This is a genomic window from Thermostichus sp. MS-CIW-23 (assembly GCF_054059455.1).
The window spans coordinates 57,672-114,565 of sequence record NZ_JBSSCC010000004.1 but is presented as its reverse complement, the minus strand read 5'-3'; the positions used below and the strand labels follow the sequence as shown (position 1 = coordinate 114,565).

Genomic DNA, 56,894 nt, shown 5'->3' with positions numbered 1-56,894 from the left:
GGGATCCCCATCTACTCAATCACCACACTCTTCGGGCCGGCGTTCACCTCTGGGCGACCCTGATTGAAGTTGGCCAGGAAGGTGTCTGGATCTTTGAGGCTGAAGACCAGCTTTTTGCAGGGCACTTGCAGCCCCACCGGCCCCAGCAACGGAATAAAAAGAGGCTTTTCCTGCACCAGTGGAATGGCAATTACCCCTTGGGTGCTGGTGACCGGGCCAACGATCCCCTGAAAATCGGTGCGCACGCCCAGTCCGTAGTACCAAGGCCAGGGGAAGCGCTCCCCTTGTCCCAACTCGCTCAGGGAGAACGTCTCGTTGAACAGGCTGCCCGCCCGCACAATGAGCTTGTCTTGCAGCAGATCGACATAGGCCGACTCGCTACTCACCCCAAACAGAGCCAGCGGCAAACTTGCCAGGGGATTGGAGTCGATGGCCATGTAATAACGCATGAGAAGTCTCCGAGTTCACAGATGGGTGACCAGGTGAGCCGCGGCCCCTAGCCTTGCCAATTATAAAAAATCTTCCCCGTTGCTCGACTGACCAAAAGGGATCCCATCTGCCCATTAGCTAACCGAGTATGATGGGTTGCTTGGAGCGTCCTTTGAGGACTCCGTCCCGCTAACGCGAACAGCAAGCCACTGGCCAGCGAGGAAAACAGGATGGATCTGCGAGCCCTCATTCGCTTGGTGCCCGATTTTCCCAGACCCGGCATCCTCTTTCGGGATATGACCCCCCTGCTGCAGGATCCGGCAGGCTTCCGGGCGGCTATTGAACAGTTGGCCGCCGGCACCACCGGCATGGGATCCCTAGATTATGTGGTCGGCATCGAGTCGCGGGGGTTCATTTTAGGGGCTGCTTTGGCACAACACCTGGGCTTGGGCTTTGTCCCGGTTCGCAAGCCAGGCAAACTGCCGCCGCCGGTGCTCAGCCAGACTTACAGCCTGGAATACGGCCAAGACCAGCTCCAACTGCACGCCCACGCCCTGCGCCCCGGAGAGCGGGTGTTGATCGTGGATGATGTCATTGCCACCGGGGGTACAGCCGCTGCCACCGCCCAATTGGTGGCCCAGAGCGGCGCTGAGGTGGGGGGATTTGCCTTCTTAATCGAGCTGGCCTTTTTGTCCGGCTGCAAGGCTCTTCCCCCTGGGATCCCTGCCCATGTGGTGATGGTAGAGGAAGGCAACTGAGTTCCTCAAGTAAGGTGCACCGACTGTTGGACGAGGATCCCTGGTGTTTTGGGCAAAGGTTGGCTCAAGCGGCTGATCTGAGCCTGCGCCTGCAGTTGTTCGTCAATCCAGTCCGCCAGTTCCCGCATGTAGAGCGCCACATGGATCGCCTGGTCGCGCTGTGCTGGCTCCACACCTTTTTCTGCCAGGCGGGCCAGGATGACGGGATCGCTCAGCTCCTCCAGGGCGGCAAAGTCTTCCGGTTGGTCGAACCCCAGCTCTGCCATTTTCTCGAACACATACCCCAGCCGCAGGCCGGTGGCCTCGCACTGCCCTCCAGTTGCCAGGGATCCCTCAAGGCCAGGGCAACAGTTCGGTAGGCGGTTTGGGCGATGGAGCGCCAGGTGCCGCGGTGGATGCGCAGGCTGAGTTGCTGCCGATCCCATCCCAGGGCTTCTCGCACCAGCAGGCCGCAATTGCAGCGGGTGCTGTCCCGCCAGCAGTACTCCCAGTCCCAGAAGCCCCAGTGTTGGGATTGGATACGATCCGCGGTGCGGCGCAGGAGAGCTGCCAACTCAGGTGTGGGGCGCATGAGGCAACACAGAGCTAAACAAAAAACAACAAAACAAAAAACAACAAATATAGAGCGCCTCCAGTCTAGGCAGGCGAGCGATGGAGAACAAGCCCAGCTCAATCTTCTTTACATTCCTGGTCGCAACAGCATTGCGGAGCAACATATTCCTGTTCGGGCCTGTCCTCCGAGGGCAAAGCTCGTTGCCGTTGCCAAGCCCCCCAAGCCACCCCTGCCAACACCAGCGAGGCCCCGCCCAGGTAGGTGCCCCCTGCTGGCAAGCCCGCCAAGGCCAAGGCCAGGGATCCCCCCCAGAGGGTCATGGCGTAGATGAGCAGCACTGAATGCCGCTGGGATAGGCCGGCTTTGAGCAAGCGGTGGTGCAGGTGGCCTTTGTCGGGATGGAAAGGCGACTTCCCCCTGGCCAGCCGCTTGAGGATTACGGTGGACATATCCAGGATCGGCACCGCCAAGATAAAGAAAGGCAGAGCCACTGCCAGCGTGGTCACCCCCTTGGCCACCCCGATCACCCCAATCCCAGCCAGGGTAAAGCCCAAAAAATAGGCCCCTCCATCCCCCATGAAGATCTGCGCCGGGTTGAAGTTGTAGCGCAAAAACCCCAGGCAAGCCCCCGCCAAGGCCGCCGCCAGCATGGCCGCCGCCGGTCGATCCAGCAGCAGGGTTACGATCAGCATCACCACTGCCGCAATTCCCGACACCCCTGCCGCCAGCCCATCCAGCCCGTCCATGAAGTTGATGGCGTTGGCCATCCCCACCAGCCAGAACAGGGTAATCAGCAGGCTCAACCACACCGGAAAGGGCCAGATCCCTCTCCCGGGCAGACTGATGAACTCAATGCGCACCCCTACTCCCCAAGCGGCAGCAGCCACGCCGAATTGCATCAACAAGCGGGAAAAAGGCGACAGGTGAAACAGGTCGTCCGCCAGGCCAATCAAAAAAAACAAAACCCCACCGATCGTCACCCCCCAAATCTCGTACTCCTGCTCGGTGCGCAAGCCCCCAAAAGCTCCGGCTCCCCAGAGCAACAGCAGGGCCACCAAGTTGCCAAAAAAGATGGAAACCCCCCCCAGGCGCACCATCGGTTGCTGGTGGATCTTGCGCTCGTCGGGAAAGTCCAACTGGCCACTGCGGATCCCGACCGCCTTCACCACCGGGGTTGCCCACAGAACCACACAGGCAGCAGCCAGAAAGGCAACCAAGTAGGGCATAGCAAGCCGTGGCGAGGATTGCGGTTATCCCAAGTGGGGGTAGAGGGGGAAACGACGACAGAGCTGAGCCACCCGCTGGCGACACTCTTCCAATACAGCAGGCTCCTCAGGCTGAAACAGACAATCGGCGATGATCTCCCCAATTTCCTCAAATTCTACTGGCCCCAAGCCGCGGGTGGTCAAGGCTGGGGATCCCAGACGCAGGCCGCTAGCTACAAAGGGCGGCTGTGGGTCGAAGGGAATGGTGTTCTTATTGGCGGTGATGTGGATCTCCCCCATCAGCCGATCCGCCCGTTTGCCCGTCATTACCGGATCCGCCGCCCCAGTTTTTTCCAGCACCGCCGAAACCGAGCGCAGATCCAGCAACATCAGGTGATTGTCGGTGCCCCCGGAAACCAGTCGAATGCCTCGCCGTTGCAGGGATCCCGCCAGGGCTTGGGCATTGGCGATAACTTGGGCCGAGTACTGGGCAAAGCTGGGCTGCAGGGCTTCTCCAAAGGCCACCGCCTTGCCAGCAATAACATGCTCCAGCGGCCCCCCCTGGCTGCCGGGGAACACTGCCTTATCCAGCTTTTTGCCCAATTCTGGGTCGCGGGTGAGAATGAGTCCCCCGCGCGGCCCTCGCAGCGTCTTGTGGGTAGTGGTGGTCACCACATCGCAGAGGGGCACGGGGTTGGGGTGATGTCCAGTGGCCACCAAGCCGGCAATGTGGGCAATGTCGGCCAGAAGATAGGCCCCCACCTCGTCGGCAATGGCGCGGAAAGCGGCAAAGTCAATTGTCCGCGGGTAGGCAGAGTAGCCGCAGATGATCAGCTTAGGCCGATGCTGCAAAGCCAGATCCCGCACTTGATCGAAATCGATCCGCTCCGTTTGGGGATCCACCCCGTAATGCACCACCTGGAACCATTTGCCGGAGACATTCACCGGCGAGCCGTGGGTGAGGTGGCCGCCATGAGACAAATCCATGCCCATGATCGTGTCCCCCGGCTGCAGCAGGGCCAGGAAAACAGCGAAATTGGCCTGCGCCCCCGAGTGGGGCTGCACATTGGCGTGGGCTGCCCCGAACAATTGCTTAGCCCGGTCAATGGCCAGCTGTTCAATCTCGTCAATAAACTCGCAGCCGCCGTAGTAGCGCTTGCCCGGCAGCCCTTCTGCATACTTGTTGGTGAGCACCGAGCCCTGGGCTGCCAAGACGGCAGGAGAGGTGAAGTTCTCGCTGGCAATCATCTCCAGGTGATCCCGCTGCCGGTTGAGCTCTTCCTGGATCAGGCGGTAAACAACGGGATCCGTTTCCGCCAGGATGGCCAAGCTATCCCGTGAGGTGGTCAGACTTTGTGGAGCAGCTACCATGATGACGCCAAGACTGAACTTCGCAGGAGGAATGGGCAAGAACTGCTTCGCCGTCGCGACGGCGTTGCGGAGCAACATCGTAGCATGACCCGCAAACCAGCAGCGCAGGCCCCGGCCTTTCTGCCTGGGGTAAAACCCCAAAACTGAGAAAGAATCCCTTGCTTTAGGGGTGGGGAGAATGTCAATCGATCCAAGCAGAGGATCTGGGAGCCACGGTCAAGCGGGATGGGCAAGGGCTGCTTTGTAAAGAATGTTGAGCTTTTCTTCTCGGTGTCAAGGCTACCCCTCAAGCTACGGTAGAGTGAGGGGGCTGACTTTTGTGCAATTCCACTGTTAGGGAGTTGGTTATGACGGACGCACAAGTTTTCACCATCCTGGCGATTGCCTTGGTGCCGGCAGTGATGGCTCTGCTTTTGGGATCCGCCCTGGCCCGCAGCTAAAGCTCCTGCATCTCCCAAAAAGTGCCTCTGGATCCCTTCGGCCTGCCCCGTCACGACAGTGTTGCGGAGTAATAAGGCAGGCTTTTTTCTTTATCAAGGAATGGAAAGTGTGGCTTGCGCTGCTGCACTCCTTCGGTTGTCCTGCCGTTGTTGGCTAAAGTTGGATTGATAAGGAGCACTCCCGGCAGCCAAGCAACTTGAGCCAGGTGGATCTACAGCGGCTTCAGCGCGCCCTTTCCCTAGAAGCAGAGGTGGGGTTTACCGACCTGCGGGGGCGAGAGCAGACCTTCTCCCAATTTTTGGGGAGCGTGTTCGGACAGGATCCCCCCTCTGACTGGGTGCTGAATGGAGATGACCGGCGGCGATGGAAAGAACTGGGATCCCGCTATACCCTGTATTCCGAGCTGGAGCTGCCCGAACGCCAGCACCTGGTGGCCGAAACCCGCCGCTGGCTGGAGCGAGTCCGACGTCAGCAAGAGCTGTCCCGACCGAGTTCCCACCAACCTGGCTCGTTTGCAGCCTCGTTGCCACAGCGCTCTGGTTTCCCTGCCGTAGGCGTAGCAACAACCCCCCCAGAGGCAGGGCGGAGCACGATTTCCCCATCTCTCCCCGCCGGCCTCAGCCTGGAGCAGCCGCTGCAGTTTCTCAAAGGCATTGGTCCCAAGTCAGCGGAGAAACTGGCACAACTGGGCCTACACAGCGTGCGGGATGCCCTCTACTACTTCCCCCGCGACTACCTGGACTATTCCCGGCGGGTGCTCATCCGCCAAGCCAAGGTGGGGGAGACCGTTACCCTTGTAGGGACGGTGAAAAGTTGCAGTTGCTTTACCAGCCCTAAGAATCCCTCGCTGACCATCTTCAACCTAAAGATTGCCGACAAAAGTGGTGTAATTACCCTCAGCCGCTTCTACAGCGGGCGGCAGTTTGCCCAGCGCAGTTGGCAAGCTTCCCTGGAGCGGCAATACCCCAAGGGGGCCCTGGTGGCTGCCAGCGGCCTGGTCAAAAAGGGCCGGTTGGGCCTAACGCTGGATAACCCGCAACTGGAGGTGCTGGGGGGAGAGGGCGAGGAGCTGGACAGGCTGGGCAAGATCTTGCCAGTTTACCCTCTCTCAGAAGGGATCCCCGCCGATCTGGTGCGCAAGGCGGTGCAACTGGCTTTGCCGGCGGCGGCCTTGGTGGAGGATCCCTTGCCGGCGGATCTCAAGCGGCAGTTGCAGCTTTTGGACTTGCCTGTTGCCCTGCAGCAGATCCACTTTCCTGAGACCCGAGAGCTGCTGGCCCAGGCCCGGCGGCGGCTGGTGTTCGATGAGTTTTTCTACCTACAACTAAGCCTATTGCAGCGGCGACACCGCTATCGTGCCCAAGCTCAGGCCATACCTCGTTACCAGCCGGCTCGAGGGGAGCTATTGGATCGCTTCTATCAAATCCTGCCCTTTCAGCTTACCGCTGCCCAGCAGCGGGCCATCGACGAGATCCTAGCGGATCTGCGGGATCCCTTGCCCATGAACCGCCTCTTGCAGGGAGATGTGGGATCCGGCAAAACCGTGGTGGCGGTGGCAGCTGTGCTGGCAGCCATTCAATCCGGTTGGCAGGCGGCCCTCATGGCTCCCACCGAGGTTTTGGCCGAGCAACACTACCGCAAGTTGGTGGAATGGCTAAGCCAGCTACAGGTGCCCGTTGAACTGTTGACCGGCTCCACGCCCCCTGCTAAGCGCCGGGAGATCCTGCGGCAGTTGCAGACCGGGGAATTGCCCTTGGTGGTGGGCACGCATGCTTTAATCCAGCCGGCAGTGCAGTTTCGCAACCTGGGCTTGGTGGTCATCGACGAGCAGCACCGCTTTGGCGTGGAGCAGCGGGCCGCTCTGCAACAGAAAGGGGATCACCCCGATGTTCTCACCATGACCGCTACCCCCATCCCCCGCACCCTCACCCTGGCCCTGCATGGGGATCTGGATGTTACCCAAATTGACGAGCTGCCGCCGGGGCGCAAGCCCGTGCACACCCTGGTGGCCCGGCCAGGGGATCGCCTGCAGGTGATGCGGCTTATCGAGCGGGAAATTGCCCAAGGGCGGCAGGCCTACGTGGTGCTGCCGTTGATTGAAGAGTCGGAGAAGCTGGATCTCAAATCTGCCATCGAGGAACACCAGCGTCTGCAGGAAAAGGTCTTCCCCCAATTTCGGGTGGGCCTGCTGCACGGGCGCTTGACCAGTAGCGAGAAGGAAGCTGTCATTGCGGCCTTTCGCCGGCAGGAGCTGGATATTCTGGTCTCTACCACGGTGGTGGAGGTGGGGGTAGATGTGCCCAATGCCTCGGTGATGCTGGTGGAGCATGCGGAGCGCTTTGGGCTCTCCCAACTGCACCAACTGCGGGGGCGGGTAGGGCGGGGATCTGACCAGGCCTACTGCATCCTGATGACAGGATCCAAAAGCGAGGAGGCCCTGCGGCGGCTGAAGGTGCTGGAGCAATCCCACGACGGGTTTTTCATTGCCGAGATGGATCTGCGCTTCCGCGGCCCAGGGGAGGTGATGGGCACCCGCCAGTCGGGGCTACCCGATTTTGCCCTGGCCAGTCTCATGGAGGATCAAGAGGTGCTGCAGCTGGCCCGCCAGGCGGCAGAGCAGCTTATTGTCCAAGACCCCGACCTGAAGCGCTGGCCCCCCTTAAGCCGCATACTGGAAGAGCGTCAGGCCTGTCTCTTGGGCCCTGGGTTGTTGACCTAAGCTAGGGGCAATTGGAGCATGACTCTAGTCAATAATAAGCTCAACTATACTGAAAATAATGTATAATATGTTCAGTACGGATTACTACCAGTTGATCTTTCTGTTTACTTTCGAGTCTGCCAACATGGTAGCCAAAGCAAAGCAGAAAATTGGTAGTAAGACGACACGGAAACTGCGCTTTGGGTATTCTACTCAAAGCTTTGCGGGATACCGCCATTCTGTTTGGAAACAAACAGAATGCTATCGCTGCATAGTTGAACAGTGATGTTCAGCAGTGTTCAGCGTAAATGTATCAGCACTATGCCCTATACTTTCGAAGACTTAAAAGCCCACGGCCTTTCCCCGGCGGAATATCAACAGATCCAGCAGCAGCTGGGCCGGGATCCCAACCCCAACGAGCTGGCCATGTTTGGGGTGATGTGGTCAGAGCACTGCTGCTACAAAAACTCCCGCCCTCTGCTGAAAAACTTTCCCACCACGGGCGAGCGGGTGGTGGTGGGGCCGGGGGAAAATGCCGGGGTGGTGGATTTGGGGGAGGGGGATTGGCTGGCTTTTAAGATCGAGTCCCACAACCATCCTTCAGCGGTGGAGCCCTTTCAGGGGGCGGCCACAGGTGTGGGAGGGATCCTGCGGGATATCTTTACCCTGGGCGCCCGTCCCATTGCCCTCCTCAACTCGCTGCGCTTTGGGCCGCTGACCGATCCCCGCAACCGCCGCTTGATGGCCAGGGTGGTGGAGGGCATTGCCCACTACGGCAACTGTGTTGGGGTGCCCACCGTAGGCGGCGAGGTGGCCGTGGATCCCTGCTACACGGGCAATCCTCTGGTGAACGTGATGGCCTTGGGGCTGCTGGAGACCCCTACGGTTGTCAAATCTGCAGCCCAAGGGGTGGGAAATCCCGTTTTGTATGTAGGCTCCACTACAGGGCGGGATGGGATCCGCGGGGCCAGCTTTGCCAGCGCCGTTCGCGTCAGCGGGACGGAGTCCTCACTTGGGGAGCACTCCCAACGGGATCTGCCGGCGGTGCAGGTGGGGGATCCCTTCCTGGGCAAGTGCCTCATCGAGGCCTGTCTGGAGGCCTTTGCCACAGGAGCTGTGGTGGCTGCCCAGGATATGGGGGCAGCCGGGATCACCTGCTCCACCGCGGAGATGGCCGCCAAGGGAGGGGTGGGGATCCGCTTTGACCTCGACCGAGTGCCGGCGCGGGAAAGCGGCATGGCTGCCTGGGAATACCTGCTCTCGGAATCCCAGGAGCGGATGCTGCTGGTGGTGCAAAAAGGCCGCGAGGCGGAGGTGATGGAGATCTTCCACCGCTGGGGTTTGCAAGCTAGTGTGGCCGGGGAAGTCATTGCCGAGCCGCTGGTGGAGATCTGGCACCAGGGATCCTGCGTGGTGCAGGTGCCGGTGCGGGCTTTGGCCGAAGACACCCCCGTCTATGTCCGTCCGGTGTTGCCAGAGCCGCCAGCCTACGTGCAGGCAGCGTGGCAATGGGATCCCGCCACTCTACCCCCTTGTGATTGCCAGGGGATCCACCTCGCTCAGGCAACGCTGGCATGGAAAGAGGTGCTGCTGCAGCTTTTGGCCAGCCCCACCCTGGCCAGCAAAGCCTGGATCTATCGCCAATACGACCACCAGGTGCAAAACAACACCGTCCTTTGGCCGGGCCAGGGAGATGCGGCGGTTATCCGCATCCGTTCCCAAAAGTTTGGCGTGGGCGAGGTGCCGCCCCTGCGAGCTTCCCGCAAGGCCATCGCTGCCACCCTGGATGGCAATGGCCGCTGGGTGTATTTGGATCCCTACGAGGGGGCCAAGGCAGCCGTGGCGGAAGCTGCCCGCAACCTCACCTGTGTGGGGGCCGATCCCCTAGCTGTTACCGATAACCTTAACTTTGGCAATCCCGAAAACCCGGTGGTGTACTGGCAGCTGGCCCTGGCCTGTCGGGGGATTGGAGATGCCTGCCGTGCCCTCGGTACGCCGGTAACGGGGGGAAACGTTTCTCTCTACAACGAGACCCTCACCCCCCAGGGATCGCAGGCTATCTACCCTACCCCTGTCATTGGCATGGTGGGTCTTATTCCCGACTTGAAATGCATCTGTGGCCAGGGGTGGCAGCAAGAAGGGGATCTCATTTACCTCCTGGGATCCCAGGCCCTCACCAGCTTGGGGGGCAGCGAGTATTTGGCGGTCATCCACCAGCAAGTTACGGGCCGGCCCGCGCCAGTGGATCTGGAATTGGAAAAGCGGGTGCAAGCTGCCTGTCGCCATGGAATCCGCCAGGGCTGGGTGCGCTCTGCCCACGACTGCAGCGAGGGGGGATTGGCTGTGGCTTTGGCAGAAGCCTGCTTGAGCGGAGGCCGCGGCGCAACCCTCTCCCTGGCTCCTGGATCCTTGCGCTGGGATCAGGCCCTGTTTGGCGAGGGATCCAGCCGCATCCTGGTTTCTGTGGATCCGGCCCAGCGCTCTGCTTGGGAAGCCTACTTAGAAGCGCAGCTTGCCGGCCAGTGGCAGCTTTTGGGAGAGGTGGGATCCCCTGCGGATCCCCTGCTCTTAAGGACGGCAGAAGAGGATCCCTTACTGGTGGTGTCTTTGGCGGCAATGCAGGCCGCCTACCACGGTGCCTTTTCGGACTAGCTGAGCCTTGGTTGGGAAACCGTTTTCTGCGCCCAGCTCCCTTCTCCCTTGGGGAGGGGGGCCAGAGGTTGGAGAGGACAACATCCTTAGGGGGATTTTTCCTGATACATTTACGCTGAACACTGCTGAACATCACTGTTCAACTATGCAGCGATAGCATTCTGTTTGTTTCCAAACAGAATGGCGGTATCCCGCAAAGCTTTGAGTAGAATACCCAAAGCGCAGTTTCCGTGTCGTCTTACTACCAATTTTCTGCTTTGCTTTGGCTACCATGTTGGCAGACTCGAAAGTAAACAGAAAGATCAACTGGTAGTAATCCGTACTGAACATATTATACATTATTTTCAGTATAGTTGAGCTTATTATTGACTAGAGTCATGCTCACACAAATTGGCCTGGATCACCTCTCGATATTGGGACTTGGGCTTAACGCCCACCAACTGGGCCACCAGCGTCTTGTTTTTGAAAAATTGCACCGTCGGGGTACCCGCCACCCCCCCTGCCTCTGCAATCTCCGGATCTTTCTCAATATCGATCTCCACCACGTGCAGCTTGTCCGAGAACTCATCGATGATCCTGTTCAAGATCGGCTTGAGGGCATGACAAGGGGCACAGGTGGGGGCGGTGTACTTGACCATGAGCAGGCGATCGCTTTCGTGGTAGAGTCGCCGCAGGGCATAGCTCCCCTCATGGCAAGTCTTGCTGAAGTCTAAGTCATCCTGTCCATTCTCCTCAAAGCTGGCCTCCTCAACAGCAGGATCCCCAGCAGACTCTGCCGCAGAAGTCGCAGCAGGGCTGGGTTCAGGATGGCTTTGGGGAAGGACGTGATACTCCTGGGCCAAGCCGTGTTCCGAGAGCCAACGCTCTGCCAACATGGCCGCCATACAGCCGGTGCCGGCGGCGGTGATGGCCTGACGAAACTCGTGATCCTGCACGTCGCCGGCGGCAAACACCCCCTCCACACTGGTGGCCACGGATCCCGGGCGGGTGACGATGTAGCCGACTTCATCCAGTTCCAGTTGTCCTTTGAACAAGTCGGTGTTGGGCTTGTGGCCAATGGCATAAAATAGGCCACCCACTGACATCTCGCGTATTTCGCCGGTTTGGTTGTTCCGCACTTTCACCCCGGTCAGGCGCAGGCCGTCGCCCATCACTTCCACCGCCTCGGTGTTCCAGTGCACAGTGATCTTGGGGTTGTTGAGAACACGATCCTGCATGGCCTTGCTGGCCCGCATTTTGTCGCTGCGCACCAGCATGTGCACGTGGGATCCAAACTTGGTCAGGTAGGTGGCCTCCTCACAGGCAGTATCGCCGCCGCCGATCACCACCAATTCCACCCCTCTGAACATGGGCATAGCCCCATCGCAGACAGCACAAGCTGACATGCCCCGGTTCCAGTAGGTCTCCTCCCCCGGCAGGTGTAGGCGCTTGGCTGTGGCCCCGGTGGCGATGATCAGGCTGTGGGTGCGCAATTCCCGCTCGTCAGAACGGACGACAAAGGGCCGCTGGCTTAAATCCACAAAGGTGACATCTTCGGTGTAAAGTTCTGCCCCCCACCGCTGCGCTTGAGCCCGCATGTTCTTCATCAGTTGGGGGCCGGTGATGCCCTCGGGAAAGCCCGGAAAGTTCTCCACCTCGGTGGTGGTCATCAGTTGCCCGCCCGGGATCCCGCCCGCCTGGAACCCCTCAAACACAACCGGCTTCAGGTTGGCACGCCCAGCGTAAATGGCTGCTGTAAACCCAGCAGGGCCGGAGCCGATAATCACCACATTCTCAACCCGACTTTGCTCTGTCATCCGATGTCTCTCCTTCTGCAATGGGAATAAAAGCCAAACTCATAACGACTACGCTTTAGCTTAACACCCCTTGGCGAACCGGTCGAGGCCGAGGCCTATTAGCCTCATTTTCGCTCGCCTCAGGCCATTGGGGCCTTTTTTGCCCATCCCATAGGGTTATCTCTGCCCAGAGGTTGGCCAAGTGGCGGCCATTGCCCAAGTTTTGGATCCCCAACACCCAATCCCGGTTGACCCAAGCCACAAGGAAAAGAGGTGTCTGAGATGGCCAGCAATTTGGTCTTGGTCAGAAAGCGGAGCTCAAATGAATTTTGTATCAGAAACTACAAAATACCCGTGTTGGCCTTTCTAGGATGAGTGAGCGTTTTTGGCCTGTCTGGGTCGAAGCGTGGGGATCACCTGCTGGGATCCCATTTGTTTCAGCCACAGTTCCCCCAGTCTTAACCGCAACCCAATCAGGAGAGAGTAATGGCATCCACGCCCCAAGAAGTGCTTCAGATGATCCAGGACAACAACGTCCAGATAGTGGATCTCAAGTTTGTGGATATCTTTGGCACCTGGCAGCATGTTTCCTTCCACACCTCGATGATCAAGGAAGAAACCTTCACCGAGGGGCTTCCCTTTGACGGATCCAGTATCCGGGGCTGGAAAGCGATCAACGAGTCGGACATGTACATGGTGCCGGATCCCAAGACGGCTTGGATCGATCCCTTTCTGGAGGTGCCCACCCTCAGCATAACTTGCAGCATTGTTGAGCCGCGCACCGGCCAGCCTTATAGCCGTTGTCCCCGCAGCCTTGCCGCCCGTGCCGTTGCCTATCTGCAATCGACGGGCATTGCCGATACTGCCTACTTCGGGCCGGAGGCAGAGTTTTTCATCTTTGAGGATGTTCGTTTCGACCAAACCCAAAACTCGGCCTACTACTTCGTGGATTCCATCGAAGGTCGCTGGAACTCGGGCCGCGAGGAGAAAGGTGGCAACCTGGGCTACAAGCCTCGCTACAAAGAGGGCTATTTCCCGGCCCCGCCCACCGATGCCCATCAAAACATCCGCACCGAGATGCTGCTGACCATGGGCAAGTTGGGGGTGCCCATCGAGAAGCATCACCACGAGGTGGCTACCGGCGGGCAAGGGGAGTTGGGCTATCGCTTTGCCGATCTGATCACGGCTGCCGACTACATGATGGTTTACAAATACGTGCTCCGGAACGTGGCCCGCAAGCACGGCAAAACCGTCACCTTCATGCCCAAGCCCCTATTTAACGACAACGGCACTGGCATGCACACCCACCAGTCCCTCTGGAAGGATGGTCAGCCTTTGTTCTATAGCGAAGGCACCTATGCCAACCTGAGCGAGACGGCTCTCTACTACATCGGTGGCCTGCTCAAGCATGCCCCGGCGATCCTGGCCTTCACCAACCCCACCACCAACTCCTACAAGCGCTTGGTGCCCGGTTTTGAGGCGCCGGTGAACCTGGCTTACTCCCAGGGCAACCGTTCCGCCGCCATTCGCATTCCGGTGACCGGCAACAATCCCAAGGCCAAGCGTCTGGAGTTCCGCTGCCCGGATGCCACCTGCAACCCCTACATCGCCTTTTCGGCCATGCTGATGGCTGGCCTGGACGGGATCAAGAATAAGATCCATCCCGGCGAGCCCTTGGACAAAGATATCTACGATCTGGAGCCGGAAGAGCTGGCCAAGATCCCTTCCACGCCTGGATCCCTGCTGGATGCCCTGGAAAACCTGCAGAAGGATCATGCCTTCTTGCTGGAGGGAGGCGTCTTCACCGAAGATCTGATCCAGACCTACATCGAGTACAAGATCGACAACGAGATCAACCCCATGAATCTGCGGCCTCACCCCTACGAGTTCGCCCTTTACTTCGACGCCTAAGCGGTGTGGCCGATTCTGCAGCGGGATCCCTGATGGGATCCCGTTTTTTTCCGAGGAAATAGCACCCCTCAATTGTGGATCCCTTGGGCAACTTAGCTACTTTTGGTCAACAGCACCTCGTGCCAGCGTTGAAGCGTCCTGTGCCGTCCATCGACCTGAGGAAGCTCAACCCAGAAACCAAAAGGGGATCCCCAGCCGGGATCCCTTCTCGCTGAGCTCATGCCAGAGCATCAACAGTTACGGGCAGATCAGCTCATGCTGACACGGCTACGGTCGTAGTTGAGCCGAAAGGTGGGATGCACTTTTCCTTGGATGCGGTTCCAGAAGTTGCGCACGTTGACATGCAGGCCAATCTGCTCTGTACCGCGGAGCAGCATGGATTGCTGGCGAATCCGAATCAAGCGTTGATGGCTCATCATCAAGCGGCGAGACAGCTCATCCAAGACATGAGAACGGCCATTGGCAGCCACCGGGGCAGATGCCTCTGCCGTCTGAACGGGTTGAGCCGGCCCTTCGGCCGCCTTGAGATGATGAGCAACACCCCGATAGAGCAGGTCAAGGTTGGTGGGCAAAACCACCGGCTTGCTCAGGTGGCGGAACCGCCAGTCCAGCCCCCGGTAACGACCCCCCACTTTGCCGGGAGAAACCGCTGCAGTTGCAGAAGAGGGGGTGTAATCGACGCCACGGTAAAAGAGTGCCATGATCTTCGCCTCCAATGAGTTGAGTTTTCATCCGTTCGCCTTCTCCTGAGAGACAAGAGAAGCCACACGGTTACCAGAAGAGTTGAGGCGCGTTCCTTCGGGATCTCTCCCTACTTCCGTCCTCTGGCCGTGATGTCGCTCTACCTACATTAACGAGCCGCCCAGCACGCGAGAGGATGAACGATTTCTATCTACGTTCTGTATTATAAGCTACGGTTTTTGGGTGTTGCCAGCAACTTTTAACAAAAATTTCCACTGAGTTTCTGGCCAGCTTCCTCTAATCGGGACTAGTCAGCCGGGATCCCTGGGGGAAGTAAGGTGCAGGGCTTGGGGCCAGGTTCTCCACTCTGTCCGAGATGCCAGAGGAAGCATTATCGTGGAAGAATCCTCAGGATTGGCTACAAAAGTTCACATTCCTTGGTGGGTGCCCTGTGCAGGAAGACTTTCGTCTGATTTTGGACATCGTGACGGTATTGGCGGCAGCGGCAGCGGGTGGATTTTTGGCCTCACTGCTGAGGCAGCCGGTGTTGCTCGGCTACTTACTGGCCGGGATCTTAGTGGGGCCCACCGGGTTGGGGTGGATCAAAGAGTTGGTTCAGGTGGAAACCTTGGCCCAGTTTGGGGTGACCTTTTTGCTGTTCACCTTGGGGGTGGAGTTTTCCCTGAAAGAATTGCGCAAAGTGCGGGGGATCGCCATTGGCGGCGGCATTTTGCAAATCAGCCTGACGATTTTGATCACGGCGGTGCTGGCAGTGGTCAGCGGCTGGTTGACGCCGGTGCAAGGGATCTTTTTGGGGGCCGTGCTCTCCTTGTCTTCCACGGCGGTGGTGCTCAAAAGCCTCACCGAGACCAACCAGATGGACACTCCCCAAGCCCAAGCCATGTTGGGGATCCTGATTGTGCAGGACTTGGCGGTGGGGCTGATGCTGGCGGTGTTGCCGGCTTTGGATTGTCCCTTGCCGGAGCTGGCGGGATCCCTGGCCAGGGCCTTGGCAGAAATCGGCTTGGTGGGGCTGGGGGCGGTGGTAGGCGGGATTTGGCTGGTTCCCGGTTTCCTGCGTCTGCTGGCTCAGCAGGAGAGCAAAGAGGTGTTTCTGCTGGGGGTGATCAGCCTCTGCGTGGGGATTGCCCTGTTGACGGAGCGGCTGGGCATTTCCAGCGAGATTGGGGCCTTCATTGCCGGGCTGATGATCTCGGAGGTGGAATACGCCGACCAAACCCTGGACTATGTGGAGCCTTTGCGGGATGTGTTTGCCGCTCTCTTTTTTGCGGCCATCGGCATGCTCATCGATCCCAGCTTTATCCTCGGCCATCTGTTGCTGATCCTGGGGCTGGTGGGGCTGGTGATGGTGGGCAAGTTTTGCATCGTGGCTCCCTTGGCGCGGCTGTTTGGCTACACTCTGCCGGCAGCGGTGGTGGTGGGGCTGGGCTTATCGCAAATCGGCGAATTTTCCTTTGTGCTGGCCAGCGAGGGGCAGGCGTTGGGGTTGGTGTCGCGACAGATCTATTTGTTGATTGTCAGCACTACAGCCGTTACCCTTCTGCTCACCCCCTTTCTGCTGAGGGGCGCTCCTCGACTGTTTTCCGGGCTACACGGGATCCCCTTCTTGGCCCGTTGGTTGGAATTGGGCGAGCGGCCTCGTGCTCTGGCCCCTGAGGCTCCTCAACAGGGGCATGTGGTGGTGTGCGGCTATGGGCAGGTGGGGCAAGATATTGTGCGCATTCTGGAAGCCCGTCGTCACCCCCTCTTGGTTATCGATCAGTCAGAACGGGTGATCCAACACCTGCGTTCCCGTGGGATCCCTTACTTGTATGGGAATGCCGCCAGCGCCTTGGTGCTGGAGAAAGCTTGCCTGCCCCAGGCCCGCGCTCTGGTCATTGCCCTGCCGGATCGCATGAGCATCCGCCTCTGCCTAAAACGAGCTCTGGAGTTGGCGCCGCGATTGGATGTGGTGGTGCGAGCTACCGACAAGGAAGACATCGAACAGCTCTATCAGTTGGGGGCCAGAGAAGTTGTCCATCCCGAATTCGAGGCCAGCTTGGGTCTGTGCAGCCATGTGTTGCTGGAATTGGGAGAACCCCCAGACATCATTCAGCAGGAGATCCTGGCCATTCGCAGCAGCCACTACCGCGATCTGCGCCCTCTCCACCCCAGTTGCCTGATCCCTGCCCCCCTCAGTTGGCTAACGCAGCAGGCCCAACCCCTATCCCCAGAAAGCCCTGCCAACAGTAGCCATGACAGCAGCCCGGCAGAATCTTCCTCGGCGTGGTGGGAACGCTGGCAGCGGCCCGTTCAGCCGGAATGGGCAGGGATCCCTGGCTCTGCCGAGTAGAGATTTGCACCTCAATCTTCGTAGTATCCTGCAAACTGGAGGTGTGGCCACTGCAAGTTGCAAGCCTCGGGACAGTTCCCCCGCTGCCTTTGCGGATGGAGACGCTGGGAGGTTTTCCAGAGGCAACGGAAAGGGTCCTCGGCGTTGCTCGGCACTCTGGGGGGAGGGGTGCCCCATCTGTTTCTGGCATAGGTTGCCATGCCGACCGTTAACTATCTGCGCATCAGCTTGATCGATCGCTGCAATTTCCGCTGCCAGTACTGCATGCCTGACGAGGCGGAGTTGACGTGGCTGCAAGCCCCAGAGCGTTTAACGGATGAGGAAATCCTCACGTTGGTTCGAGAGGTGTTTTTGCCGTTGGGGATCGATTGCTTTCGCCTCACCGGCGGCGAGCCCCTGCTCAGGCTGGGGCTGGAGCACCTCATCCGGGCTCTATGCAGCCTGCCTGGGGTGAGAGATGTGGCCCTTACCACCAACGGCTTCAACCTCAGCCAAAAAGCTCAACTCCTCTATGAAGCGGGGTTGCGCCGCATCAACATCAGCTTTGATTCCCTCAACCCCGAGACCTTTCGACTGATCACGGGGCGGGATCGCTGGCGGCAGGTCTGGGCCGGGATCCAAGTTGCCCACCAAGTGGGGTTTGATCCCCTCAAGTTGAATGTGGTGGTGATCCCTGGGCTCAACGAATCGGAAGTGGAAGATCTGGCTGCCCTTACCCTGGAGCGGCAATGGCATGTGCGCTTCATCGAGTTTATGCCCATTGGCAATGCCGCCCTCTTTCAGCAGGCCGGCTGGGTGGAGTCTGAGGTGCTGCGACAGCGAATTCGCGCTCGCTTTGGCCTGGAACCTGGGTTTGTGGCCGGCAATGGGCCGGCGGATGTGTTTCGAATCCCGGGGGCAAAAGGCACCTTGGGCTTTATCAGCCAGATGTCGGAGTGCTTTTGTGATCGATGCAACCGCATGCGGCTATCCAGCGACGGTTGGCTGCGCCCTTGCCTGCTCAACGAATCCGGCCAAATCAACCTGCGGGATCCGCTGCGAGCTGGGATCCCTGCCGAAAGGCTAAGACAGCAGGTGCGAGAACTGCTGGACATCAAGCCGGACATCAACTTCAAAGGACGGGACACCGGCAGCCAGGGATCCTACCGGCGCACCATGTCTCAGATTGGCGGCTAGCGGGGATAAGGGATCCGCAAAAGCTGGTTGACCGGTGGGTGGGCCACCTGCAACTGTTTCCCATCCGGCCACTGGATCTGGATTTCCTTGACCCCTGTTTCGGATCCCAGGCCAAAGTGGGCCACCGGCTCCATCTGACAGAGGTAGCCGCTGCCGGCGTCGATGGCCTGGATCTGGGTACGGGTGGAGGTGAGCAGCCTTACCAACGCGCCGCGGGCCGGGGCTCCCTGGCGGGTGAGGGGCAGAACCCTCAGCCAGTTGTTGGCATTGGCCTGAGGGCGATAGAAGCTGAGAGGCTGGGCGCCAGACTCCCCATGGGCAATCAACAATTCTAGACGACCATCCCCATCCACATCGGCCACCGCTGCTCCTGTCCCCAATCCCTGCGGCTCGGCAGCATCTCCAATGTCGATGGCTTGCCAACGGCCTGAGCGCCAAGCAAACAGACGGTTGGGCTCGCCGATGTTGTTGAAAAACAGCTCTGGGTAGCCGTCGTTGTCGAAGTCGGCAGCGATGACCGTGCGAATGCGGGAGGGCCTAGCCAACTCCGGGGGGGCTACATCCTTAAAAAAACCGCCGGGGGTCTGGATCCAGAGGCGATGGGGGCCTTCCCAGTTGCCATAGAGCAAATCCAGCCGTCCATCCCCATCCAGATCCACCGCTGCCACGCCGCGCCCATGCTCGTCGGGATCTGCTAGGCCCACCTCAGCGGCAATCTCTTCAAAGGTGCCATCTCCCCGGTTGCGAAACAGAAAGTTAGGTCCCTGCTCATTGACGGCAAAAATGTCCATCCGCTGCGAGACCAAGGGCACGGCCACCAACCCCCGCCCGCCCGTCACCCGATTGAGTCTCGCTTCTGGCGCCACATCGGCGATCATTTGGTTAGGGCCCAACTCGTAGAGGCGCATAGGGCCGCCGTAGTTGGCTACGAAAAATCCATAGCTCCCCTGGCCAAGACGATCCACACAAGCTACAGAGCGACCTGCGGTCAAGTTGAGGGCATCTTGGTTTTGCGGCAGGGAGAACAGGTCCACCCAGGCGGATCCCTGCCAGTCGAAGAGGCGATCCCCAAAGCGCTTGCGCCCGCCGAAGGTATCGGTGTTCAAGACATAAAGTTCTTCCTGCCCGTCTCCGTCAAAGTCGGCGGCAGCCACCCCAATTGCCATGCGCCCTGCATCGGCCAGGGTGTCGTCTGCTTGATCCACCAGGGCTTGCCCATCCCACTTCAAGACTCGATTGGAGCCGCGGAACCCGCACACAAACAGCTCAAAGGCCCCATCCCGATCCAAATCGCAAGCGGCAACCCCGTAGAAAAGGGCAGGTGGGTTGAAGCGGATCTGCGAGCTGCAATCTTGAAACATGGGGATCCCATCGGAGAACAATAGGAACTGGTGGAGCTTCCAGCTCTGATGGTATGCTGGATCTTCGCTGGAACTTCCCCTTCAACCATGCCACGCATCAAATCTGCCATCAAGCGCGTTCAGATCGCAGAGCGTAATCGGCTGCGCAATAAAGCCACCAAAGCCATGGTGCGCGCTCTGATGAAGAAAGTGATCTCCCTCTCAACTGCCTATGCCGCCAACCCACAGCAAGAAACTCTGCAGGAAATCCAGGCGGCGATGAGTGCTGCTTTCAGCCGCATTGATAAAGCTGCCAAAACCGGCGTCCTGCACAAAAACACAGCCGCTCGTCGTAAGGCTCGGCTGGCCCGGATTGTGAAGCTATCTATGGCTTCCTCGGAAAAATCCCAGGCTGAGGCTTTGGGTGGGCGTGATTGACTTCTCCTGCTGCTTCGGAAGTGGTGCTTGTGCGGGATTTCAGCTAGAAATCGCAGGAGCCCCGCACTGTACCCGTAGGGTCAGTGCCGTGAGGAATGCGCTTTGATGAAGTACAATGGACTTATGAGCCAAGTCCTGACCGTCTCCTGTAAGCTCAAGGCGTTCCCGTCACAAGCCGCCAAATTGGACGCGACGATGGATGTCTTTGTGCAGGCATTGAACTGGGTCAACCAGAACACGCCGGAGAAGATCGTCAACGCGGTCAAGTTGCAATCCCTTTGCTACTACGAGATTCGAGCTCGGTTCGGCTTGTCCAGTAACTTGGCTCAACAGGTGTGCAGACGGGTGGCGGGCGCTCGCAAAGTGGCGAGACAGAGCAACCGTCCGGTTAAAGAGTTCAAGCGTAGGTTCGTTACCTACGACGCACGTATCTTTTCATTCCGCGAGAAAGACTGGACGGTGTCGCTGACCACGGTTGAAGGGAGAGAACGCTTTGAGCTAGCCATTGGTAACTACCAGAGGGGAATGCTGGCTGGTTCCAACCCCAAATCTGCCACCCTAGTCCAGCGGAAGGATGGCTCCTACTACATCCAGATTTGCGTAGAGAAAAAACCACCCAAGCAACAAGATACCGACAAGGTGATCGGGGTGGACTTGGGAAGGACAGATATTGCCCATACGTCAGAGGGGGACAACTGGAATGGACAGCAGTTGAACAGAGTCCGCGACCACTACTCCCGGTTGAGGGCGGTACTCCAACGCAAAGCCAGTAAGGGCACACGCAGTTCGCGGCGCAGATGCAGAGAACTGTTGCAACGGCTGTCTGGCAAGGAGAGACGCTTTCAAGTGTGGGTCAATCATCGCATCTCCAAAGCTATTGTCTCTAGGGCAAAAGCTACCAACAGCGCTATTGCTCTGGAAGACTTGACAGGGATTCGGGAAAGGGTCAATCAACAGCCACGCAGCAAGACAGAGCGTAGGCGGGCAAATAGTTGGGCGTTTTATCAACTCCGTCAATTTTTGGAGTACAAGGCTCTGCGTGCGGGGGTTGCTCTGATTCTTGTGCCGCCTGCCTACACGTCGCAGACCTGCCACCGGTGTTTGCACATCCATCCCGACCCTGCGCAATCCTATCGCAGTGGTAAGTCGTTCAAGTGTGGGCACTGTGGATGGGAAGGGGATGCGGATTTGAATGGTGCGAATGTGATTGCGCTTTTGGGGGCTGTCGTAAACCAGCCTAGAGGTTCGGGCCTGTTTTGTTCTCTGGTAGAGCAGAGCAGGCTCAGGGCTACTGAAAGCCCGCTCCGTAACGCTTTAGCGGTCGGAGTCGGGTAGTTTACCCGCACGCAAACGAGATTTTGCCTCGGTGCCGGCAGGGATCCCAAGTGGCAGCCAAAGCCTAATCTTGAGTATCCAACCTGCGCACCAACCAGCGCCGCAGCGGATGCCACACCGGCAAGGATAGGATCCAGCGGGATTGCTGCTCCAGCATGAGACGCTCCACCGGATACAGGCCGAACAGCTCATAGCGGCTTTGGGCAATCAGGATCCCCATCGTGAAGCTGACACAGAGCAACAACCCCAAAGTCGGCCATCCTGGGCGGTGAAACAAGGCATATCGCAGGCCCGTCCAAGTAAAGTAATCCCACAGGCGGGCTATATCCGCTCGCAAAGCCCAAAGGCTAGGGATCCCGACCACCAGCCACAACAGGCCCAGAAAGATGAAGCTACCGCCGTGGTAGAGGCGCAACAGGCGCTTGGCTGCCGGAGACAGAGCTTGAGTGCCAGAGGCAGCTTTCTTTTCCGCAGCTGAGCCAGGATCAGGGAGCAAGGGCATGGGGATCCCAATTTTCGACACCTCAGCACCCATTTTGGACTTATCTCCGACGCAATAGCTCGGTTGCATGGGATCCTCGAACTCAAACGAGTACTTTTCTGCTTTCGGCTCGCCCATTTTAAGGGATCGATGCACAGGGAGCCCAGTTGTGGCTCTCCCGCTGCACAGCGCCATCCAAAAAGGCACTGATCAAAGCATCTGCTCAAAGCATCTGCCGTCTGCAAGTCTTCCTTATCCGTACAGTCAAGTTTCCTGAGAGACGCCCAGACGTCCCGTTCCAAGAGCTTGGCAGACGATCTCTTTGACGTTCATATCCTGAGCGAAAACCAACATTCCCACGGTGAAGGGATCCCGACCCGGCTCCCCAAGGCAAACCGCGCGATTTGCCCAAGCAACACTGCGGAAATCCAAGCCAGAGGCAGGTGGGCAGGGTTGGGGATTGGGAACTGGGTCGGGGATATAATGGCTCTGCATCCTTTTCTTCGGCCTTGCTAGCTCAATGGATAGAGCACCGACCTTCTAAGTCGATGGTTGCAGGTTCGAGTCCTGCGCAAGGCGCTGGCCTTGCCCTCTAAGCCTTGCTTGGGGTTTCCGACAAGCTGCCCTGATGGGGGCACCACACCTGAACCATCACCTGCCGAGAGTGGCTTTCTACCCGCAGGGATCCCTGCAGCAGCTCCACTGCCTTTTGAACCAGCGATAGACCCAAGCCGGTTCCCCCGGCGTTGCGGCAATCCAACTGGGGGAGGCGATAGAACTTTTCAAAAAGGCGGGGCAACGCTTCTGCAGGAATTTCCACCCCTGTATTGCGCACCGTGATCAGCCAGCCGGGACGGCCATTGGAGTTAGCCTGGCTCACACTCAAATAGATGCTTTCCCCAGTGGGGGTGTACTTACACGCATTGTTTAAAAGCTCGCTGACCACCCGCGACAAGAGGCTCTCATCTGTGTAGAGGGGCCAAAGGTCGGGATCCCATTCCACCTGAAACTGTTGGCCTTGCTGCGCAGCCCGCAGCCGGAAGGGCTCGGCAAGATTGGGGATCCATTCCTGGGGAGATAAACAGGTAAGTCTGAGGACTTTGTTTCCGGATTCGAGGGCTTGCAATTCCAACAGGTCGTTGATTAACTCCAGCTCGCGGTTGGTCTCCATCTCCAAAATTTGAAAGTAGCGCCTTTCCCGCTCGGTTAGGTTGGCTTTGGATAAAAACCCAATGGCCAGCTTCATGTTGGTGAGAGGTGTGCGCATTTCGTGGGAGACCATGTGCAGAAACTCATCTTTGAGTTGGTTGAGCTCCTGCAACTGTTGCACCTGACGCTGGATCGTTTGATAAAGACGTGCTTGGCGAATGGCAAGGGCGCATTGGCCGGCTACCCGTTGGATAAGCCGTTGTTCCCGCTCGGTAAATATCTGCCCCGGTGGACGGGATCCACAAATATTCCCCAAAACAAGCAGTTCCTCGTGTTGAGCTGTCAGATCCCTTTTGTCGCAAATGGGAGCGATGATCAGGGTGTAGCGGTCGTGGTTGGGCCAGCAGGGGTGATGGAAGTTGCTCAATTGGCAAAGCTGTCCGCGCTGGAGCTGACGAAGCACATGGGCGAAATCCGCAAACGAAACCTCCAGGGGGAAGCGCCGGATCCCTTCTCCGGCCAAATAGTCCACCGCCAAAACGCTGACCTGCCGCTCTGGGTCATACAGGGCAATGGTGCAATTGGATAGGTTCAAGCTCAGGGCCAATTCTCGGGCCACCGTTTCCAAGATTTTTTGTTCATCCAAAGTGGAGCGAATTTCTTCGGTGATGAGCTGGAGTAGCGCTTCGTCGTTGTAAGCTTGTTCGAGCTCTGCATTGCGCACCCGCACTTGGTAATCCAATTCAGCATTGGCCTGCTGCAGCTTTTGATAAAGTTCTGCCTGCTGAATGGCCACTGCCAGGTGCTCCCCGATAGCCTTGGCCAGCTCGATCTCGTCGGTTTGCCAATCCGGATCTGAGGTCAGGCGCCGCAGCGATAGCCCGCCCCACATTTGTTCCTGACAAGCCACCGGGATCACCAGCCAAGGGCCCAGTTGGTATTCTCGCTTCTCATAAATGGCAAAGGGATCGGCAATCTGCTCCGGATCCTGGACATGAAAAATTTGCAGCCGTTTCAAATGATCGAAAACCATAAAATCCCTGCTATCCGGCAGTCGCAGGTTCAGATTGTTGGGCAAATTAGGAAATCGGCTATGGCTGGCAATGCCCAACCACACGGCCTCAGCGGGCAGGTACTGATAAAGGGTAACTCGTGCTGCCTGCAACACTGCCCCCACTTCCCGCACCGCCACATCAAATAGGGTGGGTAAGTCCAGAGAGGTGTTGATGGCCTGAATGAGCTGATTAAACAGTCTTTCTCGCTGCAATTGCCGCTGCAGCTTCAGCTCGGCTTGCTTACGAGGGGTGATGTTTCTAATGATCATCAGGACTTGATCTTCCCCATAGGGGGCGATGCGAGCCTGCCGATATTGGGGCTGAGGGGATCCCTCTGGGCAGGGGTACTCGATCTCTTGAGCTTGCCGGGTTGCTAGGGCCAGCTCCAGATGCTCGCGAATGGCTTGGGCTGTGGGCTCTGCCGCACCGGCGCAGGCGACCTCAGGAAACAGCTCTTCAAGGGTTTTGCCCAAATAGTAGGCAGGGGGATGGGGGACAGAAAAATGGCTGGGCGGCTTGAACTCCAGACAGCGGCCCTGGCGATCCAGACAAAGCAGCATGTCGGGCAGAGCTTCCAGGATCTGGCGATGGCGACACTCCCGCTCAGCCAAGGTGATCTCTAATTGCTTGCGCTCGCTGATATCCAGGGTCACCCCGACAACCTGGCCGGGATCCCCTTTCGGCCCCAGCAGGACAACCCCCTGGGAAAGCTGCCAGCGCATCTGGCCGTCGGCCTGGTAAACCCGATATTCCACCGAAAAGTTGGGATCTCCCTCTACTGCCTTGGGCCCAAGCGTCTGAAAAGCTTCTCTCACCCTTTGGCGATCTTCCGGGTGAACGTGCTGCAAAAACACTTCCAGGGTGAAATCTTGGCCGGGATCCAGCCCGTATTTGGCCTTGCATTGGGGAGAGGCACTCAACTTCCAGGTGCGCAAATCCAGTTGCCAATAGCCCAGTTGGGTGGCTTCTAAGGCCAAATAGAGATGCTCTGGATAAAAGCTGCCGTCTCCTGGCCGCACTGGCACCAGGCGGTATCGAGTTGAAGCCATCTCCCTCACCAGATTCTATGAGCCCTGCCTCATTGTGGACGATTTTCAGGAGACGTGAGGGATCCTACTATTCGAACTGTTAGAAATTCCTAACCTTAAGCATGGCTTCAGGGTAACTCTTAGATATGTGTTCTCCGACACCAAACCTTCAACTTGAGCTGGAGCTGGACTTCAACTTCACGGGGAGAAGGCCTAGGGTCACACCCTGCTGATGCGACCGGGAGGCTTTGGGCCGGGCTTGTGGGAAAGGGGGGTGCCTCTGCTATAGTATCGTCAGTTGCATTTCGGATCCCAAGTGGTGGGATCCCCCTGGCAGGTAGGGTCAGGGCAGGCTTCGAGATGTCTTTGCGCTCTTGCGAGAGTTGACGTTGCGTTGAGCTTTCTCGGTGTGATCCTGCCCTTAGCCTGCGTGAAGCGTTTTCTCTTTTTTATGCTTTCCTGTGCAACGTTAAGCCTGACGTTTAATCACAGAAAACTTCTCCTGCTCTCGAGTTTGGGTTTATCTGTAGTAAGACCTGTATTCAGATTTTCCCGATGGGTTGACGGTTTCCTGTTCGCCCTGGCGCGGCTTCTCAAGGTGCCGTTGCCCTCTTCGTTTGGTTAGCGGGCAGGGAAGTAGGAAGATTTCCAGATCTGGACAATGGGCAGAGCCGAGGTTGTCTGCATTTCCTTGAGCTCTTACCCGACCTTACCTTTCATTTTTCCGGCCATCTCCTCCAAGGTTGACCATCTTGACAATGGCCACGAGATAGGCCGCCCGGTCTGCTGTCAGGTCTTTTGGATTTCCTAGGTTTGGCCCGCAGCATGGCGGGGAAAGGGATCCGTTTGGCCGTTCCCAACAGACTTCTCTCCATTTTCTCCTACTCAGCTCAATCATTTTCCAACCGAAGAATTCAAGGTTATTGCTGTGGTTTGTGAAGTTTCTCCCAGTTTGCATCGACAGCATCAGTCGAGCGAACCTGCATTGCCCCAAGGCCACCCCTTGGATCCCCTTAGCGCCGAGGAAATGCGGCAGGTGGTGCAGATCCTGCGCCGGCAACGGCCCCTCAGTTCTCAGGGGCGCTTTGTAACCATCCAGCTACAAGAGCCGGAGCGGCCTTGGATGGAAGCGTGGCAGCCGGGGCAGCCGTGGGATCGGCAGGCTTTCGTGGTGCTGTTGGATCCGGCCAGTGGCAACACCTACGAAGCCGTGGTTTCTCTGTCAACACAGCAGGTGCGCTCTTGGCAGCTCGTTCCGGGCGTGCAGCCCCCTCTGCTCGACGATGAGGTGTACGCCTGCGACCGCCTGCTCAAGGAGGATCCCCAATTTTTGGCGGCTCTGCAGCGGCGGGGGATTGCCGATGTGGATTTGGTGATGGTGGACTACTGGACGGTGGGCTACTTCGGGATCCCGGAAGAAGAAGGGCGGCGGCTGGTGCGAGGCTTTTGTTTCCTACGTACTTCCCCTTGCGACAACGGCTATGCCCGCCCCATCGAGGGGCTCTACCCCTGGATTGACCTCAACCGCATGCAAGTTGTCAAGGTGGAGGATCGGGGTCTGTGGCCCTTGCCGCCGGAGTCCGGTAACTTCGACGAGCTGTTTTTCAAAGATTTTCGCCAAGACTTGAAGCCGCTAGAAATCACTCAGCCCCAAGGGGTGAGCTTCCAGGTGGAGGGGCACCACATCCGCTGGCAGAAGTGGGATCTGCGCATCAGCTTTAACCCGCGAGAAGGGCTGGTGTTGCACCAAGTGAGCTATGAGGATCAAGGCCGCCTTCGCCCCATTCTCTATCGGGCTTCGGTAGCCGAGATGGTGGTACCCTACGGGGATCCGCGGGATCCCCACTTCCGCAAAAATGCCTTCGATGTGGGGGAATACGGCATTGGCATGCAGGCCAATTCCCTGCAGCTGGGCTGCGACTGCTTGGGAGAGATCTACTACTTCGATGCCTGGTTGCCCACCAACAGCGGCGAGCCCATGCTTTTGAAAAATGCCGTCTGCATGCACGAGGAGGATTTTGGCATTCTTTGGAAGCACACCGACTGGCGCACGGAACGGGCGCAGGTGCGGCGCTCGCGGCGGTTGGTGCTTTCCTTTTTCACCACCATTGGCAACTACGACTACGGCTTTTTCTGGTACTTCTACCAGGATGGCACGCTGGAGTTTGAAGCCAAGCTCACCGGCATCATCAACACTTGCGCCACGTTGCCGGGGGAAGAGCCGGAGTTCGGCGTCTTGGTGGCACCCCAATTGTCCGGCCTCAACCACCAGCACTTTTTCACCGTTCGCCTGGATATGGCAGTGGATGGGCCGTGCAATTCCCTCTATGAAGTGCATGCAGAACCTCTGCCTCTGGGGCCGGATAACCCTCACGGCAACGCCTTTCGCGCCCGCTCCACCCTGCTCAAAACCGAGCAGGAGGCTAAGCAAACGGTGGATCCCTTGCGGGGCCGCTATTGGAAGATTGTCAACCCCAATCGCCACAACCGCCTGGGACAGCCGGTGGCCTACAAACTGATGCCGGGGGAAAACGTCCAGCTTTTGGCCCACCCCGACTCTTGGCTGTACCGACGGGCGGGCTATCTGGCCCACCACCTCTGGGCCACGCCCTACCATCCCGGCGAGAAGTTCCCAGCAGGGAACTACCCCAACCAACATCCCGGTGGCGAAGGGCTGGTGCAATGGACGCAAGCGAACCGCTCCCTGGAAAACACCCGCCTGGTGCTCTGGTATAGCTTTGGCTGCAATCACTTCCCCCGCACCGAGGACTGGCCAGTGATGCCGGCTAGCTACATCGGCTTTATGCTCAAGCCCCTGGGCTTCTTTGAGTGCAACCCAGCTCTGGATGTGCCTCCTCCCCCGCCGAAGACCAAAGGCTGCTGCAGCTTTATTGACTACCCCCCTGCCTAGAGGGCGAGGATTCTTTCAAGTGCGAACAGCTTGGGCGCGACAGGAGTGAGAGGGGAGGCACTCTTCGCCCACGGGGCTTGAGACCTGGTTTCTGGGTCACCGTAGCAGGTGCCTTCCATTGCTCAGCCCCGGTCTTTGGTGCTGGGCAAAAGCTCTGCTCAGATCTGCTCAGATTGAGAGTTCACAAGCTGCTGCGAATCACAAACGAGTAGTTGCTGCCCGGTTCCAGCAGATAGTCGGATTTTTCCAGAAAGCGGCTCAAGGGCTCGCAAATCAAAGCTCGCCCCACAGAAGGCTCCACTCTGAGTTCCCCGGCCCGAAAGCGCCAGCAAAAGCGCCAAACCCAACCATTGGCATTGACTTCCCCCTCAATGGCACCCTCTTGCCAAGAGCGGCGGGTAATTTGGATGTGGGCAGTGGTCTGAGGCAGTCGGCTCATCCGGCATCTCCCGACGGGATCCCTTGTAGGGTAGCGCGTGGCTCCCTCGCTGCCGCCAGCAGGTCGAGTATGGCGAGTGAGGCAGCAGGAGCTCAACCCGTGGGGAGGGATCCCGTACACAGGGTCAGTTCTTTCGATCTTCTGAGAGCGGCTGCAACAAACCCCCCAGGGTAGGGGGGCTGTTTCCTGAGCTCCTGCTAATAGGAAAAGCTGGCCAGAAGCTAGCGAGCGGCAGTTGCAAGGGTCTTCGAGGATTTTTTCTCTGGCTTTTCAGCCGCAACCTCTGCTAACAAAGCTCGCAGGCTGGGAAAAAGGAAGTGGTTCTCCTCGACATATTGCGCGCCGAACAACCCCTTCTCCGCCCAAAAAAACCGATCAACGGTATGCTCATTTCGCCGCACCAAAATCAGCGCGGGGGGCTGAATAGACTTTTCCTGAATATACTTTCGAGCAGCGGTTACAGACTTCTCTTCACCACTGTCCAGATTAAATTGAGGAATGTGATCTAAAATTTTGCGCCCTTCCAGACGACGGCGACTCTTACGCTTTCTTCTCCTAACCAATGTAAGCCTCCTGTAGAAGGATGACCGAACAACCGCAACCGCAAAGAATATATCAGCGCTGCTTAAGAAAAGCAATAACTTTTACCCATTTTTGTTATCATCTTTTACAAAGGCGATAAAAACAGAAACCACCCCCAACGCCCCCGAAGGGCTAGCTATAGGCGCGCCCTAAAAAATCCAATCAGAAACCCCGCAAAGACCGCCTATAAAAAGGGCCGGCGACTGGGCGCTCGCTAGGTTGACCCTTTATGTTGACCGTTTATATTGATGCTAGGTTGACCGTTGACATTGATGGGAATCCAGTGGCTCTGACGCCTACAAAGAAAGTCAGGTGCCGACGTAGGATATCCTCATCAAGTTTGCCCTCAAGTTTAACATTAACAGAAACGATACTCAACAGAACATATACCTAAACTCAGATTTAAGAGGCTCCTCCTTGGGTTGAGGTGCTGAGTCAATTGCAAGTCTGAAGCTGCTTAACTGCCGAGAAAGAAGGGCACTCCAGTGCCAGGCTACCCTCGAACAGTGCACTATAAGTGTATCAGCTAAGTCTACAACCAACTTCTTGTTTCTACAAGAGATCCCCAGCATGTCCATGCAGCCCTTGCGCGAGTTCATCCTGGGAGCCCTGAAGTGAGGAGTTCTGGTACCGTAGGGATTGGATAGATCCCGCGCCAGGTGACCGGCAAGCTGGAATGGGCTTGATGGGCTGCCAGGACTGCGCTGAACCGATTAGACGGAATTCAGGCATCTTGCTAGCCTTACTTCAGGCTTGGCTGCGCCTCAAGGACTTAAGTCTATTTGGGTTTATCTTGTCTGGGTCTAGGGAGTTTTGGGCATGATGAAATTCGCGTTGCTGATGGGTCTGGGACTCAGCTTGGGATCCCTGCCGGCTTGGGCACAGGGAGCAACCCCGTCGCCTGGCCCTGCTGCAACTGCTTCTCCGACTTCGGGGGGGGCTCCGGCCACAGCAACTCCCAGCCCTGTGGCATCTCCAGCCCTGACCCCAGAGCAAGTCACCGATGCCCAGGTGGAACAGTTGGTGCGGATTCTGTTGGAGTTGGATCCCCTGATCCGGGAAGCGAGCGCCCAACTGCGGGAAACCCAGAACGAGGAGGAGTACGAGCAAATTATGCAGCGCACAGAAACCCAAGCCAGCCGCATTGTCGAGGAGCAAGGGCTGACAGTGCTTCAATACCGCGAATTGATGACCTTGGCGAACGAAAATCCTGTTCTCAACCAGCGGGTTCGGGCCCGCTTGCAAGAAGTTTTGCAGGAAGGGGAAGCTTCCAACTCTCCAAAGCCGGCCACCCCGACGCCTACACCCTAGGCTGAGCTGGCTTGCCTTGGCCAAAGGCAGGGAGAACCTGAGGCAGCCGCAAAGTAAAACAGGTGCGATTGGCCTCGCTGTTGAGGTGAATGCTTCCTTGCAACAGGCTTACCCGCTGCTGCACAAGGGCCAACCCCAACCCTGTCCCCCCTTGCCGCCAGGGATCCACGCTGGGCACCCGATAGAACTTCTCGAATACCCGCTTTTGTTCTTCTGGAGGAATGGTTACGCCGGTGTTGAGGACTTGGATTTCCAGGTGGTCGGGATGGTACATGGCCTGAAGGCTGATCAGGTGCTCAGCAGGGGTGAATTTACATGCATTTTTCAGCAATTCCGCCAGCACCGACTTTAGCACTCCCGGCAGAGTAAAAATGGCAGGCAGTTCTGGAGGGATCCCAAGGCTGAAGCGCTGATGGCGGCTATGGGCCTCCTGAGCAAAGGGCTCCGCGATCTGGGGCAACCACTCTTGCAGCTCCAACCAGCAGGGCCGCTGTGAACCGTTCGCGTTAGCGGGACGGAGTCCCTTGAGCATCTCCAACTGCTGCAGTTCCAGCAGATCCTCGACCAGTCTGATCTCCCGCTCACATTCGTTGTCCAACACCTTCAAGTACTGAGAGATTTTGGCCAGATCCGGGGATCTGGGAGCGCCCTGGGCAGGCAGCAGGACGGAGCTGAGCAGGTGGATGGCCATTTTCATGTTGGAAAGAAGGGTGCGCAGCTCGTGGGACACCGTGCTAAGGAAGTCATTTTTCAGGCGATCCAGCCGCTGCAATTCCTGTACTTGGCGATCCAGTTGGGCGGTGCGGGCCTGTACCTTTTCTTCCAGGGTGCGGCTCAGTTCCTGAACCTGTTGGAACAGTTCCGCCTGCCGAATGGCGATGGAGAGGTGATCGGCCAGGGCCAAGATCAGATCCTGATTGGTGGCCAGCCAACCGGGACGTGCTGTTTTCAGTTGTAGGCACAGGCTGCCCCAAAGGGTGGGGTGGGTCGGGCCAGATTCGGGGTTTTCGCCACCGTAGAGCGGTACCAGCAGCCAACTGCCAGGATAGGCTTTGGCCATGGCAGAGATGTAGACCCAGTCTTTGGCTTGGTCGGCTGCCTCCAGCAACATCACTTTCCCCTGCTTCAGTTGCTGGGCAATGGGGCTTTCGGAATCGGGAATGAGACAGCCCAGGTAGCCATCCTGTTGAGTGCTGTACTCGGAGACAATGCGCCAATGCTGTTGCTGAGGCTGATAGATGCTGATGCTTACCCGATCCGCCTCTAGCAGATGGCCTATCTCGCGGGTGACGGCAGCAAGGATTTGATCCAACTGCAAAGAAGTGGGAATGGCTCGGACGATGCGGTTCAGGGCTTGCTCGCGGGCCGCCTGTTGGCGTAGGTTCAACAAGTTCTGGCGGGCCTTGATCAGGTGTTGGATGCGCTGACGCATTATCGGCCAGTGAATGGGCTTGGTCATGTAGTCGCTGGCTCCGGCAGCAAAGGCTTTGTCTACGGAAGCTTGATCCTCGAGCGAGGTAATCATCAAGCAGGGCAGATTCGCATCCAAAGCCCGCAGGCGGCGGCAACACTCGAACCCATCCGTGCCGGGCATGAGGGCGTCCAGCAGGGCAATTTGAGGCTGAGTTTGACCGAAGAGCAGCAAGGCTTGGTCGCCGTCTTCAGCCTCTGCCACTTGATAGCCTTCATGAACCAACAGGTGGGTCAAGTACCCGCGTATGCATGGGTCGTCATCGGCCAACAGTACTGTCGGCGAAGCATTTGTCAGCAGATGTCCAGGATTGGGGATGGGGGGAGATTGCACAAAATTCACTCCACAGAGTCGGCCATTCGCGACGGCGGTGCGAAGCACCAAGGCTTTCTTTGCACACAAAAGGGATCTCTAATCTGTCTCCAGCTTAATCTTTCACGTTAGCGGTGCGGTTCCCGACGGGGTGCCGTAGGCATAGCACTTTCGCGCCCAGGCCGGGGATCCCTTGAACAGACCTATTTCCGTTAGGATTGACGAGGTGGTGTGAGAAGTTGCCATGACTGTTTCTGAGAACATTTCTGAGGAAATGACCCCACTACCAGATGGTACCTCAAGGCAGCTATCCAGAGTGCAGTCCACAGTGGTGATCGGGGCGGGGCCAGCTGGATTGAGTGCCGCCTACGAGCTGAACAAGCAGGGCTACCCGGTAACGGTTTTGGAAGCGGATCCGGTGCAGGTAGGGGGGCTATCCCGCACTGTAACCTACCAAGGCTATCGCTTTGATATCGGTGGACACCGCTTTTTCTCCAAGTCGGCGGAAATTGAGGCTCTGTGGACGGAGATTTTGGGCTCGGAAATGCAGGTTTGCCGTCGGCTTTCCCACATTTTTTACCGAGGTGTTTTCTTTGATTATCCAATTCGACCTACGGATGTTTTTGCCAAACTGGGGCCAGGGTTTACCACCCTCTGTCTGCTCAGTTACCTAAAGGCGCGCCTCTTTCCCAGGCCCAATCCTGTATCTTTTGAAGATTGGGTCATTAACCAATTTGGGGAACGGCTGTATCGCACTTTTTTTAAGACCTACACCGAGAAAGTGTGGGGGATCCCTTGTCACGAGATCAGCGCCGACTGGGCAGCCCAGCGGATCAAGGGTCTGTCGATGGCTTCTTTGATCCGTAAAACCTTTTTCCCCAACCGAGAGGGGGTGATCAAAACCCTGATCGATCGCTTTCGCTATCCTCGCCTAGGGCCAGGCCAGATGTGGGAGCGCGTTCAAACCTTGCTGGCAGAAGCCGGGCAGCCGGTACAACTGGATCGCAAGGTTACGGCAATCCACTGGAACCGGGCCGGAGTTCAAGCTGTACAAGCCTGTTCTCAAGGGGGAGAGACCTTTTGGGTGACCGGCGAGCAGTTCATTTCCACCATGCCGCTGCGCTCTCTGGTGCGGGCTTTGGTACCTGCAGCACCGGAGCCGGTGCGAGAGGCTGCCGAACAACTGCGGTATCGGGATTTTTTGACGGTGGCTTTGCTGGTGGATGAGCCCAACCTATTTCCAGATCACTGGATCTACATTCACGATCCCTCGGTGCGGGTGGGGCGTATCCAAAACTTCAAGAATTGGAGCGCGGACATGGTTCCGGATCCCTCGGTCACCTGCTTGGGTTTGGAGTATTTTTGCTCAGCGACGGATCCCTTTTGGGGACAAACCGATGGGGATTTGATGGCCTTGGCAACGCTGGAATTGCAGCGGTTGGGCCTGCTGGGGAAGGCAAAGGTTTTGGGCGGCACAGTCATTCGCGCCCCGAAAGCCTACCCGGTTTACAATCACGGCTATCAAGCTCACATCCAGACCATTCGAACCTTTTTGGAAGAAGCACTGCCCAATTTGCAGGTGGCAGGCCGCAACGGCATGCACCGCTACAATAACCAGGATCACGCCATGATGACGGGCCTCTTGGCCGCTCGCAACATTGTGGCAGGGGAACGGCGCTACGATGGGTGGCGGGTCAACCAAGATGCTGAGTATCTGGAAGAGGAGGATTCGACAGCGGCCTTGGCGGGAGGACGGGCCGTGCCCCAGGTGCTGGGTCGCCGGAGTTAGCGGCGGAAGGGATCCTGCTTCGATCCAGCTTCGCCATCCAACACCTCTAGGATGGCCTTGGCAGCGCGAGCCAGAACGCCGGGTTCTCCCAGGGCCGCCCGCATCGCGGCGTAGTCGGCTTGCAGTTGGGCTTTGCGTTCGGGCCGAGTTAGCAACTCCAGCGCCAGTTGGGCAATCTTCTCTGGCTGGGCCTGCTCCTGCAGCAACTCCGGGACAATGGGGCGCATCTGCACCAGGTTGGGCGGAGACATGAAGGGCACCGACACCCTCAGCCAATGGCGGGCGATCCAGAAGGTGAGGGGGTTAAGGCGATAGATCACCACCTGGGGGATCCCTAAGATGGCCGTCTCCAAGTTCACCGTGCCCGACTTGGCCAACACCAAATCAGCCGCTGCCAAGGCGAGGTGATGAGCTTTGTGGGGGGAGAAGAAGGGCAGAGCTTGGGGATCCAAAAGGGTGAGGTTGAGCCCAAGGCGGCGGGCAGCCCGCGCAATCGGGGCAGCAAAACGGGGCGAGGCCAGGGGCACCCAAAACTGTGCCTGAGGCAGGTGAGCTTGCAACAACTGAGCGGCCTTGAGCAAGACAGGCAGAACCGAGCGCAGCTCTTGCCGACGCGAAGCCGGCACCACCACCACCACTGTAGCCTCGGCAGGGATCCCCAACTGGGCTCTGGCTGCAGCACGGCTGGGCACAGCGGCCAAAATATCCAACAGGGGATGGCCCACATACTGGACATGGGCTCCTGCCGCCGCGTAGTAGCGGGCTTCCTCAGGGAAAATTGCCAACATCAGCCGCATCTGCTGGGCCAGTTGGTAGGTGAGGCGGGCGTCCTGCGACCACACCCACTCTTGGGGGGCAATGTAATAGACGGCAGGGATCTGCCGCCGTTGCAGCAGACGGGCAATGCGGCTGTTGACGCCGATGTAGTCCACCAGCACGGCCACATCTGGCGGGTCTTGGGCTAAAAAGCGGCGAATCTTCCACTCCGTCCAGAGGGCGGGGCCGACAAAGGGAAGAGCCTCTAAAATGCCAACAGAGCTGATCTCGGTGGTGCGGTGCAACAGACGGGCCCCCGCAGCAGCCATGCGCTCCCCTCCCACGGCGGTGATGCGCAGCTGAGGGCGTTGGCGCAGCAATTCTTCGATCAGATGGCTGGCCTGCAGATCCCCTGAGACCTCGCCCGTGCAGATGAACAGGTGGCTCACTAGAGCTACGCTCCCGACCCCAATCTTTAGTCATCCAGCTCTGAAGTGCTCTGCACCGGCGGATCTTCCCCCCTCCCGCGCAGGGCCGGCAGAGGGCCACGTCGTTGGGGCTGGGAGAGGGAGTCTTCCAAAAATTGCAGCAGATGTTGCAGGGATCCCGTCTCGTCCACCCACTCTTTCCCCTGTAGGGAAAGGACATGGCGCTCTCCCTCCGCACCGCTGTTACAAACGACACACAGGCTGCTGCGCAGTGTTTGCAGCGCTTTTTCCAAAGGCAACCCTGAGCGGTACAAAAATCGGTAGACCTGCCGCAGCAAGGGCAGGGATCCCTCCATCCCTTGGGCTCGCCGCAGCCCCACCAAGTTCAGACCGCGGATGCGAGCCGGATGTCCTTCCACCAACATGTAGGGGGGAACGTCGCGGTCAACCCGGCTCATCGCCCCCACCATGGCCAAGCGCCCGATGCGGGTGAACTGGTGGATCCCGACCATGCCGCCGATGCGGGCTTGAGACTCGATGTGGATGTGGCCGGCCAAAGAGACAGCATTGGTAATCACCACCTGATTTTCGATGACACAGTTGTGGGCGACATGGGTGTAGGCCATCAGCAGGTTGTAATCTCCGATCAGGGTGGCTTCCCCTTCATTGGTAGCCCGGTTGATGGTGACGAACTCGCGGATGCGATTGCCTCTGCCGATTACCACTTGAGAGGGGGCGCCGCTGTACTTCAGATCCTGAGGCTCGGTGCCCACAACTGCTCCCGGAAAAATGTGGTTGCCCTCGCCGATTTCCGTCCAGCCATCGATCACCACATGGGCCCCCACCACCGTATGGGCAGCAATGCGAACATGCTCGCCGATCACCGCATAGGGGCCAACCTGCACCGTTTCGTGCAGCTCAGCTTTCGGATGGATCACCGCAGTGGGATGAATCCGCTCCCGTGAGCGGTGCGGCGCACTTGCAGAGATGTTGGGAGTGGATCCCGCTGAAGCGAACGAACTCATTTCCGACCTAGCCAGCAACTGTGGTTACGCTCCCAACCCTGCGAAGGATCACCAAGACTTGACTCCAGGGGAGATGAGCCTTAGAGCTACGCCCCACTGTCGCGACAACATGTTTACCGTATCCCGACAGAAAGGCGCAAGCAGCCCCTGAGCCATCTCCCTATGCCAACACTTTATCTCAATTGCGAGAACACCCACACCGGAGCGCCTCCTGGATGGCCGCTGTTGGCCCATCAATCCACCAGGGAGAACATCAGCTCCCCCTCGGTTACCAGTTGCCCTCCCACCTGAGCGCGGCAGAACATCTTGCCAATGCGCCTCTGGCGAATAGTGAGCAAATCGGCGGAGAGCAGCAGCTGATCCCCCGGCAGTACCGGGCGGCGAAAGCGAACGCCATCGATCCCGGCAAACAGGGCCAAACGCCCGGCCACGTCCGGCAACTTGGTCAACACGATCCCCCCTATCTGGGCCATGGCCTCGACGATTAGGACGCCGGGCATGATGGGTCGGTTGGGGAAATGCCCCTGAAAAAAGGGCTCGTTGAAGGTGACGTTTTTCAGGCCCACTGCCCGTTGCCCCGGTTGATACTCCACAACCCGATCCACCAGCAAGAAAGGATAGCGATGGGGCAAGATCTCCAAAATCTGCTCCGTTGTGAAGACGGGGGGAGCGGTTGCCAATTGAGCGGCTGCCTCAGCCGAGAGAAGGGGAGGAGGGGAGACATCAGAGGCCATGGTGAACCCGTGGAGACAGAAGACAAAACTGAAACCCCGGATGGGGAGGAAGCAGGCCAGAACTCAGCCAAAAGAGCACCCAGGGATCTACGGAGAAGAGATCAAGAGATTCCAATAGAGCGGATCCCCTTGAAGAAAAGTGCTCGGCACCGCTGTCGCACCTGAGGATGGCAGGGTTGTGGCTACGCAACCGGATCTCTTTCTCCCCCTTGCTCTTCATGGATCAGCAGGGATCCACTCTTGAGCAACTGCTCGGCCAAACGGTGGTGCAGGGCATGGCCCGCCTTGTAGGCCACAATGTGCCCCTGCAGTCGGCAGCCCAGGAGGCTGAGATCTCCTAGTAAATCTATCAGCTTATGGCGCACCGGCTCATCTGGGTAGCGCAATGGCCCCAACCACTCGGTTTGGCTACAGACAATGGCATTTTCCAGGCTGCCCCCCTGGATTAGCCCCCGTTCCCGGGCCAGCTCCACATCCTGCTGGCGGGCGAAGGTGCGGGCCGGCGCAATGGACTGGACAAAATCCGGCCTGTTCTCCCTCCAGCTCAGCCACTGTTCTCCAATCGGGCAATCGGCAAAATCGATGCCATAGGTAAAGCGGGCTGTAGGATGGGGGAGGGCGCTGACAAAGGCTTCCCCCGCCCAGACAGTGACCGGTTCTTGGATCACCCCCAGCAGGGCTGGCTGATCTTGGGCCTGGATCCCGGCCTGGGCAATGGCCTCTACAAAGGGCAGGGCAGAGCCATCCAGAATCGGCAGCTCCGGCCCCTCCACCTCGATGCGGCAGTTGTCAATGCCCAGGATGTAAAGGGCGGCCAGCAGGTGTTCCACCGTCTGCACTTGAACAGAGGGGGATCCCTGCTGCAACAGGGTGCAGAGATGGGCAGGGGCCAGGGATCCCAACCGAGCCGGGATCTCAGGGGATCCCGGTTGATCCACCCGCACAAAAACCCGACCGCTGCCGGCAGGAGCTGGATGCAGACTGCAGCCAATTGGCAGGCCGGTGTGCAGGCCAACGCCTTCTAGGGCAATAGAGCTGGCTAAGGTGTGTTGCCGGCCTCTCATCGTGCTCCGCAGCGCTAGTGCAAACGCTCTTGGCCCTGGTCGAAAACGCGGTAATACAGCTCCCGATAGCCCACGCGCAGGTTGCTGCTGGCATCTGCCAACTTGGCTTTGTGGCTGCGGGTGCCGTAGGCGCTGAACACCTCGTAGGTATCTCCCTCAAAGAAAAAGGAAGAGACATCGGACACCTCTTCGCCCCCCAGCAACTGCCAGCGCCCCTGGCGAAACTGCAGCCGGTAGTGGGCTTTATCCAAGCTGCCGGAAGGACGGTCGATAATGGCGTCGATGCTGCCCTCGTAGAACGGCTCGGCACCACCATTGGGGATGGATATGTCCACAGGCCACACGTCCACAGCGATATCTCGGTAGCGGCAGTTGGGCCGGTTGCACAGGCGAATCGAGCGCATGACCTCGGCAATGGCTTCCAGCCGCTGCCGCGCCTCGGCCAGAGAAAACCGCTCTGAGTCGCTATCGCGAACGAGCTGGGGCGATACCTGAGCCGGCCCTGCCAGCGATGAAGGGGCAGCCAGCGCCGGGGATCCCCAGCAGCATCCCACCAACACCAGACAAATCAAGCTCAGCCAACAACGGTATGCGGATCCCATGGATGCAATCTATGACAAAATCAAGCTCCTCTTCTCTACTCTAGGCACTCTGGGGGATCCCAACCTGATGCCGATATTACCCCACTCTGGCCCTGAACAACTGGCGCAGGTACGGCTTGTATTGGTGCAGCCGGCTGGGCCGCGCAACCTCGGCGCCATTGCCCGCGTGATGAAAAACATGGGCTTCAGGCAGTGGGTGCTGGTGGATCCCCAATGCGATCCCCTCGATATGGAAGCGATCACCACAGCCGTGCATGGGGCAGACCTGCTCCATCAAGCCCGGAAGGTGCAAACTTTGCCCGAAGCCCTGCAAGGGTGTGTGCAGGTTTTCGGGACAACGGGGCGCAGCCAAACCTACCCACCCGAATGGCAAATTCAGTCTCCTCGCCAAGCCTTCCCTGCCCTGCTGGCCGCCGGCCCTGCTGCCCTTGTGTTTGGCCCCGAAGATCGCGGCTTGAGCAACGAGGAGCTGGCCCTTTGCCATCGCCAGATCCAGATCCCCACCGATGCGACCTATCCCTCTTTAAACTTGGCCCAAGCCGTGGCCATTTGTTGCTATGAGCTGTACACCCTCGTCTGCCAGAGCCCTTCCCCTGCTCCTCCTATGCCCTCGCCTCAAAGGCTTGCCCCCTTCGAGCTGCTGGAGGGATTTTTCGACCACTTAGAAGCGCTGTTGCTGCAAATTGGCTACCTGCACCCCCACACAGCCCGCCGCAAAATGCTCAAGTTTCGCGCCCTCTTCCAGCGAGCCGGCCTGACCGTAGCCGAGGTGGCCTTGTTGCGCGGGATCCTGCGGCAACTGCAATGGAGCCAGGGATGCTCTCGTCAGGAACCTCTGGAAGCAAATGCAGCTCCCGTCCCGCCGACGCAACCAGATTCCAGCAGGACCCCATCTTGACCCCAAGGCTGGGCCTCCAGCCCCGCCCTACCGCTACCGGAAGCAAGCTAGAAGGGCGGCTTCCTGCTTTCAGGCGGCGCGGAGCGCTTGTCAAGAATCTTGAGGCTTTGGCCGTGGGAGAATATCGGAGAATATCAATGCTAGAGCTTAAGGGTGGCGCGGGGATCGTAGGATTGAACCCGCTGCAGCCTTTCGTAAAGTTCTCGCTCTTCTTCGGAGATCTGGGTGGGCAAATGGATCTGCACCACCACGTAAAAATCCCCCCGTTCTCCGTTGCCTTTGGGAAATCCCCTTTCCGCCAGCCGCAACTTTCGCCCCGGCTGCATGCCAGGTGGGATCCGCAGCTTCACCACCCCCTCCAAGGTGGGCACCTCCACCTGGGCGCCCAAAACCGCTTCGCTGGGGCTGATGGGCAGATCGCAGTAAACGTCGAATCCCTCTAGGCGATAGAAGGGGTGGTCTTTCAGCTCAATTTTAAGGTACAGATCACCGGCACCGCCGTTGGGGTTGGGGTGGCCTTGGCCGCGCAGGCGAATCCGCTTCCCTGGCGTAATTCCCGGCGGGATGTTTACCTCGAGCACGCGATCCCCGCCCACCCGCAGGCGACGCTTGCCCCCCTCAAAAGCTTCTGGAATGCTGATTTGGATGGTGGCCTCAGCATCGTAACTGGTGTTGCCGGTGGATCCCGAAAATCCGCTGCTGCGGTCTGTGGTTTGGCTGCGCACCCGGCCCAGCAGTTGATCGATGAAGTCTTGAAAATCATCAAATTGGCTGAAATCGACGCCACTCCCCCCAAATCCGCTCCCCCCAAAGTCTTGGCTGAAGGGGCTGCTGCTGTAGGTGTAGGCATCGCGGCTGGAGCGAAACCCGCCCTGCTGATAGTATTGGCCAAATTGGTCGTATTGCCTGCGTTTGCCGGGATCCGAGAGAACTTCGTAGGCTTCGTTAATGTCTTTGAATTTCTCTTCAGCCGCTTTGTCGTTGGGGTTGACATCTGGGTGATACTTGCGGGCTAGGCGCCGATAGGCTTGTTTCACCTCATCGGCAGTGGCCGTTTTGCTGACCCCCAAAATCTTGTAGTAGTCCTTAAAGTTTTGCATGGAGGCGTCCGCAGGCAAATCGCTGAGAGTGGGCAGAAAACCACGAGGCTAGGCGTCCCCGGCAAGGGCTCCTTCCCTCCGACCTACTGAAGAAAATGAGGAGGCGGGCTAGACGCCATCGCCCATCCCGTCCCTCCTCATTATCGGCGCTACAACTAAGGGCGGGATCCGCCCTGGGCCCGCGGCCCACGGAGGGATCCCTGAGCAGTCACTTGCTCTCGGTGAAGTCGGCATCGATCACATCATCGCTGCCGCCGGAGGTTTTCCCTGAGCCGGGAGTGGGGCCAGAGGAGGCCCCCGGCTGTTGATACAGCTCGCTGCTCATGGCGTAGAGAGCCTCTTGCAGCTCCCGCTCTTTGCTCTGGATGGCGCTGTCGTCCTCCCGCTGGATGGCCTCCCGCAGTTCTCGCACCAGAGTCTCGATTTGGCTGCGTTTGCTGGAGGAGATCTTGTCGCCCAACTCCTTCAACTGCCGCTCGGCCTGGTAGGCCAGAGAATCAGCCTTGTTGCGGCGCTCAATTTTCTCCCGGCGGGCCCGGTCTTCGGCAGCGTATTTTTCTGCCTCAGCAATCATGCGCTCCACCTCTTTGCTATCCAAAGTAGAGGCGCCGGTGATGGAGATGCTCTGCTCTTTGCCGCTGCCTTTGTCTTTGGCCGTCACCTTGAGGATGCCGTTGGCGTCGATGTCGAAGGTGACCTCGATCTGGGGCACACCGCGGGGGGCCGGCGGGATCCCGTCCAGCTTGAAGCGGCCCAGAGATTTGTTGTCGCGGGCCAGCTCCCGCTCCCCTTGCACCACGTGGATTTCCACAGAGGTCTGCCCATCTTCGGCAGTGGAGAAGATCTCCGACTTGCGGGTGGGGATGGTGGTGTTGCGCGGGATGAGCTTGGTGGCCACGCCGCCCAGGGTTTCCACCCCCAAGGACAAGGGGGTGACATCCAGCAGCAGCACGTCTTTGACTTCGCCCGCCAGCACACCCGCTTGGATGGCCGCCCCAACCGCCACCACCTCATCGGGGTTGACACTTTGGTTGGGTTCTTTGCCCAGCAGCTCCCTCACCAGCCGCTGCACCGCCGGAATGCGGGTGGATCCCCCCACCAGCACCACTTCGTTGATGTCGGCTTTGGTGAGCTTGGCATCCCGCAGGGCTTGTTCCACCGGCCCCTTGCAGCGCTCCAGCAGGTCGGCACAGAGGTGTTCAAATTGAGCGCGGGAGAGCTTCAGCTCCAGGTGTTTGGGCCCATCGGCAGTGGCAGTGATGAAGGGCAGGTTGATGGTGGTTTCGGAAACGCTGGACAGCTCGATCTTGGCTTTTTCCGCAGCTTCCGTTAGCCGTTGCAGCGCCTGCCGGTCTTGCCGCAGGTCGATCCCTTCCATTTGCTTAAACTGCTCGGCCATCCAATCGACGATCTTCTTGTCGAAGTCATCGCCGCCCAACTGCGTATCGCCGCTGGTGGATTTCACCTCGAAAACACCATCCCCCACTTCCAGGATGGACACGTCGAAGGTGCCGCCGCCCAGGTCGAAGACGAGGATGGTCTCGTTGTTGCGCTTGTCCAAGCCGTAGGCCAAAGAGGCTGCTGTCGGCTCGTTGATGATGCGCAGCACTTCCAAACCGGCAATGCGGCCCGCATCTTTGGTGGCCTGCCGCTGCGAGTCATTAAAGTAAGCAGGAACCGTGATCACCGCTTGGGTGACCGGCTGGCCCAGGTAGCGGCTGGCATCATCCGCTAGCTTGCGCAGCACCATGGCCGAAATCTCTTCCGGCGCAAATTCCTTGTTCAGGCGGGGGGCGTATAACTTGACATTGCCCCGCTCATCCCGCCGTACCTGGTAGGAGACCCGCTTGGAGTCGGCATTCAGCTCATCGTACCTACGACCGATGAACCGCTTAACCGAGTAAAACGTGTTTTCCGGGTTGAGCACCGCTTGGCGGCGTGCCATCTGGCCCACCAGGCGCTCTCCATCTTTGGTGAAGGCAACCACCGAGGGCGTGGTGCGAGTACCCTCAGCATTGGCGATGACGGTGGGGACACCCCCCTCCATTACGGCGACAACCGAGTTGGTTGTGCCCAGGTCAATTCCTACAACTTTTCCCATCGGCTCCTTATTCTCCTCTTCTTGAGTACATTGCTTCGGTTACCGCCGCCAGCCTGTGTGAAGTAGCTTGGGCAGCCAATCTGTGAAAATCCGGCAGATGCTTGGTCACTTCCTGGGTCGATCCTAACCAGCTGGTTGGCGAGGCCAGGGCGAGAATGCCGCCCATTTCTCGGGGCTGAAGGGCAGACCGGTTACGGATCTCCGTACCTGCAGCAGCCTTGCTTTCGGTGCCGCTTGGGGTATGGCCTGGGTTGGCAGCTATTGGCAACTCTTGGGGGACTGCTGCCAGGCTAGCTCTGGATAAGCTGCAGCGCCTCCAGGCCGCGGTTCACAACGGTTGCGGCCAGGGGCAGGTAGCCCATCTCCTCGGCCAGGGCTTGTCCTTCGGTAAGGGCCCAGCGGAGCACAGCTTGCAGGGCGGCGGCCATGGCGGGATCCGAGTACCGGCGGTAGGTCAGGATCCAGGTGTAGGTGACGATGGGATACGCTCCAGGGCCAGCGGGATCCGGCACAAAAGCCCGCAGGTTTTCCGGCAGCTCAATTTCGCTCAAGGCCAGGGCCGAGGCTTCCGGGGAGGGGAGAATGAACTCGCCGCGGCGGTTCTCCAGAGCTGCCACCGACAGATCCAGCTCGCGGGCATAGACCGACTCCACGTAGCCGATCACCCCTTCGCTGAGAAGCATTTGGGCGCTCATGCCCTCGTTGCCTTTCACCCCAATGCCCACCGGCCACTCCAGCGACATGCCAGCACCGACTTCCGAGGCCCAAGCCGGATCGATGGCCGCCAGGTGGCGGGTAAAGGTATCGGTGGTGCCGCTGCCATCGGAGCGGTAGCAGACGGTGATGGGCAGATCGGGAATGGTTAGCTCCGGGTTCAGGGCCAGGATCTCCGGATCCCGCCACTGGTCGATTTGGCCGCGAAAGATCTTCACCAAAACGGGTCGAGACAGCTTGAGTCCAGAAGGGATCCCCGGCAGGTTGTAACCCACGGCAATGCTGCCTGCGGTCATCGGGATCATGACCACACCCCGCTTCACCTCGGCGATCTCGGCATCGGTCATGGCCACATCACTGGCGGCAAAGTCCACTGTCTGGTCAATAAATTGCCGGATCCCAGCGGCGCTGCCCACCGGTTGGAAATTGATCTCCACCTTGGGATCCACCTGGCGGTAATCGGAAAACCAGCGCAAATAAAGAGGAGCCGGAAAGGTGGCCCCGGCTCCGTTGATCAGCAAAATTTTGTCGGCGGGCTGGCTGCGGGAGGCAGGAACGGGATCCCTGCCGCTGGGTTGGTCAGAACGGGATCCCCTTTGGCAGGCGCTCAAGGTAGCGCCGGTGGCCAATAAAGAAAGCAACACTTCTCGGCGACGGAAGCGGGGCAGTTGAGCCATGGTTCAGGTTCTCCGAGGTCACCGCCCCGATCCTTGTCTTGCCTGCGGGGCCCTGTCAAGGGTTGCCGGCGAGAGCTCTTGGGATCCCGTGCGTGGCCCACTTTCCCCAGGTGGCTGTCTTTTCCCTCTGCGCCATCCCCGTATTCCTCGCTACGCTTCCCAGCAAAACTCAGGATCCAACCCAAGTCCAGAAAGGAAAGACAGAAAATGGAGAATTCAAGAGAAAAACAAAGAAAAACAGCGCAAACAAGAGATTGAGCGAGCTGAGTTCTGCGGCAGTTGCACAGAGATCCTCAAGCCAAAGCCTTGTCTGGCAAGGCTTAGCGGTTTTTGGGCCTGAGTCCCCCCGCACCAGAAAAATCTTGACATATTCTGGAATATGGCAATATATTGTGGATTCTGTGCAGAAATCCTGCGCTGTTCACATCTCGGTATCTGGGGGACTACTATGCCGACTTTGACTCGTTCTCCCTGGACACTGCGAGACAGCGAAAAGCTCTATCGCATCTCAGGTTGGGGGGATCCCTACTTCCGTATCAACGCCGCCGGTCATGTGGAGGTGACCCCACAGGGCTTACAGCAGCAGGAACCGGGCATTGACCTGTACCACTTGGTGATGGATCTGGTGGCGCGGGGCCTGCAGTTGCCCCTCTTGATTCGCTTTCCCGAGATCGTGGCCGACCGCATGCGGCGGATTTGCGAGAGCTTTCAGCAGGCCATCCAGCGCTTTGGCTACCCCAACGTGTATCGAGGGGTCTATCCCGTCAAGGTGAACCAGCAGCGCCACCTGGTAGAAGAAGTGGTGAAACACGGTCGTGCCTACCACTTTGGCCTGGAGGCGGGATCCAAGCCGGAGCTGTTGATTGCCCTGGCTCTGCTGGATACTCCTGGGGCTTTGTTGATCTGCAACGGCTACAAAGACCGCGACTTTATGGAGACGGCCCTCTTGGCCCAGCGGCTGGGGCGCACCCCGATCATCGTTTTGGAGCGGCTGCAAGAGCTGGAGCTGGTGCTGGAGGCTGCCGACCAACTGGGCATCGACCCCATCTTGGGGGTGCGGGCCAAACTCTCCGCCCAGGGCAGTGGACGCTGGGGCACCTCGGCTGGGGATCGGGCTAAGTTCGGCCTGACGGCCACCGAGATTTTGCAAGTGGTGGAACGGCTGCGGGAAGCGGGCAAGCTGCATTGTCTGCGCCTGTTGCACTACCACATCGGCTCCCAGATCTCGATGGTGAGCGTGCATGGACGAGCCGTGCGGGAAGCCAGCCAAATCTACATCGAACTCACCAAGCTGGGGGCACCCATGGGCTACCTGGATATCGGCGGCGGCTTGGGGGTTGATTACGACGGATCCCAGTCCCCCAATCCTTTTTCCCAGAGCTACAGCATGGAGGACTACGCCGCCACCGTGGTGCAGACCGTGCTCACCGCCCTGGAACCCCACGGGATCCAGCCGCCGGTACTGGTGACCGAAAGCGGACGCGCCCTCATGTCCCACCAGTCGGTGCTGGTGTTTGACGTGCAAGATGTCAACGCTGCCAGCCCCTACCCCATGCCCACCCAGCTCACTTCCGATGCGGAGGTGATCCAGAAGCTAAACCAGCTTTACTACCAAATCCAGCCCGATACTCTGGTGGTCAACTATCGCCGTTGTCAGGAGCTGAAGGAGGCCGCCCTGCGCCAGTTCATTGAGGGATCCCTCAGCTTGCAGGAGCGAGCTGAAGTGGAGCGGCTGTTCTGGAACTGCTCCGACAAGATCTGCACCTTGGCCTACGAGCAGCACCAAGCGGGGCATCCGGTGGCGGTGGATCTCTTGGATCTGGACGAAATGTTGGCCAGCATCTACTACGGCAATTTCTCTCTATTCCAATCCCTGCCGGATAGCTGGGCCATCGACCAGGTCTTCCCCATCATGCCCATCCACCGTCTGGATGAGGAGCCACGCCAATGGGCCACCCTGGCCGATCTCACCTGCGACAGCGACGGCAAGATCAACCGCTTCTTCGGCGAAGATGGGCAGATCACCTCGGTCTTGCCGCTGCACGACCCCAACGGACATCCCTACCTGCTGGGGGTGTTTCTGGGGGGCGCTTACCAGGAGATTCTCGGAGATCTGCACAACCTGTTTGGCGATACCAACGCGGTGCATATCCGCTCCCGCCCCGGCGGCTACCACGTTTCCCAAGTCATCAAGGGGGACACCATCGGCGAGGTGCTGAGCTGGGTGCAGTACAACAGCGAAGATCTGGTGGAGACCCTCCACCAAGCCACCGAGACCGCCCTGCAGCGAGGGCAGATCACGCTGGATCAAGCCCGCGCCTTGCAGCAGCACTTTGAAGACAATCTGCGGGCCTACACCTACTTGCACTGAAGGTGGTGTTCCTCGAAAAAATCCCTAAAACCAAACAGGGATCCCGGCCTAAAACCGGGATCCTTTTTGCTTCCAGATCAAACCAAATCAAAACCAGATCAAAAATTTGTCGATCACAGACGCACCGGACTGTCCAAAGCCAAGTTAATCGTTTGGTTAGGGCGCAACACCACGACTTGAGGTGCCGTGATATTGCCCACCGCTACTCCGGCTCCGGCTCCGCCAATAACCCCTAAAGCAGAAACGCCTCCTGTGAGCAAGCCCAGCACCGTACCCCCCACAGCACCAATGGCTGCATCTTGAGCAATCGCTTCGGCAGAATAGTGGCGCGGGTCTTTCTCAGTGTGGATCAAATCAGTGGATCAAATCAGAAGACATCTGTACCGAGTAAAGTCGCCCATTGGCAATCAAAGCCGTGCCGAAGAACCTGGCCCCTCCCTGAGTCGGTTGCAAGCTGCCTCGCACCTCGCTGCCTGCTGGAATCGCCAATTGGCCGCTGCCGTTGTAGATGTCCTGGGCTACCCGCAGGGTAAGTGGGTGGGTGCTGTTGGGACTGAAGTACTGGGGCTCTTCTCCCTTGAAGCTCTGGACGGGAATGATGGTGCCCGGCTGCAGTTGGCGCACTCCCAAATCAAACAAGTGCTGGGCAGAAGCAGATGGCATTGTCAACAGACCCATGCTGGGGATGGCTAAGCCAATCATCGCTGCCGAAAGAACACGAATGCTCATAAAAATTCTCCTTCTCCAGTAAATGTTCAATCCAGTAAATGTTCAATCAAGATTGCAACGAAAACGCAAACTCTTGCGAGCAGTTTAAAGATCAAGCCCGACGAACGAAGCCAATTAACGCCAACAAAACCAAAGCCCCAACGGTAGCCATCAACAAACTTCCCAAAAGACCTGTAGCCGACAGGCCAAGCAAATCGAAGAGGAACCCGCCAAAAAATGCCCCGCAAACACCAACGATTATGTTGCCTATCAATCCAAATCCGTAACCGCGTCGAATATTCCCTGCCAGCCAACCCGCCAGGGCTCCGATCAAGAGAAACCAAAGGATACTGTCCATAGAACCTACTTCTCCATAGTATGCTGTTTCTACAGCATACCTATTGTTGTGAGAAAATAAATTCCCTGAGAACTAACCTTCTGTACACTTGGCACACTTGACGCCCACTTGACAAATTGGTAGCCTCTGCCGAGAACAGATCGTTATTTGTCTTTTAATATACAGACTCTATAGATTTAATAGACTGACTCTATAGAAAAGAAGATGGGAATTTCATGAATGCTAGAAAGGGATCCCCCGCTCGCTGCGACTTCACAGCCCCCAGGCCCTAAACAAAAAAAGACTGGCAGTGTGAGGTCTACCAGTCTGAGTCAGTTCCCTGTGAGTGAGCTGATGCCGTCGTTGCCAACGTCTTCAACCCGATTCCCAGTTTGTGTTGCTTTTTGCCATTTCGAAGTGATTCAGATCACTTGAAACTTGAGGAGCCCGCAGCTTTGGCGAGCACTCCTGTCCTGATTTCTTCTACAGGGATCCCCCATCCCCACCCCTATGAACCCTGAGGCGACAAAGAGAGCATCTCAAAACCAATCAAAACAAAGGCAACTGCTCCTCTTCCACTGGGGCAAGGCTTGAAGATCCCAGCTCCTCCCAGTTGGGGGCCCAGTCCTGCAAGGGATCCGCATATTCCTCCAACAACTGACGGGCGGCGGCCAGCAAATCGTTGTGCAAGGGGGCCAGATCGCTGCGGTTGGCCAAATACTGCTCCAGAGCCGTCAGGGGCTCAAGTCGGCTGGGATCCCATCCCGGCAGACGGATGCGGCTGGGGCTGACCACTTCTGGGGCGATGGTGTAGCTAAAAGCAGGGGCAAGAGCGTTGTGCAGAGCCCGCTCATCAATGCACTCTAGCTGGTCGGGCCGTATGCGGTAGATCAACCGCAGGATGGAGCCGGCCACGGGGGCCTTGGCGATGGCGGCCAGCAGCTTGGACTGCGCCTGCTGGGGTGGATCTGCGCTCAGATCCAGGCGAATGGTGTGAAAGGTACGGGTTGGCAGGGGCAAAAATTCATAGCTGGCCCCCGTAGGGGTGACTTCCACCAGCACACAGCCTTTTTCCTCTTTTTCTTCGCCAAAATCCACCCGCTCAATGCTGCCGGGATAGAGCATCAAGGGATCCCGACACAGCACCTGGTGACGGTGTACATGCCCCAAGGCAACATATTGATAGGCAGGCCGAGCCAGCAGCGAAAGGGGCACCGTAAATCCTCTGCCCACCGAAAGATGGCGTTCTGCTCCGTAGCGGGCTGTCTCCACCATGACGTGAGCCAACAAAATCGCCGGGATCCCTGGCTGCAGGGTGCGGATCTCCCCTTCTAGGGCTAGGCGGAGGCGCTGCAGGAGCTGATGCGCGAGGATTTCCCCTTCAAGCGCCAAGCTTTCCTGTTGGGCGAGTAGAGCAGAGCGACTCAGCCAAGGTAAAGTGGTCACCTGCACCGGGCCACCGCGAGTTTCGATCCGATGAGTTTCCAGTCTGTCCCCCACAATAAAGCCTGAGACCCCCAAAGCGCGGTAGATAGCCAGGCTGTTGCCTCCCTGTCCCTGCCCGTACTGATCGTGGTTGCCCACCAACAGGACGGTTGGGATCCCTGCATCGGCCAGGCGGCGAAACTGTTGGGCAAAAAGCTCTTGATGGAGAGGGGGGGGTGTCGCATCGGGGAAAGCATCGCCCCCAAACAACACCAGATCCACCGCTTGGTTGAGAGCATGGTCAATGCACAAGCGCAAAGAAGCTACAAAATCTTCCAAACGGGTATTCAGGCCGGTAGCTGGGTTAATGTGGCCGTAGGCAAGACCACTGCCCAGATGAATGTCGGAAAGATGTAGCAACCTTACCATCTTGGGCGCTCTTGGAGACTTTGCAGCTCTCCCATCTGTTGGGATAAACTTTGCCGTTCGCGTTAGCGGGACGGAGTCCTTTGGTTGTCCAGAATGGCAAACCCAGGGTTGAACAATCTTTGCTTAGGCTTGGCGGCGGGGCCTGGCTCGATCCAAACGCAGAGGCCGGCCCATGAATTCCTGCCCGTTCGCGCTCTCGATGGCTTCGTCCTCCTCAGCTTCGGTTGCCAGATCCACAAACGCGAAGCCTCGTGTCTGACCTGTCTCTCGGTCTATCGGGATTGTAACCGACTTAACGTTCCACCTCTGCTGGAAGAAAGCTTTCAGTTCTTCTGTTGAGGCTTTATAGTTTAGGTTCCCCACAAAAATGGTCATGGCAATTCAAGCAAAGTAAGTCACCAATCAGCAAGGGTGGCAACAAAGCTCCAGAGTACTTCACTTCTATCATGGAGCCTTGCTAAGTCGCACAACGTGAAAGGATGTAAAGGGATCCCTGCCGGAAAATCTTCCCCCTTCCCCATCCAAAATGCACCTTTGTCCAACTTGACGGGCCTGTACTTTTTCTGCCACTGGGTTGAGGTTCTCTGCCCTCGCCTCGGCCAAGCTCCCTTCCGGCACGTCGAGATCCGGCATCTTGTCACGTTGTTGCGATTTGTTAAGATATGTATTATCCTGTTTGCGCCACCTGGCCAGATCTGAGCTGTTGGAACTCTTTGCAGACCTCTCTACCTGAGCACCCTGAGGTGATAATGATGGATGAAACGCTAGAGCTCTCTTTGGAGCAGCAATTTCGCCAGCGGGCTTTCGAGACCTTGGTTTCTCGCATGAGCCCCGAGCAGGCCAAAGACATTTTGGTCAAACTGCACAAGCAAATGCTGTTGCAGGAGGCCACTTACCGCCAACTGCTGCGTCATTCCCTCAGCGCCTGATGCACGCCCTTTCGCTTCCCACCTGGTGGATTCACATTGCCAGCGTCTTGGAGTGGATCGCTGCTATTGTGCTCGTGTGGCAATTTGGGGAGCGGGTGGGCCAGCCCGAATGGCGAAGTTTGAGCTGGGCGATGCTGCCCGCTTTGTCGGGGGCAATGTGCGCAATCACCTGGCACTGGTTTGACAACGACCCCAAGTTGGACTGGGTGGTCACTGCACAGGCCAGCTTGACCTTGCTGGGCAACTGTACCCTGGCTTGGGCTGCCTACCGCATTTGGCGAGCTGAGAGAGCCGACGAGCCTGCACAGGAGGGGGATCCCGACTAGGCGATGAACAGTTTATTTGCCCTTTCTTTGTTCCCCTACCTGGTCTTTTTATTCTTCCTGTCGCGGCTGCGCCGGATCCCACGTTTGGCTTTGGTTGGATTTTGGCTGTTGTTGCTTTTTGTGGCCGTCAGCATCCCGGCAGGGCTGTACGCTCAGATGCACTACGGCACTTCCCTGGCCAATGTGGATCCCTTGCATGGAGGGGCAGAGGCTTTTCTCACCCTCTCCAATATTTTGGTGGCCTTGGGCTTTAAGCAGGGAATTGACCAACAGGCCCAACGACTTCCAGAGGCTGGCGACGGCAACCCTGAGCCATGATCATCCCAAACAAGCCTCTACCCCCTCTCCAAAGGGAGAGGAGAGCTAGGCAACAATGGTTTCAGCACAACCAGGACTGAATGTAGAATGGGGATCCAGACCCGATACCTGCTGTTTATTCTGAAGAGATCTGCCGGATGGTGGCTACCCTTTCTGTTGCTGTTCCCAAAGTGAAGCTGAAGCATCCGCCCCTGCGCATTTATCGCATGGGGGACAAGGTGCTGCGGCAGCCGGCCAAGCGCATCAGCCAGGTCAACGACGAGATCCGCCAGCTTGCCCGGGACATGCTGCAGACCATGTACAGCTTCGATGGGATTGGTCTGGCGGCTCCGCAGGTTGGCATTCCCAAGCGCATGATTGTGGTGGATCTTTATCCCGATAAGCCGGAGGTGCCACCGCTGGTGCTGATCAACCCGGAGATCCGGGAGTACATTGGCGAGGCCGTTGCCGGGCAGGAGGGTTGTCTAAGCATTCCGGGGGTGTTTTGCGAGGTCGTGCGCCCAGAAGGGATTGTGGTTTCGTTTAAGGATGAAACGGGGCGGCCCCGCACCCTTCGAGCGGACGATTTGCTGGCGCGGGTGATCCAGCACGAAATCGACCACCTCAACGGCGTGTTGTTTGTGGATCACGTGGAAAACGAGCTGGTGCTGGATCAAGAGCTGCGCAAACACGGCTTCCAGATGCAGGATGTGCAACGCAAAGGCAAGCCCTCTGCTGTTCCCCGTTGAAGCCTTTCCAGACCGGTCCGGACGACTGTCGGTTTGGTTTAGTGTTGCAAGCGCTGGGCCAAGAGCTGCTCCTCAAGGGCGGCAATGCGGTTGTAGGCAGCGGTTAACTGGGCACTCAGGCGCTGTATTTGGGCTTCGGGGGCCAGCTCATGCCCCATGCTGCGGTTGCTCACCACGGTGGGTTCATCATCCAGCAGGAAGTTGTGGCTGCCATCTTCCACCAAGTCTGAGATTAGAACGCTGTAACGGGAGGGGGCGGGGGTGTTTTTTTTGGCTTCCTGGGTAGCCAGGAGAACAGCCACCACCTGCTCGGGCATCCGCTCGATGGCAGCTTTTAGCTCCTGTATTTGCGACTCCAGACGCTCAAGGTAGTGCTGCACTGCTTCGCTCATAGCTGCCCCAGTTTTCGACTACCTTCATTGAAAAAGGCAAATTTCGGATCCCCTCTTCTTCCCCCAGATCATTTAACGATTGCTTCCGGGAGGTGTTCCCCGAAACTCCTGGGTTCTCTCACAAGCCACAATTGAGGTGTGCATTTTCCGGAGATTTTGGTTTTCCGGTCATCCATTTCCGAAGCAAAAATCTGTGCAGATGCAGGATGCTGTTCAGGGATCCCGACCGCGGGGCTATACCTTGCCGGTTTTCGCCGTTGCTTCGGCCAGAGCTGCTCTTCACCACCTTCTGGGGATCCCTTTGGAGAAGGAAGGGGGGCGCTTGGCGATTGCGGTGCAGGCTGAGCCCCAGTCCCTTGAGGCTTGGATCCACATCCCGGTGGAGCAGGTAGCTGCCTTGGAGAAGACAACAGCTCTGGCCATTACCCGCTCGGATCCCGGCCCCCACCTGGATCTCACCCGCGACACACCGGTCTGGGCTTGGGTGAGGTTGGAGGAGAGGGATCCCGAGGATCCCCCCTTGATCTTGGAAGCCGGGGAAGGGCTGGGGCGACGCACCGATGGCAGCCCGGCCATTTATGCCTATGCCCGCCGTTTGTTTGAGATCAATCTTTTGCCGGGGATCCCCCCCGATTGCCGGTTGCGGGTTCGCATTATCTTGCCTGAAGGAAAGCTGCTGGCCGAGCGCACATCCAATGCCGCTTTTGGGGTGCTGGAAGGGCTGGCCCTGTTGGGAACGCGGGCGGAGGTGGAGCCTTCCTCAAGTGTTGAGAGCTTAGAGCAAGCCCGCCAAGAGCTGCAACAAAAGTTGGAGCGGCACAAGCATTTGATCTTTTGCGTGGGCAGCCATGGGCAGCAGGTGGCGCTGGGGCAAGGGATCCCGGAAAACCAGATCCTGCGAGTAGCCAATTGGATAGGGCCGTTGCTGGTGGAAGCGGCGCTGCGGGGGGCGGAGTCCATTCATTTGATCGGCTACCACGGCAAGCTGATCAAGCTGGCAGGGGGGATCTTCACCACTTCCAGCCACGTGGCCGATGCCCGCTTGGAAATTCTGGCGGCAGCCCTGATCCGGCGTGGGGGAACTGCAGAACAGGCACGGCAAGTGCTGGAGTTGCGGACAGTAGAGGCAGCGGTGCACCATCTGGATGGCCTTGGCTGGGCAGCACCCGTGATGCAGGAGTTGGCTCGCCAAATCCTGGAGCGAGCCACAGGCTATGTGCAAAAGTATGCCGGTCGATCCCTGCTGTTGGCGGTGACGTTGTTCGACCGACAGGGGCAAATCTGCGCCCAGGTGGGGATCCCATAATGAGGTCATTTCGATTGAGACGAGGACATTGCAATCCCCCCGGATCCTCAACCATTTTTCTCCCGAAGTGTCTTAAGCGCTCCGTGCCGCCAAAGGCAACCACCCCCGGCTCCTCTCCCTTTAGTCCGTGCTCCAAAAGTCAATCCCTCTGCTCGAAACCCGCTGAGCAACGGTGGATCCCGGCCAAGACCACATAGGAGAGCGTTACGGCTGAGGAAGCAGATCCACTTTCCCAGCCACTGCCAATCAGACTCAGGTTGGCACTAGGATCCCACACCTAGTTCCCGGAGATGTTGACACTATCCACCCGCCAGCGAGTGGCCGAGCCGGAAGCTGTACCAGAAGAGCGATAGCGGAAGGCAATGTAAACACGGTTGGAAGGCTGGATCCCAGCCAGAGAAATCGGGCCGGAGTCGACGAAGCTGCCCGTAGAGAGAGTGGGAATCGTCAGAGCAGTCCAAGTGGCTGCATTCACTGCCGCTGGAGTGCCTGCACCGCTGTAGTTGGTGGAGTAAAGAGCGCTTAGTTGTTGCGAAGGAGGAAGGCCGTTATCGCTAAAAGAACTCTGATTGCGGAAGGTCAGAACTGGGTTGCTGACGGAAGCCAGGTTCAGAGGAGGAGTGATCAGCCAGTCATTACCCGGTTGCTGACCGTTGAAAGCGTTGGCCTCGGCAAGGGAGTTGACACAACGCCAGGAACGACTGGTGTCGCCGTCCACATCCACAATCTGCCAGCCGGCTGGAGCAGGGTTGCAGTTATCAAAGCCTTCAGTCAAAGGCAGGTTAACGGAAGGAGGAGTTGGTGTCGGTGTGGGCGTCGGCGTCGGTGTGGGCGTCGGTGTCGGTGTGGGCGTCGGCGTCGGTGTGGGCGTCGGTGTCGGTGTGGGCGTCGGCGTCGGTGTTGGGGCCGGAGTCAGGTTCAAGCCAACGAGCACCGGATCGTGGTCGGAAGAGCGGAAGGGATCGCTGGCGTAGAAGAGGCTCTGCTGAGAGGGACTCTTGAAGCTCAGGGTGTAGTCCAAGCTCACGGGCTCATCAGCGTTGATGTGCCACTTAGCTGAGCCTGTAACTTGGGGTCTCAGACTGCTGTTGGCCAGGGCATGATCCAGAGATCCCCACTGTCCTTGGAAGCTAAAGGAGTAGCTGTTGGAGCCATTGAGGTTGATGAACCCGCCCGCCTCCAGAGTTTTGATCGGACCCTCCATAGCGTAGGAGTTGAGATCCCCCATAATCAACACATCCGGATCGGTGGAGCCAGTTGGATTGGTGGCGAGCCAGCTCAAGAGTTGCTGAGCGGCCCGGGTGCGGTTGCCGTTGCAATTGCCTTGGAAGGGATCGTTGTCAATAGGATCGCAGGGAGAAACCTTGGACTTGAAGTGGTTGACCACAACAGTGAAGGTGGCGTTGTTGCTCCGCTGCCGGAAGGTTACAGCCAGAGGAGGACGATGGAAGCGTCCGGGGCCTTGGGTGAATTCCCCTGTGTCCAGGAAGGCCGGGTTAGTGCCGGGGGCAATTTCAACCGTAGCTGGCTTGTAGATAAAGCCGTTGGTGATGGCATCGCCGCCCAGGTTGGGCACTCCAACATTCACAAAGGCGTAGGTTCCTGCCCCCATGACCTGGTTGAGCCCGTTCACCAAATCCTGAATGGAACTATTCGAACCGTATCCATCGTTTTCTAACTCGTTGAGGCCTACGATATCGGCATCCATGCGGCGAATAGCCTCGATGAGCTTATCCCGCTGGCGGGTGAACTCGGTGGCGTTGCTGGCTCCCTGACAGGAGGAGTTATTGGGGAAGCAGGCGTTGCCGAAGGTGTTGAAGTAGTTGAACAGGTTAAAGCTAGCTACCCTCAGGGAGCCCCCTACTGAGGGTGGGTTTTGCGGGCGAGGGTTGGTGGCTGTAAACCTGGGCAAGTTGTTGGGATCATTGGGGTGGATACGGTAGTCGATGGTCGCATCCACATCGCCACTGACATTCCGGCCTCGCAACTGGGTCATGATCCCGGTGATGTTGCTGACGCGATCGCCGCCGCGCACAGTGTTAGCCGCGCTCAGGCCACCCGGAGTGGGGTAGATAACCGGATCTGGGTTTTGGGTGAGCAGCCGGTCATCAATGCGAATCCGCTTTCGGTCGTTTTCCGCTTGAATGGCAGCTGCCTGGCTGGGAGCCGCAATTTGCGTAGGAGTGAACAACCGCTCTGTGGCCACACTCAGCTCCCCGTGGCGTCCCAGCAAGAAGGAGTCGGTTACAAACAGGGGCTGATTTCCAAATGTGACCAGCATTCCTTCCAGAGCTTCCCTTTGCTCCGCAGTCAGCGGTAGAGAGATCTGCACTGGGGCCGGCAACGGATTGTCAGAGCTACAGACAGTAAAGCTGGTGACGTTGGAGAGCTGGGTTTGCTGGCGGAACTCAGCAACCGTTCCGGTCACCTGAACCCTATCCCCAAGCCTGACGTTATTAGCTGTGCCACTGAAAACGAAGATGCCATCTGATGTGGCGGGATTCCCGTCACCATCATCTTGTAGGTAGTAGCCCTGGAGATAGGTTTGGCCAGCCACCCCCTCATTTTCAAAGTCTCCTACTACGATTCCAGAAACCGTGACTGTTTGGTTCACCAGGGGGGAAGTGAAGCCAGTGCCCTGGACAGTGCCAACTGGGATCAGGTTGGCGTTGGGATCACAGCCTCCCGGCGTGGGCGTCGGTGTTGGCGTGGCTGTGGGTGTTGAAGTCGGGGTCGGTGTGGGCACAGGTGTAAGTATTGGCAAAAGAGTTCTTCTGGAGCCGAACCCTTGCAGAGAAACCAAAAGCACCAAACCAAAAACTAGCACCGCAATTGATTGGGCAACACGACGCGAAGTAACCCTAGACCACATCTGCTTCACTCCTCCCGAAACTTCAAAGGATCCCGTATTTTTACCGTCTGTATGGACTATATGGATACCATCTTCAGGAAGGAATCTGAGTAAAGGGGCAGCTAAGGTACGCTTAAGAAGACAAGAAGTTACCCCCGCCTGAGTCAAAACTCAGGGGAGAACATGGGCAGGCTTTTTCCCCTAATCCCCCAATTCGGGATCCGGTCGTACCCGCACCCCCATCTGGCGCAGCAGGCGTAAAGAGTTTTCTGGCCCATCGATCATCTGCTGCTCGTTGATCCAGTAGGTGGCAATGCCCAGGTCTTCTAGAAATCGCACATAGGGATCTGGCGGTGGCCCATCGAAAACGGCGGCCTTCTGAACGGAAAAGCCCTGCTCGATCCAAGGGCCGAGGGCAAAGCGCTCATAGTAGAGCAACTGTCCCACCACTTCCTGCAAAGCCTCTGCCGCATCCTTGTGGTGCAGGAGCTTTACTTCGGCCAAAAGCAGATGCCCGTCCGCCACGGCCAAAAAGTCAAAGGTATGCTGATCCTCCCGGACTTCCAATCCTGCCAGGCGGAACCAGCGGCGAAACTGGTGCAAGATCTCGTTGTGGCGCTCGCTGCGCTCCAACTGACGTCGACGGCGGCGTTCTGCCATCAGCGGGTCTGTCCCGGCGCTGTGAGGGATCCCACTGCTGCGGAACTGGGGCGGCTCATCGGGATCCAAAACCACCTTGCCCCCAGCAGGTTGATGCAGGAGGGGCGGCATCTGGGGCAAGAGTTCTGTGGATCCCCACTCCACCTCTGGCTGCTGAGCCCAGGTAAGCAGGTGTCGATTCAAGGGGTGCTCAGGGTGGGTGTCGAACAACAGGCGCAGTTGAGACTGGCTGAACTGAAAATCCAGACGAAATTGCTCGATGGAGAGGCTGCTCCGCCCCTTTTGCAAAGTTTCTTGGCCAAAGTAAAGCATCACCAAGAGCGGGTAAATCGGCAGCGGACGATGGGAGGGAATGAGCATCGCCCACATGT

The 56,894-nt window shown here is 58.3% G+C and carries 49 protein-coding genes, 1 tRNA gene and 1 riboswitch (1 of these 51 only partly in view); of the genes, 20 read left to right on the top strand and 30 right to left on the bottom strand.

What is annotated here, in order from left to right:
• Positions 1–11 precede the first annotated feature (11 nt).
• Positions 12–449, bottom strand: coding sequence for a hypothetical protein (locus tag ACVW0B_RS02855; protein ID WP_414416296.1), 438 nt, complete (start codon positions 447–449; stop codon positions 12–14).
• Positions 450–659: 210 nt separating this feature from the next.
• Between ACVW0B_RS02855 and ACVW0B_RS02850 the strand changes: the two genes are divergently transcribed.
• A complete protein-coding gene (locus ACVW0B_RS02850; RefSeq protein ID WP_011434353.1) occupies positions 660–1,187 on the top strand; it encodes an adenine phosphoribosyltransferase in 528 nt (175 codons plus the stop codon).
• Positions 1,188–1,192: 5 nt separating this feature from the next.
• Here the strand turns inward: ACVW0B_RS02850 and ACVW0B_RS02845 are convergent, their stop codons facing one another.
• The 3 genes from ACVW0B_RS02845 to glyA form a co-directional block, all read right to left on the bottom strand.
• The gene (locus tag ACVW0B_RS02845) at positions 1,193–1,612 is read right to left on the bottom strand and encodes a hypothetical protein (protein WP_457490895.1); all 420 of its coding nucleotides are present in this window, start codon (positions 1,610–1,612) and stop codon (positions 1,193–1,195) included.
• Between the two features lie 244 nt (positions 1,613–1,856).
• A complete protein-coding gene (locus ACVW0B_RS02840) occupies positions 1,857–2,966 on the bottom strand; it encodes a glycosyltransferase family 4 protein (RefSeq protein WP_414406452.1) in 1,110 nt (369 codons plus the stop codon).
• 24 nt (positions 2,967–2,990) lie between these two features.
• On the bottom strand, positions 2,991–4,316 hold the full coding sequence (gene glyA / locus ACVW0B_RS02835; protein ID WP_457490909.1) for a serine hydroxymethyltransferase: 1,326 nt from the start codon (positions 4,314–4,316) through the stop codon (positions 2,991–2,993).
• Between the two features lie 347 nt (positions 4,317–4,663).
• On the opposite strand from glyA, the gene psaM reads away from it, so the two are divergent.
• The 3 genes from psaM (at position 4,664) to purL (ending at position 10,107) form a co-directional block, all read left to right on the top strand.
• Positions 4,664–4,756, top strand: coding sequence for a photosystem I reaction center subunit XII (gene psaM, locus ACVW0B_RS02830; protein ID WP_011434349.1), 93 nt, complete (start codon positions 4,664–4,666; stop codon positions 4,754–4,756).
• 206 nt (positions 4,757–4,962) lie between these two features.
• Complete coding sequence (gene recG / locus ACVW0B_RS02825) at positions 4,963–7,476, top strand: ATP-dependent DNA helicase RecG (RefSeq protein WP_457490908.1); 2,514 nt, start codon at positions 4,963–4,965, stop codon at positions 7,474–7,476.
• 300 nt (positions 7,477–7,776) lie between these two features.
• On the top strand, positions 7,777–10,107 hold the full coding sequence (gene purL / locus ACVW0B_RS02820) for a phosphoribosylformylglycinamidine synthase subunit PurL (RefSeq protein WP_457490894.1): 2,331 nt from the start codon (positions 7,777–7,779) through the stop codon (positions 10,105–10,107).
• Between the two features lie 362 nt (positions 10,108–10,469).
• On the opposite strand, the gene trxB is transcribed toward purL, so the two are convergent.
• The gene (gene trxB / locus ACVW0B_RS02815) at positions 10,470–11,903 is read right to left on the bottom strand and encodes a thioredoxin-disulfide reductase (RefSeq protein WP_457490893.1); all 1,434 of its coding nucleotides are present in this window, start codon (positions 11,901–11,903) and stop codon (positions 10,470–10,472) included.
• Between the two features lie 465 nt (positions 11,904–12,368).
• Between trxB and glnA the strand changes: the two genes are divergently transcribed.
• A complete protein-coding gene (glnA, locus tag ACVW0B_RS02810) occupies positions 12,369–13,793 on the top strand; it encodes a type I glutamate--ammonia ligase (RefSeq protein WP_457383959.1) in 1,425 nt (474 codons plus the stop codon).
• 248 nt (positions 13,794–14,041) lie between these two features.
• On the opposite strand, the gene ACVW0B_RS02805 is transcribed toward glnA, so the two are convergent.
• On the bottom strand, positions 14,042–14,494 hold the full coding sequence (locus ACVW0B_RS02805; protein ID WP_011434342.1) for a DUF4278 domain-containing protein: 453 nt from the start codon (positions 14,492–14,494) through the stop codon (positions 14,042–14,044).
• A gap of 86 nt (positions 14,495–14,580) precedes the next feature.
• Positions 14,581–14,679: riboswitch (Glutamine riboswitch) on the bottom strand.
• A gap of 246 nt (positions 14,680–14,925) precedes the next feature.
• On the opposite strand from ACVW0B_RS02805, the gene ACVW0B_RS02800 reads away from it, so the two are divergent.
• Entirely contained in the window at positions 14,926–16,827 is a 1,902-nt protein-coding gene (locus tag ACVW0B_RS02800) for a cation:proton antiporter (protein WP_457490892.1), read from the top strand.
• 198 nt (positions 16,828–17,025) lie between these two features.
• Complete coding sequence (moaA, locus tag ACVW0B_RS02795) at positions 17,026–18,003, top strand: GTP 3',8-cyclase MoaA (protein WP_457490891.1); 978 nt, start codon at positions 17,026–17,028, stop codon at positions 18,001–18,003.
• On the opposite strand, the gene ACVW0B_RS02790 is transcribed toward moaA, so the two are convergent.
• A complete protein-coding gene (locus tag ACVW0B_RS02790) occupies positions 18,000–19,364 on the bottom strand; it encodes a CRTAC1 family protein (RefSeq protein WP_457383957.1) in 1,365 nt (454 codons plus the stop codon). The two genes, moaA and ACVW0B_RS02790, sit on opposite strands and share 4 nt — an antisense overlap.
• 87 nt (positions 19,365–19,451) lie before the next feature.
• On the opposite strand from ACVW0B_RS02790, the gene rpsT reads away from it, so the two are divergent.
• Entirely contained in the window at positions 19,452–19,781 is a 330-nt protein-coding gene (gene rpsT / locus ACVW0B_RS02785; RefSeq protein WP_457490907.1) for a 30S ribosomal protein S20, read from the top strand.
• 123 nt (positions 19,782–19,904) lie between these two features.
• Positions 19,905–21,116 (top strand): RNA-guided endonuclease InsQ/TnpB family protein, encoded by a 1,212-nt coding sequence (locus ACVW0B_RS02780; protein ID WP_457490890.1) that lies wholly within the window; start codon positions 19,905–19,907, stop codon positions 21,114–21,116.
• Between the two features lie 64 nt (positions 21,117–21,180).
• Here ACVW0B_RS02780 and ACVW0B_RS02775 read toward each other — a convergent pair whose 3' ends face one another.
• Together ACVW0B_RS02775 and ACVW0B_RS02770 are read right to left on the bottom strand one after the other, a co-directional pair.
• Positions 21,181–21,618 (bottom strand): hypothetical protein, encoded by a 438-nt coding sequence (locus ACVW0B_RS02775; RefSeq protein WP_414341644.1) that lies wholly within the window; start codon positions 21,616–21,618, stop codon positions 21,181–21,183.
• A gap of 243 nt (positions 21,619–21,861) precedes the next feature.
• Positions 21,862–22,092 (bottom strand): hypothetical protein, encoded by a 231-nt coding sequence (locus ACVW0B_RS02770; RefSeq protein ID WP_457482342.1) that lies wholly within the window; start codon positions 22,090–22,092, stop codon positions 21,862–21,864.
• Positions 22,093–22,103: 11 nt separating this feature from the next.
• Here ACVW0B_RS02770 and ACVW0B_RS02765 point away from each other — a divergent pair.
• A tRNA-Arg gene (locus ACVW0B_RS02765) sits at positions 22,104–22,176 on the top strand.
• A 13-nt stretch (positions 22,177–22,189) separates the two neighbouring features.
• Here ACVW0B_RS02765 and ACVW0B_RS02760 read toward each other — a convergent pair.
• The gene (locus ACVW0B_RS02760) at positions 22,190–24,850 is read right to left on the bottom strand and encodes a sensor histidine kinase (RefSeq protein WP_457482341.1); all 2,661 of its coding nucleotides are present in this window, start codon (positions 24,848–24,850) and stop codon (positions 22,190–22,192) included.
• Positions 24,851–25,757: 907 nt separating this feature from the next.
• Here ACVW0B_RS02760 and ACVW0B_RS02755 point away from each other — a divergent pair.
• Complete coding sequence (locus ACVW0B_RS02755) at positions 25,758–27,740, top strand: primary-amine oxidase (RefSeq protein WP_457490889.1); 1,983 nt, start codon at positions 25,758–25,760, stop codon at positions 27,738–27,740.
• 181 nt (positions 27,741–27,921) lie between these two features.
• Here the strand turns inward: ACVW0B_RS02755 and ACVW0B_RS02750 are convergent, their stop codons facing one another.
• Together ACVW0B_RS02750 and ACVW0B_RS02745 are read right to left on the bottom strand one after the other, a co-directional pair.
• Complete coding sequence (locus ACVW0B_RS02750; protein ID WP_414329773.1) at positions 27,922–28,179, bottom strand: DUF3146 family protein; 258 nt, start codon at positions 28,177–28,179, stop codon at positions 27,922–27,924.
• Between the two features lie 221 nt (positions 28,180–28,400).
• Entirely contained in the window at positions 28,401–28,742 is a 342-nt protein-coding gene (locus tag ACVW0B_RS02745; RefSeq protein WP_049749658.1) for a DUF3155 domain-containing protein, read from the bottom strand.
• Positions 28,743–29,580: 838 nt separating this feature from the next.
• On the opposite strand from ACVW0B_RS02745, the gene ACVW0B_RS02740 reads away from it, so the two are divergent.
• The gene (locus tag ACVW0B_RS02740) at positions 29,581–30,072 is read left to right on the top strand and encodes a DUF4168 domain-containing protein (RefSeq protein ID WP_414329775.1); all 492 of its coding nucleotides are present in this window, start codon (positions 29,581–29,583) and stop codon (positions 30,070–30,072) included.
• Here ACVW0B_RS02740 and ACVW0B_RS02735 read toward each other — a convergent pair.
• Positions 30,062–31,924, bottom strand: a complete 1,863-nt coding sequence (locus ACVW0B_RS02735; RefSeq protein WP_457490906.1) for a response regulator — start codon at positions 31,922–31,924, stop codon at positions 30,062–30,064. The genes ACVW0B_RS02740 and ACVW0B_RS02735 overlap by 11 nt on opposite strands.
• Positions 31,925–32,171: 247 nt before the next feature.
• On the opposite strand from ACVW0B_RS02735, the gene ACVW0B_RS02730 reads away from it, so the two are divergent.
• Complete coding sequence (locus tag ACVW0B_RS02730) at positions 32,172–33,644, top strand: NAD(P)/FAD-dependent oxidoreductase (protein WP_414341657.1); 1,473 nt, start codon at positions 32,172–32,174, stop codon at positions 33,642–33,644.
• On the opposite strand, the gene lpxB is transcribed toward ACVW0B_RS02730, so the two are convergent.
• From lpxB to ACVW0B_RS02705, 5 genes are all read right to left on the bottom strand, one after another.
• Complete coding sequence (gene lpxB, locus ACVW0B_RS02725; RefSeq protein ID WP_457490888.1) at positions 33,641–34,849, bottom strand: lipid-A-disaccharide synthase; 1,209 nt, start codon at positions 34,847–34,849, stop codon at positions 33,641–33,643. The genes ACVW0B_RS02730 and lpxB overlap by 4 nt on opposite strands.
• A gap of 26 nt (positions 34,850–34,875) precedes the next feature.
• The gene (gene lpxA / locus ACVW0B_RS02720) at positions 34,876–35,853 is read right to left on the bottom strand and encodes an acyl-ACP--UDP-N-acetylglucosamine O-acyltransferase (protein ID WP_414382304.1); all 978 of its coding nucleotides are present in this window, start codon (positions 35,851–35,853) and stop codon (positions 34,876–34,878) included.
• Positions 35,854–36,086: 233 nt separating this feature from the next.
• Positions 36,087–36,587 (bottom strand): 3-hydroxyacyl-ACP dehydratase FabZ, encoded by a 501-nt coding sequence (gene fabZ, locus ACVW0B_RS02715; RefSeq protein WP_414382324.1) that lies wholly within the window; start codon positions 36,585–36,587, stop codon positions 36,087–36,089.
• Between the two features lie 182 nt (positions 36,588–36,769).
• The gene (gene lpxC / locus ACVW0B_RS02710; RefSeq protein ID WP_457403693.1) at positions 36,770–37,651 is read right to left on the bottom strand and encodes a UDP-3-O-acyl-N-acetylglucosamine deacetylase; all 882 of its coding nucleotides are present in this window, start codon (positions 37,649–37,651) and stop codon (positions 36,770–36,772) included.
• Between the two features lie 14 nt (positions 37,652–37,665).
• A complete protein-coding gene (locus tag ACVW0B_RS02705; protein ID WP_414329482.1) occupies positions 37,666–38,253 on the bottom strand; it encodes a hypothetical protein in 588 nt (195 codons plus the stop codon).
• Positions 38,254–38,320: 67 nt separating this feature from the next.
• On the opposite strand from ACVW0B_RS02705, the gene ACVW0B_RS02700 reads away from it, so the two are divergent.
• Positions 38,321–39,151 carry an RNA methyltransferase gene (locus ACVW0B_RS02700; RefSeq protein ID WP_414349957.1) on the top strand — a complete coding sequence of 277 codons (831 nt, stop codon included), beginning with the start codon at positions 38,321–38,323 and terminating at the stop codon, positions 39,149–39,151.
• 140 nt (positions 39,152–39,291) lie between these two features.
• On the opposite strand, the gene ACVW0B_RS02695 is transcribed toward ACVW0B_RS02700, so the two are convergent.
• The 3 genes from ACVW0B_RS02695 to pstS all read right to left on the bottom strand — a co-directional run bounded on the left by ACVW0B_RS02695 (position 39,292) and on the right by pstS (position 43,743).
• On the bottom strand, positions 39,292–40,251 hold the full coding sequence (locus ACVW0B_RS02695; RefSeq protein ID WP_457490887.1) for a DnaJ C-terminal domain-containing protein: 960 nt from the start codon (positions 40,249–40,251) through the stop codon (positions 39,292–39,294).
• A gap of 208 nt (positions 40,252–40,459) precedes the next feature.
• Positions 40,460–42,352, bottom strand: coding sequence for a molecular chaperone DnaK (gene dnaK, locus ACVW0B_RS02690; RefSeq protein ID WP_414329477.1), 1,893 nt, complete (start codon positions 42,350–42,352; stop codon positions 40,460–40,462).
• 290 nt (positions 42,353–42,642) lie between these two features.
• The gene (gene pstS, locus ACVW0B_RS02685) at positions 42,643–43,743 is read right to left on the bottom strand and encodes a phosphate ABC transporter substrate-binding protein PstS (protein WP_457490886.1); all 1,101 of its coding nucleotides are present in this window, start codon (positions 43,741–43,743) and stop codon (positions 42,643–42,645) included.
• Positions 43,744–44,191: 448 nt separating this feature from the next.
• Between pstS and speA the strand changes: the two genes are divergently transcribed.
• Complete coding sequence (speA, locus tag ACVW0B_RS02680) at positions 44,192–46,114, top strand: biosynthetic arginine decarboxylase (protein ID WP_457490885.1); 1,923 nt, start codon at positions 44,192–44,194, stop codon at positions 46,112–46,114.
• Between the two features lie 113 nt (positions 46,115–46,227).
• Here the strand turns inward: speA and ACVW0B_RS02675 are convergent, their stop codons facing one another.
• The 6 genes from ACVW0B_RS02675 to ACVW0B_RS02650 all read right to left on the bottom strand — a co-directional run bounded on the left by ACVW0B_RS02675 (position 46,228) and on the right by ACVW0B_RS02650 (position 49,646).
• The gene (locus tag ACVW0B_RS02675) at positions 46,228–46,467 is read right to left on the bottom strand and encodes a hypothetical protein (protein WP_414329398.1); all 240 of its coding nucleotides are present in this window, start codon (positions 46,465–46,467) and stop codon (positions 46,228–46,230) included.
• A 1-nt stretch (position 46,468) separates the two neighbouring features.
• The gene (locus ACVW0B_RS02670; protein ID WP_414522357.1) at positions 46,469–46,843 is read right to left on the bottom strand and encodes a hypothetical protein; all 375 of its coding nucleotides are present in this window, start codon (positions 46,841–46,843) and stop codon (positions 46,469–46,471) included.
• A gap of 91 nt (positions 46,844–46,934) precedes the next feature.
• On the bottom strand, positions 46,935–47,180 hold the full coding sequence (locus ACVW0B_RS02665; RefSeq protein ID WP_414522358.1) for a GlsB/YeaQ/YmgE family stress response membrane protein: 246 nt from the start codon (positions 47,178–47,180) through the stop codon (positions 46,935–46,937).
• 528 nt (positions 47,181–47,708) lie between these two features.
• A complete protein-coding gene (locus ACVW0B_RS02660) occupies positions 47,709–49,013 on the bottom strand; it encodes a metallophosphoesterase family protein (RefSeq protein WP_457490884.1) in 1,305 nt (434 codons plus the stop codon).
• A 123-nt stretch (positions 49,014–49,136) separates the two neighbouring features.
• On the bottom strand, positions 49,137–49,388 hold the full coding sequence (locus ACVW0B_RS02655; protein WP_011434316.1) for an RNA recognition motif domain-containing protein: 252 nt from the start codon (positions 49,386–49,388) through the stop codon (positions 49,137–49,139).
• 69 nt (positions 49,389–49,457) lie between these two features.
• Positions 49,458–49,646: a hypothetical protein gene (locus tag ACVW0B_RS02650; RefSeq protein WP_414350215.1), complete on the bottom strand. Its 189-nt coding sequence runs from the start codon at positions 49,644–49,646 to the stop codon at positions 49,458–49,460.
• A 119-nt stretch (positions 49,647–49,765) separates the two neighbouring features.
• Between ACVW0B_RS02650 and ACVW0B_RS02645 the strand changes: the two genes are divergently transcribed.
• From ACVW0B_RS02645 to def, 4 genes are all read left to right on the top strand, one after another.
• Complete coding sequence (locus ACVW0B_RS02645; RefSeq protein WP_041437678.1) at positions 49,766–49,942, top strand: NblA/ycf18 family protein; 177 nt, start codon at positions 49,766–49,768, stop codon at positions 49,940–49,942.
• The gene (locus tag ACVW0B_RS02640) at positions 49,942–50,268 is read left to right on the top strand and encodes a DUF2499 domain-containing protein (protein WP_457405130.1); all 327 of its coding nucleotides are present in this window, start codon (positions 49,942–49,944) and stop codon (positions 50,266–50,268) included. The genes ACVW0B_RS02645 and ACVW0B_RS02640 overlap by 1 nt, the downstream gene beginning before the upstream one ends.
• Positions 50,269–50,271: 3 nt before the next feature.
• A complete protein-coding gene (locus tag ACVW0B_RS02635) occupies positions 50,272–50,586 on the top strand; it encodes a DUF3593 domain-containing protein (protein ID WP_011434312.1) in 315 nt (104 codons plus the stop codon).
• A gap of 137 nt (positions 50,587–50,723) precedes the next feature.
• Positions 50,724–51,314, top strand: a complete 591-nt coding sequence (def, locus tag ACVW0B_RS02630; RefSeq protein ID WP_414388951.1) for a peptide deformylase — start codon at positions 50,724–50,726, stop codon at positions 51,312–51,314.
• Positions 51,315–51,352: 38 nt separating this feature from the next.
• Here def and ACVW0B_RS02625 read toward each other — a convergent pair whose 3' ends face one another.
• On the bottom strand, positions 51,353–51,706 hold the full coding sequence (locus tag ACVW0B_RS02625) for a hypothetical protein (protein ID WP_414350209.1): 354 nt from the start codon (positions 51,704–51,706) through the stop codon (positions 51,353–51,355).
• Between the two features lie 199 nt (positions 51,707–51,905).
• Between ACVW0B_RS02625 and cbiD the strand changes: the two genes are divergently transcribed.
• Complete coding sequence (gene cbiD, locus ACVW0B_RS02620) at positions 51,906–53,012, top strand: cobalt-precorrin-5B (C(1))-methyltransferase CbiD (protein WP_457490883.1); 1,107 nt, start codon at positions 51,906–51,908, stop codon at positions 53,010–53,012.
• Between the two features lie 277 nt (positions 53,013–53,289).
• Here cbiD and ACVW0B_RS02615 read toward each other — a convergent pair whose 3' ends face one another.
• Together ACVW0B_RS02615 and ACVW0B_RS02610 are read right to left on the bottom strand one after the other, a co-directional pair.
• Positions 53,290–55,884, bottom strand: a complete 2,595-nt coding sequence (locus ACVW0B_RS02615) for an ExeM/NucH family extracellular endonuclease (protein ID WP_457490882.1) — start codon at positions 55,882–55,884, stop codon at positions 53,290–53,292.
• 180 nt (positions 55,885–56,064) lie between these two features.
• Positions 56,065–56,894, bottom strand: partial view of a hypothetical protein gene (locus ACVW0B_RS02610; RefSeq protein ID WP_011434306.1) — the 3' portion only. Its footprint extends 637 nt past the window's final position; 830 of the gene's 1,467 nt are visible here — the last part of the coding sequence; its start codon lies off the right edge, out of view; its stop codon occupies positions 56,065–56,067.

Bases quoted from the DNA above. Each gene is read 5' to 3' on its own strand.
- dnaK (WP_414329477.1), bottom strand. From the start codon at position 42,352: ATGGGAAAAGTTGTAGGAATTGACCTGGGCACAACCAACTCGGTTGTC.
- ACVW0B_RS02845 (WP_457490895.1), bottom strand. From the start codon at position 1,612: ATGGGATCGGCAGCAACTCAGCCTGCGCATCCACCGCGGCACCTGGCG.
- trxB (WP_457490893.1), bottom strand. From the start codon at position 11,903: ATGACAGAGCAAAGTCGGGTTGAGAATGTGGTGATTATCGGCTCCGGC.
- ACVW0B_RS02625 (WP_414350209.1), bottom strand. From the start codon at position 51,706: ATGAGCGAAGCAGTGCAGCACTACCTTGAGCGTCTGGAGTCGCAAATA.
- cbiD (WP_457490883.1), top strand. From the start codon at position 51,906: ATGCAGGATGCTGTTCAGGGATCCCGACCGCGGGGCTATACCTTGCCG.
- rpsT (WP_457490907.1), top strand. From the start codon at position 19,452: ATGCCACGCATCAAATCTGCCATCAAGCGCGTTCAGATCGCAGAGCGT.
- moaA (WP_457490891.1), top strand. From the start codon at position 17,026: ATGCCGACCGTTAACTATCTGCGCATCAGCTTGATCGATCGCTGCAAT.
- lpxA (WP_414382304.1), bottom strand. From the start codon at position 35,853: ATGAGTTCGTTCGCTTCAGCGGGATCCACTCCCAACATCTCTGCAAGT.
- ACVW0B_RS02790 (WP_457383957.1), bottom strand. From the start codon at position 19,364: ATGTTTCAAGATTGCAGCTCGCAGATCCGCTTCAACCCACCTGCCCTT.
- pstS (WP_457490886.1), bottom strand. From the start codon at position 43,743: ATGGCTCAACTGCCCCGCTTCCGTCGCCGAGAAGTGTTGCTTTCTTTA.
- ACVW0B_RS02640 (WP_457405130.1), top strand. From the start codon at position 49,942: ATGCACGCCCTTTCGCTTCCCACCTGGTGGATTCACATTGCCAGCGTC.
- lpxC (WP_457403693.1), bottom strand. From the start codon at position 37,651: ATGAGAGGCCGGCAACACACCTTAGCCAGCTCTATTGCCCTAGAAGGC.
- ACVW0B_RS02650 (WP_414350215.1), bottom strand. From the start codon at position 49,646: ATGCCGGATCTCGACGTGCCGGAAGGGAGCTTGGCCGAGGCGAGGGCA.
- ACVW0B_RS02655 (WP_011434316.1), bottom strand. From the start codon at position 49,388: ATGACCATTTTTGTGGGGAACCTAAACTATAAAGCCTCAACAGAAGAA.
- speA (WP_457490885.1), top strand. From the start codon at position 44,192: ATGCCGACTTTGACTCGTTCTCCCTGGACACTGCGAGACAGCGAAAAG.
- ACVW0B_RS02780 (WP_457490890.1), top strand. From the start codon at position 19,905: ATGAGCCAAGTCCTGACCGTCTCCTGTAAGCTCAAGGCGTTCCCGTCA.
- ACVW0B_RS02635 (WP_011434312.1), top strand. From the start codon at position 50,272: ATGAACAGTTTATTTGCCCTTTCTTTGTTCCCCTACCTGGTCTTTTTA.
- fabZ (WP_414382324.1), bottom strand. From the start codon at position 36,587: ATGGCCTCTGATGTCTCCCCTCCTCCCCTTCTCTCGGCTGAGGCAGCC.
- ACVW0B_RS02840 (WP_414406452.1), bottom strand. From the start codon at position 2,966: ATGCCCTACTTGGTTGCCTTTCTGGCTGCTGCCTGTGTGGTTCTGTGG.
- glnA (WP_457383959.1), top strand. From the start codon at position 12,369: ATGGCATCCACGCCCCAAGAAGTGCTTCAGATGATCCAGGACAACAAC.
- ACVW0B_RS02775 (WP_414341644.1), bottom strand. From the start codon at position 21,618: ATGCCCTTGCTCCCTGATCCTGGCTCAGCTGCGGAAAAGAAAGCTGCC.
- ACVW0B_RS02805 (WP_011434342.1), bottom strand. From the start codon at position 14,494: ATGGCACTCTTTTACCGTGGCGTCGATTACACCCCCTCTTCTGCAACT.
- def (WP_414388951.1), top strand. From the start codon at position 50,724: ATGGTGGCTACCCTTTCTGTTGCTGTTCCCAAAGTGAAGCTGAAGCAT.
- ACVW0B_RS02750 (WP_414329773.1), bottom strand. From the start codon at position 28,179: ATGAGCCGACTGCCTCAGACCACTGCCCACATCCAAATTACCCGCCGC.
- psaM (WP_011434349.1), top strand. From the start codon at position 4,664: ATGACGGACGCACAAGTTTTCACCATCCTGGCGATTGCCTTGGTGCCG.
- ACVW0B_RS02850 (WP_011434353.1), top strand. From the start codon at position 660: ATGGATCTGCGAGCCCTCATTCGCTTGGTGCCCGATTTTCCCAGACCC.
- ACVW0B_RS02660 (WP_457490884.1), bottom strand. From the start codon at position 49,013: ATGGTAAGGTTGCTACATCTTTCCGACATTCATCTGGGCAGTGGTCTT.
- ACVW0B_RS02700 (WP_414349957.1), top strand. From the start codon at position 38,321: ATGCCGATATTACCCCACTCTGGCCCTGAACAACTGGCGCAGGTACGG.
- ACVW0B_RS02705 (WP_414329482.1), bottom strand. From the start codon at position 38,253: ATGGGATCCGCATACCGTTGTTGGCTGAGCTTGATTTGTCTGGTGTTG.
- ACVW0B_RS02855 (WP_414416296.1), bottom strand. From the start codon at position 449: ATGCGTTATTACATGGCCATCGACTCCAATCCCCTGGCAAGTTTGCCG.
- ACVW0B_RS02695 (WP_457490887.1), bottom strand. From the start codon at position 40,251: ATGCAAAACTTTAAGGACTACTACAAGATTTTGGGGGTCAGCAAAACG.
- ACVW0B_RS02665 (WP_414522358.1), bottom strand. From the start codon at position 47,180: ATGGACAGTATCCTTTGGTTTCTCTTGATCGGAGCCCTGGCGGGTTGG.
- ACVW0B_RS02670 (WP_414522357.1), bottom strand. From the start codon at position 46,843: ATGAGCATTCGTGTTCTTTCGGCAGCGATGATTGGCTTAGCCATCCCC.
- purL (WP_457490894.1), top strand. From the start codon at position 7,777: ATGCCCTATACTTTCGAAGACTTAAAAGCCCACGGCCTTTCCCCGGCG.
- ACVW0B_RS02770 (WP_457482342.1), bottom strand. From the start codon at position 22,092: ATGCAGAGCCATTATATCCCCGACCCAGTTCCCAATCCCCAACCCTGC.
- glyA (WP_457490909.1), bottom strand. From the start codon at position 4,316: ATGGTAGCTGCTCCACAAAGTCTGACCACCTCACGGGATAGCTTGGCC.
- ACVW0B_RS02760 (WP_457482341.1), bottom strand. From the start codon at position 24,850: ATGGCTTCAACTCGATACCGCCTGGTGCCAGTGCGGCCAGGAGACGGC.
- ACVW0B_RS02615 (WP_457490882.1), bottom strand. From the start codon at position 55,884: ATGTGGTCTAGGGTTACTTCGCGTCGTGTTGCCCAATCAATTGCGGTG.
- ACVW0B_RS02740 (WP_414329775.1), top strand. From the start codon at position 29,581: ATGATGAAATTCGCGTTGCTGATGGGTCTGGGACTCAGCTTGGGATCC.
- ACVW0B_RS02645 (WP_041437678.1), top strand. From the start codon at position 49,766: ATGGATGAAACGCTAGAGCTCTCTTTGGAGCAGCAATTTCGCCAGCGG.